Raw genomic sequence first — 57,671 nt, 5'->3', positions numbered from 1 at the left:
ACGCAGATGTAGTAAAACACATTGTACAAAGCCTTATCCTTAATTCTCTTAAACAAAAAGATAAGCCTTTTGTCTACCACGATACTCACTCAGGCGTTGGTCGCTACGATCTGACTCACGAATGGTCAGAAAAAACAGGTGAATACAAACAAGGTATCGCACGCTTACACCCAATGGAGCAAGATCCAAAGGTGGATATTCCTGAAGACATTCAAAGCTACCTAGATGCCATCCAAGCATTGAATGATGGCGATGAGCTGCGTTATTACCCAGGCTCACCACGAGTTGCCCGCGCACATTTGCGTCAGGGAGATCGTATGGTGCTGACTGAACTTCACCCGAGTGACCACCCACTGCTTGAGCAAGAATTTCATCGCGATCGCCAAGTCAGTATCTACAAAGAGGATGGTTTTCAACGTTTAAAGGGTAGCTTGCCACCGAAAGAACGACGTGGTTTGGTTCTGATTGACCCTCCTTACGAATTAGCAAAAGAGTATCGAGATGTCGTCACGGCTATCGCACAAAGCCATAAACGCTGGGCAACGGGCATTTACGCCATTTGGTACCCTGTGGTTAATCGCTGCGACATTGAAGATATGATCGAAGGTTTGCAAGGTTTAGGGATTCGCAAAATCTTACAAATCGAGTTAGGCGTGTCGCCAGATACCAATGAACGCGGAATGACAGCATCAGGTATGATTGTGATTAATCCTCCTTGGAAGTTAGAAGCCCAAATGAATGAAATTCTACCTTACTTGAAAGAGGCCATTGCACCAGCAACTGGGCATTTCAAGGTTGAGTGGATTGTTCCTGAGTAATAGCTCCTGAATAATGAATAACTCTGGGTTGTTCCTAAGAAATACGTCCCAATCTATTCATTAATACTGAATTGAAATAAAAACTATAAAACGGAGAAAGTAATGGCAACACATTTTGATTATATCTGTATCGGTGGCGGTTCTGGTGGTATTGCATCGGCAAATCGCGCCTCTATGTACGGTGCAAAAGTCGCAATCATCGAAGCTCAAGATCTTGGTGGTACTTGTGTAAACGTAGGTTGTGTTCCGAAAAAAGTGATGTGGCACGGCGCTCAAGTCGCTGAAGCAATCAACTTATACGCAGAGGACTACGGTTTCGACGTTGAGCTTAAAGAGTTCAAATGGAACAAGATGATTGAAAACCGCCAAGCGTACATTGGCCGTATCCACCAATCTTACGACCGCGTTCTGGGCAACAACAACGTCACCGTAATCAAAGGGTTTGCTCGCTTTGTTGACACCGAAGGCGCAAATGTAAAAACGATTGAAGTCAACGGTGAGCTTTATACTGCTGATCACATCACGATTGCTGTTGGTGGTCGCCCAACGATTCCAAATATTCCAGGAGCGGAACACGGCATCGACTCAAACGGCTTCTTCGATCTGATGGAACAGCCTAAACGTGTTGCGGTTATTGGTGCGGGTTATATTGCCGTTGAAATCGCAGGTGTATTACACGCATTAGGTACAGAGACTCACCTGTTCTGCCGTAAAGAGTCACCACTACGTAGCTTCGACCCTATGATCGTCGAAACGCTGGTTGAAGTGATGAATACTGAAGGTCCAACGCTTCATACTCACTCTGTGCCAAAAGAAGTGGTTAAAGAACAAGATGGTAGCCTAACCCTTCACTTAGAAAATGGTGAAACCCAAAACGTTGATACGCTCATTTGGGCGATTGGTCGCCATCCTACAACGGACGCCATTAACCTAGGCGTAACCGGTGTTGAAACTAACGATCGTGGTTACATCAAAGTAGACGAATACCAAGAAACGAACGTGAAAGGCATCTACTGTGTCGGTGACATCATGGAAGGTGGTATTGAGCTAACACCAGTTGCCGTTAAAGCAGGTCGCCAACTTTCTGAGCGCCTATTTAACGGTAAAACAAACGCTAAGATGGACTACGAGTTGGTACCAACGGTGGTATTCAGCCACCCACCAATCGGTACGATCGGCCTAACGACTCAAGAAGCGGAAGAGAAGTACGGCAAAGACAACATCAAGGTATACACCTCTGGCTTCACGGCTATGTACACAGCGGTAACTAAACACCGTCAGCCTTGTAAGATGAAGCTAATTTGTGCAGGTGACGACGAGAAAGTTGTCGGCCTACATGGCATCGGTTTTACTGTTGATGAGATGATTCAAGGCTTTGCTGTCGCAATGAAAATGGGCGCAACTAAAGCTGATTTCGATTCAGTTGTCGCAATTCACCCTACGGGTAGTGAGGAATTCGTTACCATGCGTTAGGCGCTAATATTGAGAAAAAGGTCAGTAATTACTGACCTTTTTTTTTATTTTGTTACCTAACGCTTATTGAGAGCCGCTTTGCCATTCGAAATTAATATATTTTTCTAAAATATATTATAAACTTAGCCAAACAAAATAAAAAAATAATAGTCGTCGTGCAGCTAGGTTCCAGTTCAACTCAAGTTTTCTACAATCTGTTAGATCTTGATGAAGTCGAAAGAGAAAAGCAGTTATTTACTCTTAAGATTCATCAACCCAATCTATATAGGCAGTTACAACCTTTACTTAAAACGGTCCCTTCAGAGCCACTCACTCAGTTGCTCGGCTTCCACGCGCAACAAGCAATCAAACAAGAGTTCAATTTCTCCGATCAAATCATCGGTAAATACCAACTTCGTCAAGAGATAGGTCGAGGGGGGATGGGGATTGTCTATGCAGCAGAGAGAGCAGATCATACTTTTGAGCAACAGTTAGCCATTAAGTTTATTCAAGCAGGGTTGACTGACATCTTAGGCAGAAGAGCACTGTTTGATGAAGCACAACTACTCGCAAGGCTCAATCATCCTTACGTGGCAAAAGTATTTGATGGCGGTGAACACCAAGGCTATCTCTATATCATCATGGAACGGGTTATTGGTGACACACTGAATGCGCACTTGGAAAGAAATAAACTGTCTAAAAAAAGAAAGTTGCTGCTTTTTACTCAAATTTGCCAAGCCATTGAGCACGCCCACCAGCAACATATACTCCATGCTGATTTAAAGCCAGAGAACATCCTTGTTGATAGCGATGGAAACCCAAAGCTTTTAGATTTCAACATTACTCAAAAAGTGGCCACCAATGACAGTCACAGTGATCTTCTACTTGCGTACAGTGAGCACTATGCCAGTCCAGAGCAGATGGCTGGTGATTATTTGACGAACCAAAGCGATGTCTATTCGCTGGGGAAAATACTGTCGCTAATGTTTCCAGATGAACATCCGCGATCTGATGTTTTCTGTATCATTCAAAAAGCGACTCAAGAGCAGCCAGAGCAGAGGTACAAATCTGTCGAAAAGCTGCGTTATGATATAAAAAACATTCTCACGCATCAGCCTATTTCCATAAAACAAAATATGCCGTTTTATAGCACTCTAAGGCTATTTCAGCGTAAGCCAATTCAAATGATGCTTGGGGGGTTATTAATAATATCTGCCGCGGCTTTTTCGATCACTCTGATTCAAAAAAACCACCAGTTAGAACAAGAAAAACAGGTCGCTGAAGAGATGATGTTTGAAGTGGCCAGTTTAATGTTTCATAGCAAAGGGGATGTGAATGCACAGATGTCCGTACAGACGATGCTTGAACTCACGAGACGAAGGATCCTTGCAAACCCCAACTTACCTCAACACATAAAACAAAAGATGCTATTAGCCATGATGACGCCGGTCCCTAAAAAGAGCAGCCTCAATTGCGCGCCAAATTGCACAAAAAAATAAAACAACGTAGAAGAGAATAAACATGAAGAGTATGGCTTTGCTCGGCGCGTGTATCACACTTTTTAGTGGTATTACCCACGCTCAATCAATCCCTAGTACGGGGTATTTTATCGATGCTCCGGTTAGTGGTTTGTACTACCAAACCAGCTCAGGGCTAACTGGAGTCACCAACAAAGGGAAATACCAATATAACCCAAGTGATGTGGTGAGCTTCTTTTTAGGGAGTGATGAATCAAGTTATTTGCTGACTACGTTATCTAGCCAGAAAATCATCACCCCTAGTCTTGCGACGACTCAACCAAGCCGTAGTATCAATATCACACGCTTGCTTCTCTCACTGGATAGCACGCCATTGAATCAAGAAGAGATTGTGCTTGCTAGTCGCTTATTATCCGATCCAAACTTTCAGCAGAAGCTTAAAAATATTGATTTAAGCTTCTTAAACCGTTCAAGCCAAGATCTCGGTATTCCACTGGTTAGCGTAAAAACCGCCGTTGAGCACCTTAATCAAAGCCAAGAGTACATTCAGAAGAACTTCACTTCTGATGATGTTATCTATCAGCCACTCAATACTCGCCTAAGTAATATCATCATCAAGAAAAAAGATTGGTCAGGTAAGTTATGTGCTTATGATTTACGTTATCGAAAACATCCTAAATACACCCCGCCTTTCGGCAACATGTCTTACCAAATCACGAATGACAGTATGATCCAATATCCTAGCGTTGGTGACTACTTTAATGGCTGTTATTTAGATCTCAATAAACAATACAAAGAGATCGTAATCGAGCCTATCGGTAACTTCGCTCAACAACAGGGCTTAGTCGGATGCGCTCAAGATGGTTGTACTCGTAATGATCTCAACGGCTTTTCAATCGAAAACTATAGCGATGAAGGAAAGTGGAAATATCGGACAGTTGCCTTAAGTTTTGACCCAAGCACCCAACTATTAATGGAGAAAGTCCAAGGGCTAGGTCCGACTGAAAAGATACAGCATAATAATCAAACTGAAATGCTTTGGTTTACCTACCCAGAAATCAAAGGTAACAACATCTCTTACCAAGGTATTTGGCAAAAAACGCAATACCTTAGCGATAACACGACTCAACAATGTTTACTTATAAAACAGCGTCAAATATTCCTAACCGAAAAAGAAAATACAGATTGCCCAACAGATATTAGCCAGTACAGCATCGACGTCACTGACCAATATCCAGATATGTGGTGGCTAGAAAGCTCACAGGGTTCAGCGACTCTCGCTCAAATGAATATATTAGTTCGTTGGTACAACAAAGACTCCCAACCTCAATACACCACTTGGGAATATTTACCTGCTGGGGAAAGTTGGGATCAAGGTGTGCTTTATCGCTATAGACAAGAAAAAAGAATACAACAAGACGGCTCAGAGCAATTAGAGACGTTCAAAATCTCCGAGTTCAAAAAAATTGCAGGAGCAGCATAATGGCAAACTCACTGACCCAAATTATCCAACAGTGGCAATCTGGCAACAAACAAGCTGAAAGTGAACTCTATCAATTTGCCTATTTGCAACTCAGAAACATCGCCCAACAAGAGCGTGACAGAAGCGCAGTAAAACATGGCATTGATAACGAAGTGCTTGCCGACAGCGTGAATAGCACAACCGCCCTCATACATGATGCGTATTTAAAAATGAGCCACTCAGATCTCAGCGATGTATCAAACAAGCGTGAATTTTTTCTGATGGCCGCGAAAGTTATGCGCCAAATATTGATCGATAACGCACGTTCGCTCCAAGCGAAAAAACGCCAACAGCTGACGTCCATTCCGAATTTGCATGACGATAAATTCGAACAACTGATTATTGTCGATAAAGCGCTGGATCGGTTTAGTGTTCAGTACCCTAGACAATCCAATGCGTTAAAGCTGAAATATTTGATGGGTATGAGAAATCAAGAGATCAGCCAACTACTCGAATGCAGCGATAGCTTAATCGAAAAAGACCTAAAATTTTCGCGCTGTTGGCTACAGTCACGCATGGCTTAATCATTATTCAATTTAGAGCGTTAATAACAATGAACAAACGTCGGCTTCTATTATGTGTCACTTTATTCGGGAGTGCCGCTTGGTTATGGATCTCATCGACCTATAGTGAAGAGTTAACAGCAACTCTGAGTGAACGATCAAAACAGCCTCAGAGTGCGAATTCAAACCTTGAACCACCTCACCCCGAGGTTTCAAACGCTACCTTGAATATGGTGAAAAAGAATCCAAAAAACATTCCACTTACCGAAAAGTTCGATGCTGCGAATGTTCATGCTTCACCGTTAAACCAAGAACAAAAAAACTCTGAACAAGCGTTGTTAGACGCCTTTGAACCAAACAGTACGACGGTAATAGTCAGTACCGATGATAACAATGACGGTACAGGACAAAACAGAAAACCGGAGCTCAACCAGCAAATTCATCAACAGCTACAAACGGTCATGTATTCATGGCAACTAACTCAAGGTAGCCCTATCAGCTATGAGTTGAACCTAAATCAGCTGTTTTCCGATCCTGATGATGATTTTTTGACTACTCGTATCGACCTCAGAGCGACAGGGCTCTCTATATCCAATAACGGCGCTTTACTCATTCAGGGGACACCCGAATTACAAACTGAACGTTCTCGCCTAACGGTATCAGTAAGGGACAGTTACCATGGTGATGATCAGCAAGCGTGGGTTTCGGCACATTTCTCACTACCAGAAGTAGAAGCATCAACAGAAGAACAAGAACATCCGCTCATTGGTGACATGGTTTATCGCTTAGAGTCAGCCAAACAGCACGCAGGAGTCAGTTACAACTATGAGGTGGTTTTCTGTGAGGCATTCAAATTCATTAATGATGTTGTTTATTACGCCAAATCAACGGCCAAAACTTCCTGCCCCAATGAAAATCAACTGCGTGACATTGGGCATTATCAAATAAACGGAAACCAACTCATTATAAGCAGTAACGAGTCTAGCTTTCATGCTCAGCAGGTATGGGATTTAAAGAAAGAGTACTCATCGGTACAACAAAAAGGTGTGACGAACTATTTCACCACAATTTATGATGGTGAAAAATACGAAAGCTACACCTTACAGAAAAGCAAAGCGGCAATGGAAGCAAAAATAAACATTCATACAGGCCAATATGAATACCAATCAGCCACTTTTGATTATCTTATTCTGACACCAAAACAAGAGTATCTCCTTGTTTATGCAGGTAACTACATTTACCAGCGAGAGAATATTGGTAGCAATGGTGAGTTTATGGATTCCGACCTTAATATTCACGGTTACGATATCAGCCTCAATTGCCAATATGTAGGCCCATTTTTCCAATCTTCAGTGATGGCAGGAAAAGGTAATTACGACATTGATATCGTATCCTCAAGCACTCACCCCGAGAATACGTACTCTTTTCATTGTGGTGAGTTCCCTTCAAATCAGCGTTTTTCACTTTTCACTGATCTCACATACAGTCCCTATGATGAGTTCATTGATGGCAACGTATACAGCTATATTTTTAGACCAAAACCTGAGTACGCACATTTGTATGAGGAACTAAAAATGAATTTTGTCTACCACTCTCCAACCAGAAATAAATAGATCGATTGTCTTAAATAAAAGAAAAACGTAAAAAAGTTTACGGTTTTTTTCATGCTTTCCGTGTCTTGTTATTACTTATGAAAACTCGTAAAAAACATGCCTTAAAGATTCTAATATCGGCTTAAAAAAATAATCAGTGGTAAACAAGGAACTGTGGGTCATCCACACCTTAAATAACAAAGGATAAATAATGAAGAAGATTACTTTGCTAGCAGCGTCAGTAGCAGTGGCACTAACAGGTTGTGGTGGCGGTTCGAGCAGTTCAGATGGCGCAGCGCCTAATGGTGTAACGATTACAGGTTTTGATGGTTACTTTAACCAAGCGGTTGTGTTTGATGATAAAAACAAAAATGGCGTTTTGGACATCAATTCAGACATCATCTTAGGGCTAACAGACTCTGAAGGTAAGCTAAGCCTATCTGACGACGAATTCCGCTCTGTGACTAGCTTAGCTTTGCAAACATTAACGCCTGGTGGCGCAAAACAAGCAGCGCTTATCGCAAGTAACCCACAACTGTTTGCTGGTAAATACACCATAGACATGGATCACCCAACTCAAGCAATGGAACATGAAGTCGTATTCAGAACTTTGCCTGGTGAAGATGTCATATCTCCTTTAACGGATCTAGTGGTACTTGAAGCAGGAGCTAACCCAACTGACGCTGACATTACCGAAGCTAAGAAAACCGTCAACGTATCATTAGGTTTACCCGAAAACAGCGAAGATGCCTTCGGAGACGTCATTGCCAATGATAATGCAGAGCTTCATAAAACCGCTCAAATCCTAACAGAATCTAAAGCTAACGACCCTGCTGGTTATGAGGCTAACCCAACAGGTGTTGCAGAAGAAGCGACTGAAGTTGTAGAAGATAACTTAGATAAGATCGACGACGAAAACTTCAAACCGATTGTTGATGGTAACCCAACAACAGAGCCAGTAATTAACACTAAGCTTGTCGTAAGCAAAGATGCTAAAGATCATCTAAACGCGCAAGCTGATAAATTAGAGCTAACGACTCACGAAGATCTGGATATTTCTTTACCGCTTTCTTTTGAAGAAACAGCGCTATTTAGCGACGCAGATAACAACGACATCGTAATCAACGCATCAATCACAACTAAGATGCAAGAAATCATTACGGGCGTAACTTTGACTGCCGTGAATGGCGGTGACCTAGTCGTTACAGGTACGCCATCACTTATCCGTGATACTTACATCGTTACACTAGCGGCGGAAGATAAAGATTCTACAAACAAAGTTGTTGGCTCTGCAACAACAACACTTGAGTTAGAAGTTGATCTAGAAAATGACGCTCCAAGCGTTATTGCTGATAAAAAAATAGAAATCCAATCTTGGTTTGATGAACTTGAACTCGCTCAAGGTGTCGCTCCTTCACTTGATTATGTGATTATCAGTGATCTATTTAATGATAAAGACGTACTAGCATATGATGCTTACACATCTGTGAATGGACTTGAAATATTTATCGACGATCAAAGCCAAGTTGGTGCAGACGCAACTCTTCAACTATTAAAGGCTCCAACTTACGCTTATCCCGCTGGTGAGAGTGTAACCATTACGGCTTACGATGGCGTGAATACAACTTACGTTACATTCACACTTCCTGAAATCCAAGAGCAAAATATTAAAGCCGATCCAGAAGAAGTTGCAGAATTACAAAAGTACATCACTCAACTTCTCTCTAATATGAAAGTTGGTGAAGAGATCGATGTTCATAGCATTGCGATTGACGAGTTATTTGAAGATGACTATGTCTCAGGTTCAGTAGAATACTATGTTGGCCTAGAAAACGATCAAGAAGGCGCGACAAGCATTCCCGGCGTTAAAGTAGCGATCGAAAATGATGTATACCTTAAACTCTCAGGTACACCAACCAAAGCTGTCACAAATGGCCACTTTATTATGATGGCAGGTGTAAATGTAGATAACGATGGTGAAATTATTTCAGAACCAGTTAGCTTCTCGCTACCAACAGTTGCACCAAGTGATGAGGTGACACCACCTGTCGATCCCGATCTTCACCCTCTAGTAGGTAAACCATTATATTTCGTCGAAACCCCAGAGTCTGATGATAAAGTTAAGTTGAACCGCTGTGAAACATTCTACTTAAATGACGGTAAAGTATATTTTGGTAGCGAGTCTTACAGTGGTGATGTCAATACAAGCTGCGCACCTGTATCAGATACAGCAAGCGCAACTTACAGTATTGAAGGCGACGTTATCACCATCCTAGAAGATGACTATGCCCCAATGACTCTAGAGGTTAAACACACATCTAAACTTGGTACTTCTTCACGATTTACTGTAACGAGTGTGGAGAAAGAAGATGAGGGTGATGACTTCGGAACATTTGAAGCAATGACTTCTAAAGCAGAAACTGAAAGTCGCCTCAATTCAGTATCGACCGGAAGTTGGGATAACGTAGCTCAATTAACAACATTGTTTATCAATGGTGAGTATGTTGAGCTATACATCACTCCACAGATGCAAAACAAAGGTGATGGCGGTAATGATGGTATAGCAGACGCTGATTTGTTTATTGATAATCCAAATGGAGATATCACGTGTGCTGATCTACAAAACTCATTTGATGCGGGGTTCTTTGGTGAGCAATGGGCAAGCTTCACTGAGGGTGATAATTGTTGGACTAATACAGAAAAATATAAATACGTAACCTTAGATTTTGACTACAAAACTAACTTTGCAAACCCAAGCTCCCACCGCATCCATTTAATGGGACTGACAGATCAGCTACCATCATTCAATATGAATATTAAATACATTGGTGATAGCTCGTACGAGTAAGCAAAAGCTAATAATTGCAGATAAACGAAGCCCCGCATTGCGGGGCTTTTTTATCACTTTTTCTTGTCTCTACACTACTTCACACACAATACGTTCAGCAATGATGACCCCTTTAGCTGGGTGATTCTTCCGTTGGTGAATAATCCTTTCTTCTGATGGCCCCAATATGGCAGATGCATTGGCCAACTGTCTTTTTCCATCACATTTGTCGCCAGTAATTTTTTCCACTCACCTTCTGTTACTAAACGCATTTTAAGTTCGCTACAAACTTCCCCTGCGTTGTCATAACTTAAACGGTTCCATGCTTTGCTGTGCTCCATATAGAACTGGTTATTATCATCCAAAACATATGGCACAACATAAGTTCGCCCGTCTACTTGCGTTTGAACTCGGACGGAAATATCGGTATTTGTGGTTAGATCAGATGTCGCTAATACCTGCGTTGATTTAGGTTTCATTGTGTTCCGCACAGACGGTGACGCTTTTGCTTTAGGCTCTTTTGTTTTAGCACCTTTAGCTTTAAGCGCTTTATTTTTCGCGGCTGGATCGGGTTTTACTGACGGTTTAGCTTGAGGTGCTGACTTATCAACCACTCGAATAAAGGCTTCTTTATAGGCTTTAAGGCTTCTGACTTGCGAAAGCTCTTTCTTCGCATCCGGGAAGTTATCGTAAGGCCCAATCAGGCATCGATATCCATTCCCTTCGGGCTTCATCCACACGTCCGTAGATATTTTCTGGTAAAGCGGTTTCGCAGTAGCGAGAGGTAATGTCCTGGCTAACATCCCACATTGAATCCAAAACGTTGGATCCTCAATGTTTTTATTCGGCAACGCCTTGCCCCATAAGCCTTTACCTATTGGGCAACTTTGGCTCAACTGTGGCAACTGATTTGCGGCAGCTTGCGTACCATCACATAAGAATGTCTCTGCGTGAGAAATAGTGGGAAAACTCAACGAAGCGGCCACTATTAAGCCTAGGCTGTAGGTTTTATTTTTAATACGTGGCTTTTTTGCCATTCTAAACTCCATACATACTCTAGCTGATTGATAGTGAAACGTTGTTTGTCCATACCAATCACATTCAAGGATTTGACGATAATGCGATACTCTAGATTACATGCAAAAAAAGAGCCGTAATATCTTACGGCTCTTACTTTTCATTATTAATTAGCTAACAATCCAATTATTCAGTTACCCTTTATAGATCTTAGGGTTGAATACATCTCGCAACCAGTCACCGAGTAGGTTTATTACCAACACAAGGGTAACTAAAAGTACACCTGGGAATGCGGTGATCCACCACGCTCCTGAGAAGATGTAGTTAAACCCTGTGCTGATTAACGCACCAAGCGAAGGCTGATCAACCGGTAGGCCTAAACCAAGGAACGACAATGCCGCCTCAGACATGATGGCATTCGCTATTTGTACGGTAGAAATAACCAAAATTGGCGATAAACAGTTCGGCAAAATATGACGGAACATGATGCGTGGCGCTTTAAAGCCCATCACTCGTGCCGCTTCTACATACTCTTTCTCTTTTTCAGCCAATACCGACGCACGAATCGTACGAGCATACTGAGGCCACTCGGCAATACCGATGATCACCACCAGCATTAGCACTGCGTATTGACTATAAAAGTCACTACCAAAACTTGCCTTGAAAATCGCAGAGACAATTATCGCGACCATCATTGTCGAAAATGACAGCTGAACATCAGCAAACCGCATTAGGAAACTATCAATTCGACCACCAAAGTAACCTGATGATAGTCCGATAATAATGCCCAAGAACAGCTGTAAACCAACCGCTAAGAAGCCAATCGTTAACGACAAGCGAGAGCCGTAGAGCATAGTTGAAAGAATATCACGGCCTTGTTCATCGGTTCCGAGCAAGAAGCGCTCATCCCCCTCTTCCATCCACGAAGGCGGAAGTTCGGAGTCCATGATATCAATAGAAGTCACATCATATGGGTCCATCGGTGCCACGAGTGGTGCCGCGAGAGCCATAATCAAAAAGATAGAGAAAATGGCAAAACTGAACATCGCCACTTTATCGCGTAAAAAATAATATAAAAAATCTGATTGTTTAAAACGTTCCCAAGTAGACGGGGCAACGGCAGTTTGAGTATTGCTCATGACTATGCTCCTTTACCTGTAAGATTAACTGTCGGGTTAATAATTCCGTACAACAAATCGACAATCGTATTTGTCACCACAAAAATAAGCCCAACAAAAATAACGTAAGCAGTGATCAGAGGGGTGTCCACTCGATTGATCGCTTCTAAAAATAGGAAGCCAGTACCCGGCCACTGAAACACGGTTTCGGTCAGAATGGTATAAGCCACCATGGTACCAATTTGCACACCACCAACCGTTAACACTGGAAGCAGCGTATTTTTCAGAGCATGTTGATAGTAAATTTTATTCAGAGCCAAGCCTTTCGCTTTAGCAAATTTTATATACTCAGAGCTCAACACTTCTAACATTTCAGAACGAACTAAACGAATAAACAGCGGCAGCATAATCGATGCCAACGCAATGCACGGCAACACTAAGTGTGCAAGACCATCGAGACTAAAGAAACCAGACTCCCAACCCAATAAATTGTACGTTTCTCCGCGTCCAAAAGAGGGAAGCCAGCCTAACTCAATAGAGAAGACATACATCAGCATAATCGCGGTCAAAAATACCGGCACGGAGATCCCGATACTACTGCCAGCCATAACGACTTTGGTAAAAAAACTCTTTGGGTGGATGGCGGTATATACACCAAGAGGTATCGATAAAAAAACAATAATCAACGCTGCGCCGAATACCAACTCTAGCGTCGCGACTAATTTATCTAAAATCACGTCAACGGCTGGACGCTTGAAGAAATAAGATGTGCCAAGATCGCCCTGAACAGCGGCGCCAATGAAACGAGTATATTTAGTAATGAAGGGATCGTTGAGGCCTAACTCATCGCGCAAAGCTTGACGCTCTGACTCAGAAACAGATTGCCCAACTAACTCACGTAACGGATCACCCAGATTATCCTGAATGGAAAACGCCACCAAACTGATCACAAACATCACTATCAGTGCCTGAAACAGGCGCTTGACCAGAAACGTAAACATTCCTTGCCCCTTAACTATCCATGTATTTCTATCGCTAGAAAATATAATTCAGCCTTTAAAATGATACACCGCCCGACTGAAATAAGAGGGTATACAAAGAGTAAACAAAGAGCCGCCAAGTCGACGGCTCTTATTTAGCAAGTAATAAAGATTACTTAACTACAAGGTCGCCAAAGTAAGGCATAACCATTGGGTTAACTACCGCAGCTGCACCTACGTTAGATTTCGCACCCCAAGCTTCACTCTGCCAATGTAGTGGTACAAATGCTGCATCTTTATAAAGTGTTGCTTCGACACCTTTCAGCATCATTGCACGTTTCGCTGCATCAGTTTCTGAGTTCGACGCTTCAACAATCGCATCCATCTCAGGGTTTGAGTAGTGACCACAGTTATATTGACCACGGCCAGTCTCTTCGTTACGAGTCATCGTTAGGAACTCATTAAAGTTCGCCGAATCTTCTGTATCTGAGTGCCAACCAATCATCATCATATCTGCAGCACAGACATCGAATTCAGGCCAGTACTGCGCTTTAGGCATGGTTTTAAGATCAACTTTAATACCAATCTTAGATAGCATTGCCGCTGATGCTTGTGCCACTTTCGCATCATTCACATAACGGTTATTTGGAGCCATCATTGTTAGAGTAAAGCCTTTCTCGTAGCCCGCCTCTTTCATTAGCTGCTTAGCTTTTTTCAGGTCGTAGCGAGGAACAAGAGACTCATCGTGTCCTGCGTAACCTGTCGGGCTTTGCTGGCCAGCTGATGTTGCAAATCCTTTCATGATCTTCTTAACGATACCTTCGTTATTGATCGCATGAACGATAGCTTGACGAACGCGCACATCTTTTAGCGCTTCGTTGCTGTTTTGGTTCATTTGGAAAGTGATGATACGTGTACCAGGAAGGGTAACCAAATCGACCCCTTTCGCATTCTTAACACGCTTGTGATCATTTGGCGCAACAGGGTGAATCATGTCCACGTCACCAGAAAGAAGTGCAGCAACACGCGTCGCATCTTCTTTAATTGGCACTAACGTTAGCTTATCTACGTTACCGTCAGACTTTGAATCCCAGTAATCATTAAAGCGTTCAAATACCACTTTAACGCCCTGCTCACGAGACGTTACGATGAACGGGCCCGTACCTGAAACGTTAGTCGATGCAAAAGAGTTACCATGCTTAACCACTTCAGATTTTTCTTTGCCATCTGACGTCTTACCTGAATAGAACTTGCTATCCATAGGGAAGATGTACGTTGCTGTTTGAAGAACCAATGGGTATGGCGCTTTTGAAATGAGTTCTACTGTGTAATCGTCAACTTTTACCAATTTTTCATACGGCGTAAAAATTGATTTAAAATCAGGTGAATTTTGAAGACGCTCGAATGTCCATACTACGTCGTCTGCGGTTAGCTCGTTACCAGAATGGAATTTTACACCTTTACGTAAGTTGAAACGGAAAGTTGTATCGTTCACACGCTCCCAGCTTTCAGCTAGGCGTGCTTCAAAGTCCATTGACTGAGAGAAGCGAACTAGAGGGTCAAATACCATGTGAGACATTTGCAGTGTGCCGCCAGATAGCTGCTCATGCGGGTCAAGTGATACAGGGTCAGCTGCATAGCCAACGGTAATATCTGCTGCCGCTGCGCCAAAACTTAGGCCAGCTGCCATCAAAGCGACTGCTAACTTGCTTTTCATGGTTTTCATTGCATAACTCCTTCATGCGGGGACTTAAATCCCTATTTTATGTATTTGCTTTGTTTTATATCCAAGAGAACTTGGAACCACTGCCTTTTCTTACTTTTTTATTTCGACTTTTATGCCGATTTTACATCTTCTCTCAATCCCAAAAACTCAGGCATCAAGGAAATTAGGTGTTGGCTGTACTCATGTTGAGGGTCAGTAAATAGCTGCTCTGTTGGTGCTACTTCTAATAATTTACCCATTTGCATCACACCTACACGATCACACATTTGACGAATAACAGGTAAATCATGACTGATGAAGAGCATCGTGAGGTTTAGTTCAGCTTGAAGGTCTTTTAACAGGTTGAGGATTTGAGCCTGTACCGACACATCCAGTGCCGAAGTCGGTTCATCACAAATTAATAGGCGTGGACGTGTTGCCAGAGCTCGGGCGATAGAAATACGCTGACGTTGACCACCAGAAAATTCATGAGGATATTTAAGCCCCGCCATTTTTCCTAACCCAACATGATCCAATAAATCATGCACAATTTGACGTGTTTCATTTTCATTGCGAGTCAATTTATGAAAACGAATCGGCTCGGCAATAATGTCAAAGATCTTCATTCGAGGGTTCATTGATGTATATGGGTTTTGGAATACCATCTGCATTTGACGACGCATTGGGCGACGTTCTTTTTCTGATTTGAGGCCTGTGAGGTCGATACCTTCAAAGGTAACGTGCCCTTCGTTAGGCTTGTACAATCCAGCAATAACCCGTGCAATGGTTGATTTACCCGACCCTGATTCACCAACTAAACCAAACGTTTCACCTTCAAACACCTCAAAGCTAACGTTATTCGAAGCTTGAACGTACTGACGGCGACTCTCAAACATCGAATCTTTAGTGATGAAGCGTAAGCTAACATTCTCAACATTTAGCAGTGGGCCAGTGTACTCACGGTGATCTTGACTTTGACCTAACCAATGATTTTTGACGTCCAGTTGCTCCATTTCATGCGCTTCTTCGATATAGCTAACAAGCGGGAATCGGTCGAGTTTTACATCTGAACGAGGGACTGCGGAAATAAGGCTGTGCGTGTAAGGATGTTCTGGTGTTCCTAAAACTTTCGCGGTTGGGCCAAACTCAACCAAATCACCACGGTACATGACCGCCACACGATCCGTCACGTTCGAAACAACACCCATATCATGGGTCACTAACATACAGCCAACGTTATTAGTCACGCATAACTCACGGATAAGGCTTAAAATCTGATCTTGAATAGAAACATCTAATGCGGTCGTTGGCTCATCAGCAATAATAAGATCGGGTTCTCCCGCAAGAGCAATGGCAATAACAACACGCTGTCGCATACCGCCTGAAAATTGGTGCGGATACTGCTTTAATCGGTTTTCTGGTTGAGGAATACCCACTTGGTTCATTAGTGACAATGCACGCTCAGATGCTTCTTCATCTGTCATATCCAAGTTCGCGTGAATCGTCTCTTTTAACTGATGTTCAACGGTGAATAATGGGTTTAACGAGGTCATCGGGTCTTGAAAAATAAAACCAATCTTAGAGCCACGAACTTTACGCATCTGCTCCGGAGTTAACCCCGAAACTTTTTCACCATCTAAGAAAACCTCGCCATCAGCAATAACACCTGGAGGACTTAATAGATCAATAACCGCGTTACCGACTGTGGACTTACCAGCGCCAGATTCCCCCACAACACCGACGATTTCACCACGTTCAATATTAAACGACAGCGATTTAACTGCCGCATGAACACCGTGACGAGAAGGGTATTCAATACGAAGATTTTTAACTTCTAAAAGTGACATTACCAGACCTCTACTGCTATGGCAGCTCTCTGCCCTGTCTGCAAAATTGGAATCCATTCACTGCCAGAACAATGTTCTGCCAATTTACAAGTCCATCAATTTGGCAAACATTTCACAGAAAAGCAACAAACATAGGATAAAAAATCGAGATTGCGCAGTTTTAAAGCACTTAATAAATATAGTTATGCCGAATTTGTGAATAAATTATCACTCTTTATTATTAAATGCTGGGCTTTCATACTTTACATTTATCTATTTTCGTACTTAATAGCCCTATTTCCTAAGAACAAGCGCCTATTCTCAGAGAAAAAACCTAAACAGTTTTATTCACCATTAAGTTTTAACATTTCAAATACATAAACCATATAAAAAACTAAATACAACCAATAGGACTACCCATAAGTATAAATATAGTCATAAAAACCATATTCACATGGCGATTTAATACAAATAGTTTCAATCGAGAAATACACAACGGGATTGATCTCAATGAAACCGACATCTGGACGAACACAGAGCCGAAAAAATATTCTTGGAACATCAGGCGAACCCCTTCTGTTTCTCTTCTATAGCCAACAACTAAAAATCATTAGCTCTACTGAGCGCTAGACGAAAAAAAACCTCATCATTTCTGATGAAGTTTCTTCAAGGTGATCAGTGAAGAGACACTCTTTGAACATCAAGCGAACCCTTTCTGTTTCTCTTCTATAACCGACAACTAAAAATCATTAATTCCACTGATCGCTAGACGAAAAAAACCTCATCATTTCTGATGAGGTTTCTTCAAAAGTGATCAGTGAAGAGACATTCTTTGAACATCAGGAACCCCTTCTGTTTCTCTTCTATAGCCGACAACTAAAAATCATTAGCTCTACTGATCGCTAGACGAAAAAAAACCTCACCATTTTTGATGAGGTTTCTTCAAAGGTGATCAGTGAAGAGACATTCTTTGAACATCAGGCGAACCCCTTCTGTTTCTCTTCTATAGCCGACAACTAAAAATCATTAATTCCACTGATCGCTAGACGAAAAAAAACCTCATCATTTCTGATGAGGTTTCTTCAAAAGTGGTCGGTGAAGAGGGATTCGAACCCCCGACCCTCTGGTCCCAAACCAGATGCGCTACCAAGCTGCGCTATTCACCGACTTTTATTTTATTTTGACTTATCAAAAAGGGAAATCTCATTCACTAAGTAAACTTGACTACCGAGTTAATGGGGTGGCTAACGAGATTCGAACTCGCGACCACCGGAATCACAATCCAGGGCTCTACCAACTGAGCTATAGCCACCACTAACTTTTTATATAACCGTTTAAAACGATTATTGAAATAGTGGTCGGTGAAGAGGGATTCGAACCCCCGACCCTCTGGTCCCAAACCAGATGCGCTACCAAGCTGCGCTATTCACCGACATTGTATTTTTTTACTTGGTTTGCGTTAGAGGGATACCCTCTGGTCCGCTTATTCCAAGGTCAGGATGCGTAACAAATCACGCTATTCACCAACATGTTTCGTTCCGATTCTAAGATAAATCTTGAATCAGCACTGGAAACCTTCATTTACGAATAAACTTGGTTACCAAAATAATGGGGTGGCTAACGAGATTCGAACTCGCGACCACCGGAATCACAATCCAGGGCTCTACCAACTGAGCTATAGCCACCACTACTTTTTGCCAATATAGTGCTTATTTTACTAAGCATCCGGATGGTACGCCCGAAAGGATTCGAACCTTCGACCTTTGGCTCCGGAGGCCAACGCTCTATCCAGCTGAGCTACGGGCGCATGCCCTATCGGCGGAGTGGAATAATACGTATATCACCCTATGCCGTCTAGTGTTTTTTTTACTTTTTTTTCTGTTTGTTCTCTTTTTCAGCAGTTCATATGCAATAAAAGCTTATATAGGATGTGATAGAGCCCTTGTCGCTGATAACTTGTTGTTTATTGCAACAAGTTATCAGGATATAATCACCCATTATTTACATTGATTTAACAGGTTACTGATGACCGATTAAGTCAAAACACAGTTTAACACTATAATTTTGGTAAGCATGTACTTACCTTGGGAATGTGAAGTGAGTTTAATGGATATGTCTCGACGAATCATAAGCGTTTTATTCGCTGCGTTAACTTTTTCTAGCGCTGCGTTTGCCACTACCGATCAAGCTGAATACGATGCAATAGCTGAACGCATCCAACCCGTAGGTCAAGTTTACCTTGCTGGCAGCGAACCCGTTAAAGCTGAACCAACAGGTCCTCGTGATGGTGCAACAGTATATGGAACTTTCTGTATTGCTTGTCACTCATCAGGTATTAGCGGAGCGCCTAAAACAGGCAACGCTGCTGAGTGGGGGCCTCGTATTGCTCAAGGTAAAGATGTCTTAAAAGATCACGCAATTAATGGCTTTAATGCAATGCCAGCAAAAGGGTCATGTATGGATTGCTCTGATGATGAAATCGTCGCAGCCATCGACCACATGATCAAAGGTCTATAAGGCAACTATCCACACCTACCAATGTGCCTAGTTAAAAAAATGCCCGTGAACTATCACGGGCATTTTTATTATTCCTATTGAACATTGCTATTTTTTGAACATCGCACGTAAGTTTGCGATATGCGCCTGTCCTTTTTCCATTCTTTCTTCTGCTGACTGCGGCTTTTTAACCGTTTCCCAATCCACATCATCATGTGGAAGTTCATCTAAAAATCGGCTCTGTGTCGGTTTAATAAGCTCACCATACTGCCTACGCTCCCGACATTTAGTAAAAGTCAGCTCTTTTTGAGCACGAGTAATACCGACGTACATTAAACGGCGTTCTTCTTCGACATTATCTTCATCAATACTTGTTTGATGAGGAAGGATCCCCTCTTCTGCTCCCATGAGGTAGACGTACGGGAATTCGAGTCCTTTTGAAGCATGTAGTGTCATCAACTGCACTTGATCAGCATCGTCATCGTCTTCACCTCGCTCCATCATGTCACGCAAAGTTAAACGCTGAACAACCTCTTTTAGACTCTTCTCTTCGTTATCGTAATTGTCACCTTCGAGGTCGGCCACAATCCAACTATAAAGCTCAGACACATTTTTCATTCGCATTTCAGCCGCTTTAGGGCTTGGCGAGCTCTCGTATAACCAATCTTCATAATTGATATCTCTCACCAAAGAACGAACCGCTTCTACGGTATTTCCACGCTCAGCATTATCTGAAATTTTTACAATCCATTCGGTAAAGCGACGTAAATTATCGAGCCCTCGACCAGTTAGATGCTGCTCCAAACCCATCTCAAAGCTTGCTTCAAATAAGCTCTTACCACGCATGTTGGCATAACTACCCAGCTTTTCGAGAGTAACCGGACCAATCTCTCTACGAGGTGTATTCACAATTCTCAAAAATCCGTTATCGTCGTCAGGGTTAACTAACACTCGCAGGTACGCCATGATGTCTTTGATCTCTGCGCGAGCAAAGAAAGAGGTACCACCCGAAATTTTATAAGGGATCCTATTTTGCATTAATGCTTTCTCAATCAAACGCGACTGGTGATTACCTCGGTATAACACTGCGTAATCTTTATATTCGGTTCGATTCAAAAAGCGGTGGGCGATCAGCTCTCCCGTAATTCTCTCCGCTTCATGCTCTTCATTTTTAGCATTCAGTACTTTTATTTTTTCCCCATCCGGAATTTCAGAGAAAAGCGTCTTGGTGATCTCATGCGGGTTATTTGCAATCAGTATATTCGCCGCTCGCAAGATACGACTAGTAGAGCGGTAATTCTGCTCTAGCTTAATGACTCTGAGTTGTGGATAGTCTTTACTCAATAAAACCAAGTTTTGTGGTTTTGCGCCTCGCCAAGAATAAATCGATTGGTCGTCATCACCAACAACCGTGAGGCGACAACGCTCACCGACTAAAAGCTTCACTAATTCATACTGGCTCGTATTGGTGTCTTGGTACTCATCGACAAGTAAGTATCGAATGCGTGATTGCCATCTTTCTCGAACTTCTTGATTGGTTTTTAGTAGCAGAACAGGCATCGCAATCAAATCATCAAAATCCAATGCGTTATATGCCTTCATCTGCTTTTGGTACATATCAAAACAGAATGCAAAAACCTGTTGCTGTTCACCTTGTGCATAAGCTATTGCTTGCTCAGGTGTCAGCATGTCATTTTTCCAATTAGAGATACTACTCAGCAACTGACGCAGTAGATCTTTATCACCATCTAACTGTTTTTCGGTTAACTCTTTCAACAATGCTAATTGGTCTTGATCATCAAAAAGCGAAAATCCGGCTTTTAAACCTAATGCTTTATACTCACGGCGGATAATATTCAGCCCCATAGTATGAAACGTTGAAACCATTACCCCTTTAGATTCTTTCTTACCTAAACTTTGTCCTACGCGCTCTTTCATTTCACGAGCGGCTTTATTTGTGAACGTCACAGCCGCGATATTGCGAGCTTTATAACCACACTGCTGCACTAAGTAAGCAATTTTATTTGTAATCACACGAGTTTTGCCCGATCCCGCCCCTGCGAGAACAAGGCAAGGTCCAGATACAAATTTTACAGCTTCGTCTTGTCTAGGGTTCAGTTTCATTGAGTTCTCAACATGGTTTCATCAGGTTTTATGTGTATTCCTCTCTATGATAATGCTGCAACACAGGGAATGCTATGCTCTCGTATACAAGATTTTCACACATTAAATGCGAAACTCTATTATGTAAAAGTGTGATCTATACGCTATAATGAATGAACGTTCATTCATTGGTGGTAAGAAAATGACCATTCATAACCCTCAGGATAAACGCCTTCAGATACTCTCAGCAGCTGAAGCTCTCATTGCAGAGGTTGGCTTTCAGGGGTTATCTATGCATAAGTTAGCAAAAAAAGCAGGGGTCGCTGCAGGCACTATCTATCGCTATTTCGATGATAAAGAACATCTCATTGAGGAAGTTCGGATACATGTAACCCAAAAAATTGCAGACGCGATACAGGAAGGTGTTGACGATTCAAAGCCGATAAAACAACGTTACCGCACCATGTGGCTAAACATTTGGAACTTGGCGGGAACAAACCTTGATGCAATCAAAAACCGGATTCAATATGATTGTTTACCTGCAACAAATAGCACTACATTTAGGGAACTAGAGCGTAAAATGTTTGCCCAAGTGGAGTTACTATTTAATGATGGTAAAAAACAAGGACTATTTAAACCACTTGATAACGAAGTATTAAGTGGATTGAGCTTAGCGGCTAGTGTCTCACTCGCACGTAAGCATTCTTTAGGATTCTACCAACTGGACGAAACTGCATTAGATGCGGCTATTGAGGCTAGTTGGGACGCAATAATTACACACTAGATCGGAGTTCTGACAATAATGAAAAAGTGGACCTTCTTTATGTTACTTATCGCTTTGACCCTTTTTGGGAGCGTGATAGGTTATAACATATTCAAACAACAAAAAATCGCAGAGTACATGGCTAATAGGCCAGAAGCGGAGTTCCCTGTAACGGTAACAAAAGCACAACCAGTAGACTGGGTACCTGTGATTGAAGCTATTGGCTTTATAGAGCCTAATCAAGGGGTAACTCTTTCAAGTGAAGCAAGTGGTGTAATTAGAAAAATTGCTTTTACTTCAGGCACGCAAATCGAAGATGACCAACTATTAGTAAGCTTAGATTCGTCTGTTGAAAAAGCGAACCTAAAAAGTGCACAAGCAAAGCTTCCTGCAGCAAAAGCAAAATACAAACGCTACAAAGGCTTGTTTACTAAAGGTTCAATTTCAAAAGAATCTTACGACGATGCAGAAGCGAGCTTTTTCTCACTTTCAGCTGATATTGAAAGCTTGAAAGCAGCAATTGAGCGTCGTGAAATCAGAGCGCCTTTCTCGGGTATTATCGGTATTCGTAAAGTTTACTTAGGTCAATACTTGCAAGCCGGAGATGAAATTGTACGTTTAGAAGACACCAGTGTTATGCGTCTTAACTTCACTGTACCTCAAACTGATATTTCTCGTATTTCAATAGATCAAGCGATCGATATCTTTGTCGATGCTTACCCAGATCAACCTTTCCAAGGAACAATCAGTGCGATTGAGCCTGCGGTTAGCATTCAAAGTGGTTTGATTAGAGTCCAGGCAGACATTCCAAATAGCGACGGTCTACTTCGCAGCGGCATGTTTGCTCGTGCGAATATCATCCTTCCTGCGCTGACAGATCAAATTACGCTTCAACAAACTGCGATTACGTTCACTCTATACGGAGACAATGTTTACATTATCTCTGAAGAAGATGGTGTGAAACGAGTGAAGCAGCAAGTTGTAAAAATTGGCGAACGAACAAAAGATAAAGCTCATATCTTAGAGGGTGTTAAGGCTGGAGATATGGTTGTGACATCAGGCCAAGTACGCCTAAGCAACGGGGCAAAAGTTAAGATTGTAGAAAACGATACAATCACCCCACCATCTGAAACACCTAAGCTGTAATTTGGAGGCATAATGCGCTTTACTGATGTTTTTATTAAACGTCCAGTTTTAGCGGTATCCATCAGCTTTTTGATCGCATTGCTTGGATTACAAGCAATCTTCAAAATGCAGGTGCGTGAATACCCTGAAATGACGAATACTGTCGTTACCGTTTCGACCGGTTACTACGGTGCAAGTGCGGATCTTATCCAAGGCTTTATCACCCAGCCTCTCGAACAGGCGGTGGCTCAAGCGGATAATATCGACTATATGACTTCCTCATCGGTTCTCGGTAAGTCAACGATTACGGTCAATATGAAGTTGAATACGGACCCTAATGCTGCGCTGTCTGATATTCTAGCCAAAACAAACTCTGTTCGGTCTCAACTTCCTAAAGAAGCAGAAGATCCAACAGTAACGATGTCTACAGGCTCAACAACGGCGGTGCTGTACATCGGTTTTACCAGTGATGAATTAGTCTCTAGCCAAATTACTGACTATCTTGAGCGAGTGATCAACCCTCAACTGTTTACGGTTAATGGTGTTTCAAAAGTCGACCTTTATGGTGGCATGAAGTACGCGCTACGTATTTGGTTGGATCCAGCAAAAATGGCGGCGGTAGATTTAACGGCAACAGATGTCATGTCGGTTCTAAACTCGAATAACTACCAATCAGCAACTGGTCAAGCAACAGGCGAATTTGTACTCTATAATGGCAGTGCAGATACTCAGGTATCGAACACTGAAGAGCTTGAAAACTTAGTGGTAAAAAGCAGCAAAGCTGAAGTTATCCGTTTAGCAGATATCGCTAAAGTATCACTAGAAAAAAGCCATGATGTTTACCGTGCGAGTGCGAATGGCAAAGAAGCCGTGGTTGCAGCGATTAATGCAGCTCCAAGTGCTAACCCAATAAACATCGCAGCCGATGTGCTGGATCTTCTTCCTCAGCTAGAGAAAAACCTCCCAAGTAACATTTCTATGAATGTTATGTATGACTCGACAATTGCAATTAACGAGTCAATTCAAGAGGTAATTAAAACGATTGTTGAAGCTGCGCTTATCGTATTGATCGTCATTACGCTGTTCTTAGGCTCATTCCGTGCGGTTCTTATCCCAATCATCACTATTCCACTATCTCTCATTGGTGTGGCAATGGTTATGCAAGCGATGGGATTCTCGTGGAACCTAATGACGCTACTGGCCATGGTACTTGCCATCGGTCTTGTGGTTGATGATGCGATCGTTGTACTAGAGAATGTCGATAGGCATATTAAACTTGGCGAATCACCTTTCCGTGCAGCTATTATTGGTACGCGTGAAATTGCGGTTCCTGTTATTGCGATGACCTTAACGCTGGGTGCGGTATATGCGCCAATCGCGATGATGGGTGGTATTACTGGTTCTCTATTTAAAGAGTTCGCATTAACGCTAGCAGGTTCAGTATTTGTTTCTGGTATTGTCGCATTAACGCTATCACCAATGATGTGTTCAAAAATGCTGAAAGCGCATGCTGAACCAAGTAAGTTTGAACAAAAAGTTCATTACGTATTGGATGGCATGACAAATCGCTATGAACGCATGCTCGGCGCTGTAATGCAGCATCGCCCTGTGTTTATAGGTTTTGCTGTCATTGTATTCGCCACTCTTCCGATGCTATTCAAGTTTATTCCTAGTGAGCTTGCACCGTCAGAAGATAAAGGCGTAATCATGCTAATGGGTACAGCACCATCAAATGCTAACCTTGATTTCATGCAAAATACCATGGATGACGTGAACGAGATCCTTTCGGCTCAACCGGAAGTGGCGTATGCACAGGTATTTACAGGCGTTCCAAGTGCTAACCAAGCGTTTGGTATTGCTTCAATGCTACCGTGGAGTGAAAGAGAGGCAAGTCAAGCTGAGGTTGCTGGGCGTGTTGGCCAACTGGTGAAAGAAATTCCAGGTATGTCAGTAACGGCCTTCCAAATGCCAGAACTTCCAGGTGCCGGTTCAGGTCTACCTATTCAGTTTGTTATCACCACTCCAAATAGCTTTGAAAGCCTATTCCAAATCACAACGGATATTTTAACCGAGGTATCTTCAAGCCCATTGTTTGTCTATTCGAATCTAGATTTGAATTATGACTCAGCAACAATGAAGATCAATATTGATAAAGACAAAGCTGGCGTCTACGGCGTTACCATGCAAGATATCGGTATTACGCTTGGCACTATGATGTCTGACGGCTACGTTAACCGTATCGATTTGAATGGCCGCTCGTATGAGGTAATCCCTCAAGTTGAACGTAAGTATCGCTTAAACCCAGAATCAATGAAGAACTACTATGTTCGAGCTGCGGATGGTAAAGCAATACCTCTAGGCAGCTTGATCTCTATTGATGTTGTTGCAGAGCCTCGATCTTTGCCGCACTTCAACCAGTTGAATTCTGCGACAATTGGGGCGGTACCAGGACCAACAACTGCAATGGGTGATGCTATCGCATGGTTCGAAAACACAGCTGAAACGAAGTTACCAAGTGGCTACAGTCATGACTATATGGGTGAAGCTCGCCAATACGTAACGGAAGGAAGTGCTCTATACGCAACGTTTGGTTTAGCATTAGCGATCATCTTCTTGGTTCTAGCCATTCAATTTGAATCACTGAAAGATCCATTAGTTATCATGGTTTCCGTACCACTTGCTATTTGTGGTGCTCTTATTGCTTTGGCATGGGGCGCAGCAACAATGAACATCTATTCGCAAGTTGGTTTGATCACCTTAGTTGGTTTGATTACCAAGCACGGTATTTTGATTTGTGAAGTGGCAAAAGAAGAACAGCTGCATCACCATAAAAATCGAATTGAAGCTGTAATGGAAGCGGCGAAGGTTCGTCTCCGTCCAATCCTGATGACGACAGCGGCGATGATCGCTGGCTTAATCCCACTGATGTATGCAACAGGAGCGGGTGCAGCACAACGCTTTAGTATCGGTATCGTAATCGTTGCTGGTCTGGCAATTGGTACTATCTTTACTCTGTTTGTACTTCCAGTAATTTATAGCTACCTAGCAGAGCAACATAAGCCATTACCAATCTTTGTTGAAGATAAAGATTTAGAAAAGCTGGCGCGCGTTGATGAAGCGAAAGCGGTTCATCGTGAGATGGCAAAAAATAGCTAAATTCACAATCTAAACAAAAGGCTACTTCGGTAGCCTTTTTTATTATCTAAAGTAACGACTTTGCGTTGTGAATTACTTAGAATGTAACCAAAATAATAGGAGTTTAGCCCACTATGTTTGATCCAAAGAAATTAGAACAAATTGCAAAACAGATTCATGAATCAATGCCTCAGCCAGTGAAAGAGCTCGGTAACGATGTTGATCAAAAAGTACGACAAGTTATCCAAGGCCAGCTAAACAAACTTGATGTTGTAAGCCGTGAAGAATTTGATGTACAAACTCAAGTGTTGCTCCGTACTCGTCAAAAGTTGACAGACATGGAACAAAAATTGGCAGCACTAGAAGAAAAACTAGCAGATAAATAATCCAACCTAGTGGATCTGTAATGATTTATCCGTAACCTCAGTAACGGATTGATAAGCAGACAAAAAGCCTTTCTTTATTTACTAAAAAGCTCAACATTTCTGTTGAGCTTTTTTCATCACTTTAGCTAAATTACATAAACTAGCCGCCTACCGCGATAGTCTTCATATCTGTCATATAGCCACGTAATTCTTCACCAATGTACTCTACTGGGTGATTACGAATGGTATCATTCACTTCGATTAACTTCGCATTATCCACAAAGTTAGAAGTTTCACCTAAACCACGACCAATCACATCAGTATTCACATTAGGCATGAATTTTTCACGCAGAAGAGGTGTTGCAACGTTAGCAAATAGGTAGTTTCCGTATTCTGCAGTATCAGAAATAACAACGTTCATTTCATACAAACGCTTACGAGCGACAGTATTCGCAATAAGTGGTAGCTCATGCAAAGACTCATAGTATGCTGATTCGTCGATGATACCTGATGCGGTCATTGCTTCGAACGCAAGTTCAACACCTGCACGCACCATCGCAACCATCAAGATACCGTTATCAAAATATTCCTGCTCTGATATTTCAACATCTGACTCAGGATAATTTTCAAAAGCCGTTTGGCCCGTTTCTTCACGCCAACCTAATAAATTTACATCATCATTTGCCCAGTCAGCCATCATCGTACTAGAGAAATGACCTGAAATAATGTCATCCATATGCTTGTTATATAGAGGGCGCATTAAATCTTTTAGCTCTTCAGACAGATCAAATGCTTTTACTTTCGCAGGGTTAGAAAGACGATCCATCATGTGAGTTACCCCACCAAATTTCAGCGCTTCTGTTACGGTTTCCCAACCAAATTGTAGTAATTTACCAGCATAGCCAGGTTCAATACCATCAGCAATCATCTTTTCGTAACAAACGATCGAACCGGCTTGTAGCATGCCACATAAAATGGTTTGTTCACCCATAAGGTCAGATTTAACTTCCGCAACAAAAGAAGATTCAAGTACGCCAGCACGGTGACCACCAGTTGCAGCAGCCCAAGCTTTTGCAATCTCCAGACCATCACCTTGAGGATCGTTCTCAGGGTGAACAGCAATAAGTGTTGGAACACCAAAGCCACGCTTGTACTCCTCACGAACCTCAGTACCAGGACACTTAGGCGCAACCATTACAACCGTAAGGTCTTTACGAACTTGCATCCCTTCTTCCACGATATTAAAACCGTGTGAATAACCTAATGTGGCACCCTCTTTCATTAAAGGCATTACGGTTTCAACAACATTTGTGTGTTGTTTGTCAGGTGTTAGGTTAACAACAAGGTCAGCTTGAGGAATAAGCTCTTCATAGCTTGCTACTTCAAAACCATTTTCTTTCGCATTCTTGAATGACTGGCGTTGTTCATCAATAGCAGCCTGACGAAGTGCATAAGCAACATTCAAACCAGAATCTCGCATATTAAGGCCTTGGTTTAAACCTTGAGCACCACAACCCACAATGACGACTTTCTTATCTTTTAGATAATCAGCTTCACTCGCAAACTCTTCACGATCCATGAAGCGGCAGCGGCCTAGTTGATCCAATTGTTCACGTAAGTTCAATGTGTCGAAATAGTTAGCCATCAGGGCTCTCCTTTATAAATACTGTCCGTTTGGTCGATATCTTACTATCGAATGACTTCATACTAAATCAGACGTAAAGTTGCTTAAAGTGATATATTCACAATTAGTCATTGCAATAAATGCAACATGGAAGATTTAAGTAAATGAATATAAAAAGCCTTCAACTCTTTATTCACTTATGCGATAGCAAGAATTTCAGTAAAACGGCAGCAGCAATGCATGTAAGTCCGTCCGCCCTCAGTCGCCAGATCCAAAAACTAGAAGACGATACTGGCCAGGCTCTATTTGTAAGAGATAACCGAAGTGTAGAAATCACGCCTGCGGGTAAAAAGCTACTTCCTATCGCACTTAATATCGTTGGTGAGTGGCAGCAATATAATGCGCAGTTAGCAGGTAATGAACATGAACTTAAAGGCGAAATACGATTGTTTTGTTCGGTCACGGCCAGCTATAGCCACCTACCTGAATTACTGTCTGAATTTAGAGTACGACACCCTCATATTGAATTTAAATTAACCACAGGCGACCCTGCTCAGGCTATAGATCGTATTATTAACGATATGGCTGATATCGCTATCTCGGCAAAACCCGATCAGCTGCCATCAAAAGTAGAGTTTGAGAAAATAAGCGAAATTCCACTCTCAGTCATCGCCCCTTCCGGTATAAATAGTTTTACTCACTTACTCCAAGAAGAATCGATTAATTGGTCTCAGATACCTTTTATTGTTCCAGAAGCAGGCACAGCTAGAGAAAGAGCAAACTCTTGGTTTAAAAAAATGAAAATCAAGCCGAATATCTACGCTCAAGTTTCTGGACATGAAGCAATAGTAAGTATGGTTGCTCTTGGATGTGGTGTTGGTATAGCCCCAGACGTTGTGATTGACAGTAGCCCGGTAAAAGAACGAGTAGAAAGGTTAAAAGTAGCGTCAATCAGACCTTTTGAATTGGGCATCTGTTGCAAACGCTCTCAACTAGAGAACCCATTAATCAAAGCTTTATGGGAAGTAGCAGAAGAAAAACATTAATTCAAAATAGTACAGACGTAAAAAAGCCCTAATCTTTCGATTAGGGCTTTTTCAAATCAGTGGCGGAGTGGACGGGACTCGAACCCGCGACCCCCGGCGTGACAGGCCGGTATTCTAACCAACTGAACTACCACTCCGCAGTGTCTATTCAGCTTACGCTATTTCTTTTTACTGTTTTATAAACAATAAAATAAATTAAAGCCTAGCAATGTCCTACTCTCACATGGGGAAGCCCCACACTACCATCGGCGCTATTACGTTTCACTTCTGAGTTCGGCATGGAATCAGGTGGGTCCGTAATGCTATGGTCGCTAAACAAATTCTTAATACATCGATAAATGACGCATTTTAATACTGGTGCTGATACCCAGACTCGAACTGGGGACCTCACCCTTACCAAGGGTGCGCTCTACCGGGCTGAGCTATATCAGCAAACAACAAAAACTCGTTTATAACGAGTTTTTGTTTAAATTTAAAGCCTGGCGATGTCCTACTCTCACATGGGGAAACCCCACACTACCATCGGCGCTACTGCGTTTCACTTCTGAGTTCGGCATGGAATCAGGTGGGTCCGCAACGCTATGGTCGCCAAGCAAATTCTTAAAATTCGGAAAGCTGTTTTCGTTCTCTAAACTCATTCAAGTTTGTCTGTATATATCGAGTCCATCAAAACCCCTTGGGTGTTGTATGGTTAAGCCTCACGGGCAATTAGTACAGGTTAGCTCAATGCCTCGCAGCACTTACACACCCTGCCTATCAACGTTCTAGTCTTGAACAACCCTTTAGGGCACTTAAAGTGCCAGGGAAGACTCATCTCAGGGCTCGCTTCGCGCTTAGATGCTTTCAGCGCTTATCGATTCCGAACTTAGCTACCGGGCAATGCCACTGGCGTGACAACCCGAACACCAGAGGTTCGTCCACTCCGGTCCTCTCGTACTAGGAGCAGCCCCCTTCAATCTTCCAACGCCCACGGCAGATAGGGACCGAACTGTCTCACGACGTTCTAAACCCAGCTCGCGTACCACTTTAAATGGCGAACAGCCATACCCTTGGGACCGACTTCAGCCCCAGGATGTGATGAGCCGACATCGAGGTGCCAAACACCGCCGTCGATATGAACTCTTGGGCGGTATCAGCCTGTTATCCCCGGAGTACCTTTTATCCGTTGAGCGATGGCCCTTCCATTCAGAACCACCGGATCACTATGACCTACTTTCGTACCTGCTCGAATTGTCATTCTCGCAGTCAAGCGGGCTTATGCCATTGCACTAACCACACGATGTCCAACCGTGTTTAGCCCACCTTCGTGCTCCTCCGTTACTCTTTGGGAGGAGACCGCCCCAGTCAAACTACCCACCAGGCACTGTCCGCAATCCCGATAAGGGACCTACGTTAGAACATCAAGCATACAAGGGTGGTATTTCAAGGTTGACTCCACCGCATCTGGCGACGCGGTTTCAAAGTCTCCCACCTATCCTACACATGTAGGGTCAATGTTCAGTGCCAAGCTGTAGTAAAGGTTCACGGGGTCTTTCCGTCTAGCCGCGGGTACACTGCATCTTCACAGCGATTTCAATTTCACTGAGTCTCGGGTGGAGACAGCGTGGCCATCATTACGCCATTCGTGCAGGTCGGAACTTACCCGACAAGGAATTTCGCTACCTTAGGACCGTTATAGTTACGGCCGCCGTTTACCGGGGCTTCGATCAAGAGCTTCGACCGAAGTCTAACCCCATCAATTAACCTTCCGGCACCGGGCAGGCGTCACACCGTATACGTCATCTTACGATTTTGCACAGTGCTGTGTTTTTAATAAACAGTTGCAGCCACCTGGTATCTGCGACTCCTAGTAGCTCCATCCGCAAGGGACTTCACCGCCAAGAGCGTACCTTCTCCCGAAGTTACGGTACCATTTTGCCTAGTTCCTTCACCCGAGTTCTCTCAAGCGCCTTGGTATTCTCTACCCGACCACCTGTGTCGGTTTGGGGTACGATTTCTTATAATCTGAAGCTTAGAGGCTTTTCCTGGAAGTATGGCATCAATGACTTCACACCCGTAGGTGCTCGACATCGTGTCTCAGCCTAACAAGAGTCCGGATTTACCTAAACTCTTAGCCTACGCACTTGAACCTGGACAACCGTCGCCAGGCCCACCTAGCCTTCTCCGTCCCCCCATCGCAATTATAAGAAGTACGGGAATATTAACCCGTTTCCCATCGACTACGCTTTTCAGCCTCGCCTTAGGGGTCGACTTACCCTGCCCCGATTAACGTTGGACAGGAACCCTTGGTCTTCCGGCGTGGGAGTTTTTCACTCCCATTATCGTTACTCATGTCAGCATTCGCACTTCTGATACGTCCAGCAGCCCTTACGAACCACCTTCAACCGCTTACAGAACGCTCCCCTACCCCACACACCTAAGTGTGCAGCCGCAGCTTCGGTTTATTACTTAGCCCCGTTACATCTTCCGCGCAGGCCGACTCGACCAGTGAGCTATTACGCTTTCTTTAAATGATGGCTGCTTCTAAGCCAACATCCTGGCTGTCTGAGCCTTCCCACATCGTTTCCCACTTAGTAATAATTTGGGACCTTAGCTGGCGGTCTGGGTTGTTTCCCTCTTCACGACGGACGTTAGCACCCGCCGTGTGTCTCCCGGATAGTACTTACTGGTATTCGGAGTTTGCAAAGGGTTGGTAAGTCGGGATGACCCCCTAGCCTTAACAGTGCTCTACCCCCAGTAGTATTCGTCCGAGGCTCTACCTAAATAGATTTCGGGGAGAACCAGCTATCTCCGAGTTTGATTGGCCTTTCACCCCTAGCCACAAGTCATCCGCTAATTTTTCAACATTAGTCGGTTCGGTCCTCCAGTTGATGTTACTCAACCTTCAACCTGCCCATGGCTAGATCACTCGGTTTCGGGTCTATATCCAGAGACTGTGTCGCCCAGTTAAGACTCGGTTTCCCTACGGCTCCCCTAAACGGTTAACCTTGCCACTGAATATAAGTCGCTGACCCATTATACAAAAGGTACGCAGTCACACCACGAAGGTGCTCCTACTGCTTGTACGTACACGGTTTCAGGTTCTATTTCACTCCCCTCACAGGGGTTCTTTTCGCCTTTCCCTCACGGTACTGGTTCACTATCGGTCAGTCAGTAGTATTTAGCCTTGGAGGATGGTCCCCCCATATTCAGACAGGATATCACGTGTCCCGCCCTACTCGATTTCACTGATTATGATGCGTCGGTTACGGGGCTATCACCCTTTGCTGCGACACTTTCCAGAGTCTTCACCTGCATCATTAAAAGCTTAAGGGCTAATCCAATTTCGCTCGCCGCTACTTTCGGAATCTCGGTTGATTTCTCTTCCTTCGGGTACTTAGATGTTTCAGTTCCCCGAGTTCGCCTCGTTACGCTATGTATTCACGTAACGATACTAGCTTATGCTAGTGGGTTTCCCCATTCGGAAATCCCAGACTCAAAAGACTTTTACTGTCTAATCTGGGCTTATCGCAAGTTAATACGTCCTTCATCGCCTCTGACTGCCAAGGCATCCACCGTGTACGCTTAGTCACTTAACCATACAACCCGAAAGGGTCTTGTGTATGGCAACTAACCAAGGTTTTTGGTTGTCATTAAGAAGGGTTAATTCTCAATGACTGTTTGCCGGACTCAATAATGGAACAATGTAAACATTGTTCCGAATACAAGACACTTGAATGTGTTTGTGTGTTTATCAATGAAGATAAACATTGAGAACTTTTAAATTTGATTTGAGTTACTCGTAAGTAATCAAATCAGTCAGCTTTCCAAATTGTTAAAGAGCAAGAGTTTCTAAACATAAAGCTTTCGAAACCATTTTTAAATATTTTCAAACAAAAACACTTAAAGATGGTGGGCGATACCGGGCTCGAACCAGTGACCCCCTGCTTGTAAGGCAGGTGCTCTCCCAACTGAGCTAATCGCCCACGAAAGTTTTAATTCCTTGTGGAAGGAATGGTGGAGCTATGCGGGATCGAACCGCAGACCTCCTGCGTGCAAGGCAGGCGCTCTCCCAGCTGAGCTATAGCCCCATATTTTTATTTCCTTGGGAGGAAATGGTGGGTCGTGCAGGATTCGAACCTGCGACCAATTGATTAAAAGTCAACTGCTCTACCAACTGAGCTAACGACCCAATGGTATCCCGTAGGGGAGTCGAACCCCTGTTACCGCCGTGAAAGGGCGGTGTCCTAGGCCTCTAGACGAACGGGACACTGCTAATTTATCTCCACTTTAAAAAGTAGAAACAAACCTGAAGAACTTGGGAGTTCTTCATCTCTTTTTCTTTTTAAACCTAATCAATCTGTGTGGGTACTCATCGTGAAAATCTTCGTATATAAGGAGGTGATCCAGCCCCAGGTTCCCCTAGGGCTACCTTGTTACGACTTCACCCCAGTCATGAACCACAAAGTGGTGAGCGTCCTCCCCGAAAGGTTAAACTACCCACTTCTTTTGCAGCCCACTCCCATGGTGTGACGGGCGGTGTGTACAAGGCCCGGGAACGTATTCACCGTAGCATTCTGATCTACGATTACTAGCGATTCCGACTTCATGGAGTCGAGTTGCAGACTCCAATCCGGACTACGACGCACTTTTTGGGATTCGCTCACTATCGCTAGCTTGCTGCCCTCTGTATGCGCCATTGTAGCACGTGTGTAGCCCTACTCGTAAGGGCCATGATGACTTGACGTCGTCCCCACCTTCCTCCGGTTTATCACCGGCAGTCTCCCTGGAGTTCCCGACATTACTCGCTGGCAAACAAGGATAAGGGTTGCGCTCGTTGCGGGACTTAACCCAACATTTCACAACACGAGCTGACGACAGCCATGCAGCACCTGTCTCAGAGTTCCCGAAGGCACACCTGCGTCTCCGCTGGCTTCTCTGGATGTCAAGAGTAGGTAAGGTTCTTCGCGTTGCATCGAATTAAACCACATGCTCCACCGCTTGTGCGGGCCCCCGTCAATTCATTTGAGTTTTAATCTTGCGACCGTACTCCCCAGGCGGTCTACTTAACGCGTTAGCTCCGAAAGCCACGGCTCAAGGCCACAACCTCCAAGTAGACATCGTTTACGGCGTGGACTACCAGGGTATCTAATCCTGTTTGCTCCCCACGCTTTCGCATCTGAGTGTCAGTATCTGTCCAGGGGGCCGCCTTCGCCACTGGTATTCCTTCAGATCTCTACGCATTTCACCGCTACACCTGAAATTCTACCCCCCTCTACAGTACTCTAGTCCGCCAGTTTCAAATGCAGTTCCGAGGTTGAGCCCCGGGCTTTCACATCTGACTTAACGAACCACCTGCATGCGCTTTACGCCCAGTAATTCCGATTAACGCTCGCACCCTCCGTATTACCGCGGCTGCTGGCACGGAGTTAGCCGGTGCTTCTTCTGTCGCTAACGTCAAATGATGCTGCTATTAACAACACCACCTTCCTCACGACTGAAAGTACTTTACAACCCGAAGGCCTTCTTCATACACGCGGCATGGCTGCATCAGGCTTGCGCCCATTGTGCAATATTCCCCACTGCTGCCTCCCGTAGGAGTCTGGACCGTGTCTCAGTTCCAGTGTGGCTGATCATCCTCTCAGACCAGCTAGGGATCGTCGCCTTGGTGAGCCATTACCTCACCAACTAGCTAATCCCACCTAGGCATATCCTGACGCGAGAGGCCCGAAGGTCCCCCTCTTTGGCCCGAAGGCATTATGCGGTATTAGCCATCGTTTCCAATGGTTATCCCCCACATCAGGGCAATTTCCTAGGCATTACTCACCCGTCCGCCGCTCGACGCCGAAGTAGCAAGCTACTTCTCGTTTCCGCTCGACTTGCATGTGTTAGGCCTGCCGCCAGCGTTCAATCTGAGCCATGATCAAACTCTTCAATTAAAGTTTTTTTGCATCCTAAGATGCGGCTCAATGAATACTGACTTCAAAACTAATATTCATTCGCCTATTCGAAAATAAACAAAGAACATGTAATTCTAAAGCTATTATCATTCCAACAGAATGATAATGAATTGACTGTGCCAAGTTCTAAGAACTTGTATTGGTCACTCAGTTCATTGATATCTTTTGTTTCGACTTAATTTACTTTCGCTTTAAAAAGCGAAAACAAACAGTACGAAACTAGTGATTATCATCAACGAGTGCCCACACAGATTGATAGGTCTAAATTGTTAAAGAGCTTGTTTTAAGCTTTGCTCAAAACGGACGGCCATTTTAGCGATTCAACTAAAAGTGTCAAACACTTTTTTTAGTTATTTCGTCACTCTAAATTGTCCTTCTGAATCAGTTCAGAACTCTCTGTGAGCCCTTACCGTGTCAGCGAGGTGGCATTATAGAGATTGCGATCACATTGGCAACCCCTTTTTGCAAAAAAAATGCATTTTATTATCGTTCGACTAAAAAACATTCAAAAGACCATATAAATCGACATTCTGATTACATATCTTTAAATTTTTGAGCAAATTGAGATACTTTTTCCCAATTCGTATATTCAACTTCTTTGCTTGTATCTGTCTCTCCTCCAGTCATCGTCATAATTAAACGAATCATGGTTCTATCAAAGAAGTTATAGCGAGGGTAATAGAGCGCTCCAGCGAAAACGCCAATCATCTTAGGTTTCCACGGTGATTTTTTTAAGAAGGTTTTGATATACGCACTACCTTCTGGCGTATCTTTCCCTTGGTCTTCTTTCCTCGCGGTAAGGTTGACACAAAAGAAAGCGACTTTGCTTGACTCCAACTGAGTTAAGTTTTTACTGATGAAACGGTATAGATCTTTGTTTAGATGACCATAGCGAATAGAAGCACCGATCAAAACTCGCTCATACTGAGAAAAGTCCACCGTTTCTATTTCACTAAGATTTTTAGTTTCACAAGAGTAATCTGAAAGTTCACCCTCTATATACTGAAGGATTTTTTTCGTTTGGCCTTCTCGGCTTGAATAAAGAAAAAGAGCTTTTGCCACGAGAGCTTCCTTAGCTACGCCAGAACGTAGGAGTCAAAAGAATTAAAAGAGTGAAAATTTCTAAACGGCCAAATAACATGGAGACGACTAATACCCACTTAGCACTATCATTAATATCACCAAAGTGGAGCGCCACCTCTCCAAGGCCAGGGCCTAAATTATTGAGTGTTGCTGCAACTGCGGAGAACGCACTGAGTTCGTCCATTCCTGTCGCTATCAACCCGAGCATACAAACTACAAAAACCAATGCATAGGCGGAAAAGAATCCCCATACCGCATCAACAACTCTTTGCGGTAGGGCTGAACCACCTACTTTAATGGTGTATACCGCTCTAGGGTGGACAAGACGCTTCATTTCACGAGCACCCTGCAAAGTAAGAAGCAGAATTCGAATCACCTTCATTCCACCACCAGTTGATCCTGCACAACCGCCAATAAAGGAAGAGAAGAGTAACAGCACAGGCAAAAACAGTGGCCACTCCGAAAATCCTGTCGTGGTAAAACCAGCCGTTGTTGAGATAGATACTGTTTGGAATAGAGCCTGATCAAAAGCGTCATAGATGGAGTCATAAGACTGGTGATTCAAAAGCAATAAGAAGCAGACAAGAAACAGAACGCTTTGAATAAAGATAAAGGCTCTGAATTCAGGATCTTTCCAATAATATTTAGGGTGCACGCCACCAGAGGCAAATGCAGCAAAGTGCAAAGAGTAGTTACATGCAGAGATAAGAAGAAATACAACCGTGATCATATTTATCGCGTGGCTATCAAAATAGCCCATACTGGCATCATGAGTTGAAAATCCACCGATCGCAATAGTCGAAAAGCTATGGCTAATGGCATCGAAGAAACTCATTCCCGCAAGCCAAAAAGCAAAAGCACACGCAATGGTCAAACTTAAATAGATATACCACAACGCTTTCGCGGTTTCGGCAATTCTCGGGGTCATTTTACTGTCTTTAACTGGGCCTGGAATTTCGGCTCGATATAACTGCATTCCCCCGATCCCAAGAACAGGTAAGATCGCAACCGCAAGTACGATTATCCCCATTCCCCCAAACCATTGTAGAAACTGGCGGTAAAACAGAATCGCTTTAGGCAACTCATCTAACCCGACAATAACGGTCGCTCCCGTTGTCGTTAACGCTGAGAATGATTCAAAAAAGGCATCGGTAACTGAAATACTAGGGTTATCAGCAATAAGAAAGGGAAGTGAACCAGCACTACCGATTACCGTCCAAAACAAAACGACAATCAGGAACCCATCCCTCGCTTTTAATTCATGTCGGTGACGTCTATTTGGAAACCAACAGATCCCTCCGCAAAAAAGCAGAACAAAGAAAGTGGTAACAAAAGGAACACCAGCACCATCACGGTACAGTAACGCCACAAATGCAGGCGCTAGCATGGAAACACTAAATAGAGCGAGCAACAGCCCGACGATTCGTATGATTGATCGAAATTGCATGAATAATTAACGAAACTTAGCTTGAAATAAAGCGGCGCTTCTAACTTCCTAGTTATCTTTTATTTCGGTGACCAACGCTTTGGCACCGCTTTTATTTATAATGACTTGAGTAAAGGCATCAACATGACGCTGTTCTATCTCAATATCCATAACAACATGCTCACGATAGTCAGCTTGAGCTTCGACTGCATCGAATTGGCTCATCACTGATTGTGCGATAGGCATAAAAGAGTAGTCTAACTCTAGCCGCAAGTGAGTGGTGATTTTTTTCTCGATTGTTTGAAGCAGCTTTAATGCTTGTTGCACTCCGCCACCATATGCTTTGACTAAACCACCCGTTCCAAGCTTAATTCCACCCGAATAACGTGTGACAACCGCCGTTAGCTCACCCACTCCAGATCCTGATAATTGCGCTAAGATTGGTTTTCCTGCGGTCCCAGAAGGTTCACCATCATCACTAAACCCCCACTTCATTGAATCTTCAGCTCGGCCAGCGACAAAACCCCAACAATTATGTCGAGCTCCAGAATGTTCTGCTTTGATCTGTTCAACAAACAGCTTCGCAGCTTCTACACTTGGTGTATGGGCTAAATGAGTTATGAAGACGCTTTTTTTAATTTCTTCTTCAAATGTCACCGGTGAAGAAGGAATTAGATAGGGAAGAAAATTCATGGTTATCAATTTATATGAATAGTGGCGCTAGTGTAACACGCTCCAAATAAAAGCGATCCTAGATCTGACCCTGCGCACAATGTTAAACAAATGTTTAAAAAATGTATTGAGTTTGACCATCTACAAGTCCACACTAGACTTACTGGTCTAACCAGAACATAAAAACAACACTAATTCTCTCAAACAATCAAGGATTGTGAGTGACGGAGATAGATAATGATTTACCAATCGAACACCCTACAAGTTAAGGAATTACAAGACGGTATCGCAGAATTGAGCTTTTGCGCACCAGCGTCGGTCAACAAGCTTGATCTTGCAACTCTTGAATCACTAGATAAAGCACTCGATGCTCTAAATCAACACCAAAGTTTAAGTGGATTAATCCTTACTTCAAACAAAGACACTTTTATTGTTGGTGCAGATATTACCGAGTTTCTTGGTCTGTTTTCGAAACCAGAAGCAGAGCTAGAAGAGTGGCTTAAGTTTGCCAATAGCATCTTCAATAAGCTTGAAGATCTTCCTGTGCCAACACTTTCGATGATCCGCGGTCATGCACTTGGTGGCGGTTGTGAGTGTGTACTCGCGACCGATTTCCGTATTGGAGACAAGACCACCAGCATTGGTCTACCTGAAACTAAACTAGGTATCATGCCAGGATTTGGTGGGTGTGTTCGTCTACCTAGAGTAATAGGTGCAGATAGCGCCATGGAAATTATTACCGCAGGTAAAGCGAACCGAGCAGATGACGCATTAAAAATTGGCCTTCTCGATGCCGTTGTAGACAGCGATAAATTGCTCGACTCTGCCATCAATACCATCACTCTCGCTAAAAATGAACAGCTTGATTGGCAAGCTCGACGCAAACAGAAAACATCCGCTCTCACGCTAAGCAAGCTAGAAGCGATGATGAGCTTTACGATGGCAAAAGGTTTGGTCATTCAAAAAGCAGGGCCTCACTACCCAGCACCGATCACCTCTGTTAAAGCGATTGAAGATGCCGCACGTTTAAGCCGAGATGGCGCACTCGATGTTGAAAGACAATACTTCGTAAAACTCGCCAAATCAGAAGTCGCCCAAGCTCTTGTTGGTCTGTTCCTCAACGATCAATACATTAAAGGTATCGCAAAAACTGCCGCGAAATCAGCAAGCAAAGAAACTCAGCGAGCAGCGGTATTAGGTGCCGGTATTATGGGTGGTGGTATCGCTTATCAATCTGCTCTGAAAGGTGTTCCGGTAATAATGAAAGACATCGCTCAAGCATCGCTAGATTTAGGCATGAATGAGGCTTCTAAGCTACTCAATAAACGCTTATCTCGTGGTCGTTTAGATGGTTTCAAAATGGCAGGGATTCTTTCATCGATCACTCCAAGCCTACATTATGCGGGGATCGAACAGTCCGACATTATCGTAGAAGCCGTGGTTGAAAACCCAAAAATCAAAGCCGCAGTATTAAGTGAAGTCGAATCGTATGTCAGCGAAGATACAGTCGTCACATCAAATACCTCGACGATTCCAATCAATTTATTAGCAAAATCACTCAAACGCCCTGAAAATTTCTGCGGCATGCACTTCTTCAACCCAGTACACCGCATGCCTCTTGTTGAAATCATTCGTGGCGAACACACCTCTGAAGAGACGATCAACCGAGTGGTGGCATACGCAGCAAAAATGGGGAAATCACCGATTGTTGTCAATGACTGCCCCGGTTTCTTCGTCAACCGCGTGTTATTCCCTTACTTTGGTGGATTTAGCAAACTGCTCAGTGATGGTGCTGATTTCACAAAAATAGACAAAGTAATGGAACGCCAATTTGGCTGGCCAATGGGACCTGCTTACCTACTTGACGTTGTTGGTATTGATACTGCGCACCATGCACAAGCCGTTATGGCGCAAGGATTCCCAGATCGAATGGGCAAAAGTGGTAAAGATGCCATCGATGCGTTATTTGAAGCGGATAAATACGGTCAGAAAAACGGTTCAGGTTTCTACAGTTATAGCGTAGATAAAAAAGGTCGCCCGAAAAAGACATTCACAGAAGATGTTCTACCTTTACTGAAAAATGTGTGCAGTGACGCTCAAGACTTTGATGATCAGACGATTATTCAACGCGTCATGATTCCAATGATTAATGAAGTCGTTCTCTGTTTACAAGAAGGGATTATTGCATCACCTCAAGAAGCGGATATGGCACTGGTATATGGCTTAGGCTTCCCACCATTCAGAGGCGGTGTATTCCGTTACCTAGATAGTATTGGTATTCAAAACTATGTACAAATGGCTGAACAATACCAAGAGCTTGGTGCTTTGTATCATGTTCCTCAGATGTTGAAAGATATGGCAGAAAGCGGCGAAAGCTTTTACCAATCTCAACAATCTAGCTCACTTTAACTCTATCTTTGGAAAAGGAATATAAAGATGAATAACGTAGTAATTGTTGATTGTCTTCGTACACCGATGGGACGTTCTAAAGGTGGAGCATTTCGTCACACGAGAGCTGAAGATTTATCGGCTCACTTAATGAAAGGCATTTTAGAGCGTAACCCTCAAGTCGACCCAAAACAGATCGAAGATATTTATTGGGGTTGTGTACAGCAAACACTAGAACAAGGCTTTAACGTGGCACGTAATGCCGCCCTACTTGCTGGCCTGCCGATTGAAATTGGTGCCGTAACGGTGAACCGTTTATGTGGTTCATCTATGCAAGCTCTGCATGATGCGGCACGTTCCATCATGGTCGGTGATGCTGAAATCTGCTTGATCGGCGGTGTTGAACACATGGGACACGTCCCAATGAACCACGGGGTTGATTTCCACCCAGGTATGTCGAAGCACGTAGCTAAAGCCGCTGGCATGATGGGATTGACCGCTGAAATGCTCGGTAAAATGCACGGTATCAGCCGTGAAGATCAAGATGCATTCGCGGCACGTTCTCACGCCAGAGCACAAGCCGCTACTGTAGAAGGTCGTTTCAAGAATGAAATCCTTCCTACTGAAGCACATGCCGCTGATGGATCGCTGTTTACATTAGATTATGATGAAGTTATCCGCCCGGAGACAACCGTTGAAGGCTTATCTCAACTCCGTCCTGTATTTGATCCTGCAAATGGTACGGTCACTGCGGGCACCTCTTCAGCGCTATCTGATGGTGCTTCTGCCATGCTCATCATGAGTGAAGATAAAGCCAACGAACTCGGCTTAACTATTCGAGCAAAAGTTCGCTCTATGGCGATTGCTGGCTGCGATCCTTCAATCATGGGATATGGCCCAGTTCCTGCGACACAAAAAGCACTTAAACGTGCCGGCCTAGAGATAGGCGATATGGATGTCGTCGAGCTCAATGAAGCCTTTGCTGCACAATCATTACCGTGTGCGAAAGATTTAGGTTTGCTCGATGTAGTCGATGAAAAGGTCAACCTAAATGGGGGCGCTATCGCGTTAGGTCACCCTCTGGGTTGCTCTGGCTCTCGTATCTCCACAACATTGATCAACCTGATGGAAGCAAAAGATGCGAAGTATGGGTTAGCCACAATGTGTATTGGTTTAGGCCAAGGTATTGCGACGATTTTTGAACGTCCATAGCTTTAAATATTCATAGAGGCTAAAGCGTTCTGACAGTATGCGGATATCATAAGAGTCTGCATACACCCGATGAAACGAAGAGATAGAATGCACACACCGCCTTCTATCTCTTTTTTTATCGGTGATCATCGACAATTAATGTATGCATAAAACGCATAGTAAACATGTCAAAGTATCATTTTTTTTCTTTATCACTCTGTCCTACACTCATTGTCATTAACAAAACAGATATTGATAAGCTGAATCCATATTGAACCTTTCAGCGATGTCACCACACCTACATTGGAATCTCTGGAGAATTTTTATGTTTAAAGCATTAGTCCTAAACCAAGAAGACAAAAAGACCATCGCAGCGGTAACCGAAATTGAAGAGTCACAGCTACCTGAAGGTAACGTAAAGATCGATGTGAACTACTCTTCTCTAAACTACAAAGATGGATTAGCAATTACAGGTAAAGGACGAATCATCCGTAACTTCCCAATGGTTCCCGGTATTGATTTAGCAGGGAAAGTATCTCACTCAGATGACCCTCGCTATAAAGAAGGTGATGAAGTTGTTCTTACTGGTTGGGGCGTTGGTGAAGGTCACTGGGGCGGAATGGCAGAGAAAGCAAGCTTAAAGGGCGACTGGTTAGTGCCTATGCCAAAAGGGCTTGATGCTAAAAAAGTAATGACGATTGGTACCGCTGGTTTTACAGCAATGCTTTGTGTTCAGGCCATTGTTGATGCAGGCGTGAAACCAGAAGACGGTGAGATCCTCGTGACAGGTTCAAGCGGTGGTGTAGGCAGCGTGTCAATTACTCTGCTTAACCAACTTGGTTATAAAGTAGCAGCCGTCACTGGCCGAGCTTCAGAAAACGGAGAGCTACTTAAATCACTCGGAGCAAGCCGCATTGTTGAGCGAGCTGAACTTGAAGAACCAGCAAAACCATTAGAGAAACAGTTATGGGCAGGCGCGATTGATACGGTTGGCAGCAAAGTATTAGCAAAAGTATTAGCTCAAATGGATTACAACAGCGTTGTGGCTGCATGTGGCCTTGCTGGTGGTTTTGACTTACCGACAACGGTTATGCCATTTATTTTACGTAATGTCCGCCTACAAGGTGTTGATTCCGTAATGTGCCCACGAGAGAAACGCATTAAAGCGTGGGAACAACTTTCTGAACTATTACCAGAGTCATTCTATGACCAAGCAAGTAAAGAGGTCTCTTTAGAAGAGGCTATCCAAGCCGCTGAAGATATCACTAACGGCCAAATCACAGGTCGTGTTGTGATTAAGATTTAGTCCAAATGCTATCGCTTCAAAAAAGATAGCACCAAAGAAGAAAGGTGATGCTCATGGCATCACCTTTTTTATATCCAGTCTATTGAGACATTAGCTAAGCGATTCAATAAATCCACGCCATCAACCTAATCAATAATAGTAACCATAACGAATCCAACTAACTGCCCAGACCTATATCTTCCACTCTTTTTGTAATCAGCTTTCTACACTCATCTTTAAGTACGCGGCGCAGCCAAGCCTGAGCAGGTGACGTATCACAACGTGAATGCCAAATCAGAGAATAATCAAACGGTGTAAACTCAAATGGAAGCCGTTTAACCACCAAATCATAACGTTCTGCAACAAGATAAGCTAAATCAGCAGGGACAGTGATCACTAATGGCATCTTATCGACAATCGCCAACGCGGCTTCTAAGTGATAAGCACGTAGCACCATACGGCGCTCTTTTTGATTGACGAGCGCATTATCAAGCAGAGCTTTCACCCCATCACTTATCGCGATCATCGCATGAGGCAGTGACACATAATCTTCCAGCGACAGCGGCTTATTTGCTAATGGGTGATTCTTAGACACCAGACAAGACACGCCCACCAGCCCTAAAACTTCTTGCTTCAGTGGGGCAACAGAACCTATCGGCCTACAAATTGCCATATCCACACGCTCAGTGCTGAGTTGTTTAAATAAGTGCTCATGTTGCAGTGGAGCAAACTCCAAAGAGATATTCGGGGCTTGCTCATAAATTTTAGGCAAGGCATAAGGCAAGATCGTCTGCATCGCATAATCTGTCGTCGCAATAATAAAGTGCTGATCGCAATACAGAGGAGAAAAATCACTGGGAGTAAGAAGTTGGCGTAAAGACTCCAGCGGCTGATTGATCCGAGAATTAATTTCACGCGCTTTTTCAGTTGGGACAAGATGCTGACCTTGGCGAGTAAAAAGAGGATCATCTAGCATGTCACGTAAGCGCCCTAACACTCGACTCATCGCAGACTGGCTCAAGTTAAGGCGAACGGCTGCCCGACTGACGCTGCTCTCTTCGAGTAACACTTTTAATGCGACTAATAAATTTAAATCGCGACGATATATCTCTTCTAATTCCACAATCTTAATCCTGCGAACTGACACTTCACATTTATACCATGCATTAGATAAAAAAAATCCCGCAGTTAAGCGGGGAAGCCCAAGAAAAATGGGGATAGTGTCGGAATAAGGTGTTGTTCAGGTTTGGATTTAGTTTTCTTGTTCTTCCGAAGAGCTATGCCAACGGCGCATCTCAATCCAAATACCAATAATTGTGGCACTCATACCAATCAAAGGCATAAATGACGCATCTTCTGGTGACCTAAGCACTAAGGCACAAAAAGAGATAAAGCATAAAACCGAATAAATCGTTAACCTATCTAGTGCAGTCAACATCGCCACTCCTTAGCTCAATTGTTACTAGGTTGTTAATTAAGTTAAAACAAATAGATCGATTTGCCAAGGGTTATTGCATATTTTTTCTACAGAAGTATCATTCCCAGCTCAAAAGCACGATAAAACACTAGAGATATCACCATGACAATCAATTTGGAACTGGCCACTCACACACTTGAAGCGGAAGGATTACGCTGCCCAGAGCCGGTAATGATGGTTAGGAAGACAATACGCAACATGCAGGATGGCGACGTACTATTAGTAAAAGCTGACGATCCTTCCACCACGCGAGATATCCCAAGTTTTTGTCGCTTTATGGATCATCAACTTGTGAGTGCTCAAGTAGAAAGCCTGCCTTATACCTATTTGATCAGAAAAGGATTAGAAGAGTAGTTAAATTTAACGACTCGTTGACTGAAAAAGCTCAGTAAGAATCAAAGAAAAAGCCGCCATATGACTAACTGGCGGCTTTTTTTATTCTTTTTCAACATTATGCAGTTGTGATTGAAGCTTATCGAGTTGGTGTTGCATTTCACGCATATCCTTACGCATTGGAATAATATGTGCGACTCGGATCCAAGCTTCAGCAGCAAGGCCCGTCATGACAATAGAACCAACCACCATAGGTAACCACATTTCAGTCAAAACCATACCTAACAAAGTTAACGCTAAGCCAACGGTAAAAAGATAACTTTGTTTTTCTGGAGTCATTCCCATATAGCGAGTCAACATAATCGTACCCTCCTATTTGTAACTCTTAAGATTAAAGTAGCATGACAATTGTGACACTTGTGTGTCAGTCATCACGCTTAAATACGATTTCGGATGAGATTTTGATCTAAGCTAAATTTCGTTTTGCTACTCAGTAATAACTCAGTCATTAAGGCTTAATTCATCCAACAAAAAGGCTCTATTTATCCTTATTTTAGATGCGCGTTAAAATTCACGAATAAATGAAGTTCAACCGATTTTTCCTTTAACTCCCACCTCTTCAACTAAAAATAATCAAAAAACAGCGAAAACTCGAACCATGCTGATTAAATAACCAACATTGCCCCTACTCGCTTTCTGAATATCTGCGTATAATCGAAGGTTATTTTCAGAACTCAGACAAAAGAATCGCGCGAATTTAATTATGCAAAAATACGATATCAAAACCTTCCAGGGAATGATCCTCGCGCTGCAGGATTATTGGGCTCAAAACGGTTGTACCATTGTTCAACCTTTGGATATGGAAGTAGGTGCGGGTACCTCTCACCCAATGACATGTTTACGTGCACTTGGCCCAGAGCCAATGTCTACGGCATACGTTCAACCTTCACGTCGTCCTACTGATGGCCGTTACGGTGAAAACCCAAACCGTCTGCAGCACTACTATCAATTCCAAGTAGCACTAAAACCTTCTCCAGATAATATTCAGGAGTTGTACCTAGGCTCTCTTGAAGTGCTTGGTGTCGATCCACTTGTGCATGATATTCGCTTCGTAGAAGACAACTGGGAAAACCCGACGTTGGGTGCTTGGGGTCTTGGCTGGGAAGTATGGCTAAATGGCATGGAAGTGACTCAATTCACTTACTTCCAACAAGTTGGCGGCCTTGAATGTAAACCAGTAACAGGTGAGATCACTTACGGTATTGAGCGTCTAGCAATGTACATCCAAGAAGTAGACTCAGTTTACGATCTTGTATGGAACGTAGCACCAGATGGTTCTAACGTGACTTACGGTGATATCTTCCACCAAAACGAAGTTGAGCAGTCAACTTACAACTTTGAACACGCAGACGTAGATTTCCTATTCGGTTTCTTTGACCAGTGTGAGAAAGAGTGTAAAGAGCTACTTGAACTAGAAAAACCACTGCCACTTCCAGCTTACGAGCGCATTCTTAAAGCGGGTCATGCATTTAACCTACTTGATGCTCGTAAAGCAATTTCAGTAACAGAACGTCAGCGTTACATCCTTCGTATTCGCAACCTGACTAAAGCGGTAGCAGAAGCGTACTACGCATCACGTGAAGCACTTGGCTTCCCAATGTGTAAGAAGAGCGAGGAGAAGTAACTATGGCGAAGAATTTTCTAATTGAACTAGGTACGGAAGAGCTTCCACCAACAGCACTTCGTTCTCTAGCAGAAGCCTTTGCTTCTAACTTTGAAGCTGGTCTTAAATCTGCTGAACTTTCTCACGAAGGCATCAAGTGGTACGCAGCACCTCGCCGCCTAGCACTTAAAGTGACAGCACTGGCTGAAGGCCAAGCAGACAAAGTCGTTGAAAAACGTGGTCCTGCAATTTCTGTAGCATTCGATGCTGAAGGCAACGCGACCAAAGCAGCACAAGGTTGGGCTCGTGGTAACGGTATTACTGTTGAGCAAGCTGATCGTCTGAAAACAGACAAAGGCGAATGGCTTCTTTTCAAACAAGAAGTAGCTGGCAAACCAGTTCAAGAATTGGTAATGGACATCGCTGCGAAAGCACTCGCGGGCCTACCAATTCCTAAAGCAATGCGCTGGGGTAACTCAGACATTCAATTTATCCGTCCAGTGAAAACACTGACAGTACTACTAGGTGATGAGCTTGTTGAAGGCGAAATCCTAGGCGTAGCTTCTGCTCGTACTATCCGTGGCCACCGTTTCATGGGCGAACAAGAGTTCACAATCGACTCTGCTGACCAGTACCCTGCGATCCTAGAAGAGCGCGGTAAAGTAATGGCAGATTACGATGCGCGTAAAGCGATCATCCTTGCTGATGCTAAAAAAGCAGCAGACGCAGTTGGCGGTATTGCTGACCTAGAAGATGACCTTGTTGAAGAAGTTACCTCTTTGGTTGAATGGCCAGTGGTGCTTACTGCTAAATTTGAGCAGGAGTTCCTAAAAGTGCCTTCTGAAGCCTTGGTTTACACCATGAAAGGCGACCAAAAGTACTTCCCTGTTTATGATGCAGACAAAAATCTTCTGCCAAACTTCATCTTTGTTTCGAACATCGAGTCTAAAGAGCCTCGTCACGTAATCGAAGGTAACGAGAAGGTTGTACGTCCACGTCTTGCTGATGCTGAGTTCTTCTTCAACACAGACCGTAAGCGTCCGCTGATCGATCGTCTACCTGAACTAGACCAAGCGATCTTCCAGAAGCAACTGGGCACAATCAAAGACAAAACAGACCGCATCACAGAACTTGCTGGCTACATTGCTGAGCAAATCGATGCTGACGTTGAAAAGTCTAAGCGTGCTGGCCTACTGGCTAAGTGTGACCTAATGACGTCTATGGTATTCGAATTTACGGATACGCAAGGTGTGATGGGCATGCACTACGCAACACACGATGGCGAAGACGAGCAAGTAGCACTAGCACTTTACGAGCAATACATGCCTCGTTTCGCCGGTGACGACCTACCAAGCACGGGGATCTCTTCAGCAGTCGCAATGGCAGACAAGCTAGACACTATCGTAGGTATCTTCGGTATTGGCCAAGCACCAAAAGGTTCTGACCCATTCGCGCTACGTCGTGCATCACTAGGTGTACTACGTATCATCGTTGAAAACGGCTACAACCTAGACCTAACTGATCTGATCGGTAAAGCGAAAGAGCTACTAGGCGACAAGCTAACCAACGAAAACGTAGAAGCTGACGTTATCGACTTCATGCTAGGACGTTTCCGCGCATGGTACCAAGATGCTGGTTTCAGCGTTGATATCATCCAAGCGGTACTAGCACGTCGTCCAACTAAGCCAGCTGACTTTGACCAACGTGTTAAAGCCGTTTCTCACTTCCGTGAACTGGAAGCAGCAGAAGCACTAGCAGCAGCGAACAAACGTGTAGGTAACATCCTTGCGAAATTCGATGGCGAACTACCAGCTGAAATCGATCTAGCTCTTCTTCAAGAAGACGCAGAGAAAGCTCTAGCTGAAAACGTTGAAGTAATGACAGAAGCACTAGAACCAGCATTCGCAACAGGTAACTACCAAGAAGCCCTAAGCAAACTTGCTGACCTACGTGAACCCGTTGATGCATTCTTCGATAACGTAATGGTTATGGCTGATGACGAAGCGCTTAAGAAGAACCGTCTAACGCTACTGAACAACCTACGTAACCTGTTCCTACAGATTGCTGATATTTCTCTTCTACAGAAATAATCATTACACCCGTAGCAAAAAAATATTAGGGAAGCATTTTTGCTTCCCTTTTTTCATCCCTTACATTCACCTTTAAAGCCTCCTAAATAGTGTCATTCTGATATTCGTCTCATTTCAAACGGAGCAAACGATTCACTTATCTTCATCGTAACTCTGCCTTTTTTTCAATTTTTAACTTTTCGTGCTTTTCGTCGCAAAATTTGTGCGGTATGTTCATAGTTAACACAGCACTTTTCCACTCGTGGAAAGCCCTCAATAAAAAGAACTATTAATGAATTAGGTACGATAAGTAATGCAATTTTCTAAGTTTGGTGAAAAGTTTAATCGATATTCTGGAATTACTCGTCTAATGGACGACCTCAATGATGGCCTACGCACACCTGGAGCCATCATGCTCGGTGGTGGTAACCCTGCCGCCATTCCAGCCATGCTCGATTACTTTAGCCAAGCCAGTGGAGAGATGCTCGCCAATGGTGAACTTGTCGCTGCCATGGCGAATTACGATGGCCCTCAAGGAAAAGATGCCTTCGTAAAGTCACTCGCTAAATTACTCAAAGAAACTTACGGTTGGGACATCAGCGAAAAGAACATCAGCCTAACCAACGGCAGTCAAAGTGGTTTCTTCTACCTATTTAACTTATTAGCAGGACAACAACCTGACGGCTCGCATAAGAAAATTCTATTGCCATTAGCACCCGAATACATTGGATATGGCGATGCGGGTATTGATGACGATATTTTTGTCTCTTACCACCCAGAGATTGAGATGCTGGATAATCGCCAGTTTAAATATCATGTCGATTTCGAAGAGCTAAAAATCGATGACTCTGTTGCCGCGATTTGTGCTTCTCGCCCAACCAATCCAACAGGCAACGTCCTGACCGATGAAGAAGTTCGTAAACTGGACAAACTCGCTCGCGAAAACAATATTCCGCTACTGATAGATAACGCTTACGGCCTGCCTTTTCCGAACATTATCTTTGAAGATGTCGAACCTTTCTGGAATGAGAACACGATATTGTGTATGAGCCTTTCTAAGCTTGGCTTACCTGGTGTCCGCTGCGGCATTGTGATCGCCAGTGAAGAAGTGACTCAAGCGCTCACCAATATGAATGGCATCATCAGTTTAGCGCCTGGTAGCTTAGGCCCTGCGATCGCCAACCATATGATTACGAATAACGATCTACTGCGTTTGAGCACGGATGTGATTAAACCGTTCTACAAACAAAAATCGTTGCGTGCTGTCGAGTTACTACAGCAAGCTATTCCAGATGAACGCTTTCGGATCCACAAGCCTGAAGGTGCGATCTTCTTATGGTTATGGTTTGATGGACTGCCGATTACCACCATGGAACTGTACAATCGTTTGAAAGCTCGTGGCGTACTGATCGTTCCTGGCGAATACTTCTTTATTGGTCAGGAAGATGACTGGGAGCATGCTCATCAGTGCCTACGCATGAACTACGTACAAGATGATGAAATGATGCAGAAAGGCATCAATATTATCGCGGAAGAGATCGAAAAAGCTTATCAACAAGGTTAGATAAGCGTTGTGGAACAGAAAAGAGCGCCAATGGGCGCTCTTCTTGTCTTAGCTTAAGGTAAAGCCGTTATCTATTCGATGTTTGACTTAATTATTATCAATTAGATTTTTACCATTGATTGCAATTTTACGTGGCTGCATCGCTTCTGGGATTTCTCTTTCTAAATCCACATGCAGCAAGCCATTTTCCATTGTTGCGCCAGTCACTTTAACGTAATCCGCCAATTGGAATTTACGCTCAAAATCGCGCTCTGCAATACCTTGATAGACATAGTTTTTATTTTCTTCGGCTTGACGCTCACCACGAACAATCAGCATATTCTCTTTCTGAGTAATGTCTAAATGCTCATCAGCAAAACCGGCCACCGCCATTGTAATGCGATACTTATTTTCATCTTGCTGTTCAATATTGTACGGCGGGTAACCACCAGAAGAATTTTTTGACGTATTCGCTTCCATCAGATTAAACAGACGATCAAAGCCAATAGCGTTGCGGTATAGGGGCGTGAAATCTACAGTTCTCATAGTACTATCCTTTCATTAAGCAATAGTCTTAGCGTTGAAATTTTACTTAGATCGAGTCTGTGAGTGACTAAGTAAACCACTAAGAGTGTCAGCATTCATTCCTCTGGCTTCACCTCAATTGGCGACAACTCTGGGACATGAACATGCATCATTTTTAAATTGTGGGCTGCCAAACGTATCCTCTCATGAGCGATAGTTGGTCAGCGATTTCCGAGGCCCTGTATCTTCTAGTTATCTAGCAAGAATGGTCTCCTCTTCAAAAATAGATATATGGATTGGTCAAAAGAGTTTCAAGGGATTATTTTCAATTATTTTTCCAATCCAATATTTTTCAGTAACTTAAAAACAAAAAAGACCGCCATTTCTGGCAGTCTTTTAATAAAAAATTTAGTTTTTTGGGACGAAGCTATTTCGTTTTAGTTCAAGGAAGAGGCGCGGAGCATACGAATGTATGTGAGCACCTCTGACACAGAAATTAAGCGAAAGAGCGAAGTATCAAAGAGACTAAACGTCTAGGTTTGCTACTTTAAGTGCGTTATCTTCGATGAAGTTACGGCGAGGTTCAACTTGGTCACCCATTAACGTTGTAAACAGTTGATCGGCACCAACAGCATCATCGATTTTCACTTGCATCATACGACGAGTTTCAGGATCCATTGTGGTTTCCCAAAGCTGATCTGGGTTCATTTCACCTAGACCTTTATATCGCTGTAGGCTTAAACCACGACGAGACTCTTTAATCAACCAGTTCAATGCTTCAACAAAAGTATCCACAGGCTGTGTACGTTCGCCACGTTTGATATAAGCATCAGCTTCAATCAAGCCATGTAACGCTTCTGATAGATCCGCTAATTTGCCGTACTCTTTAGAGTTAAACAGGTCTACACTCAATGCGTATTCGTGAGTCACACCATGAGTTCGAACGACAATTTTTGGTAAGTTAAGACCAAGCTCTGCATGCTGTTCAACTTCTAAGCTGTACTGACTTGCACCCTCTTCTTTCGCGTTCAATTGCTCAACTAAGGTTTTACCCCAAGTCTCAACGGCGCCAGCATCATGACACTGTTCAGCCGTTAGGCGTGGTGTGTAGATAAGCTCATGAATCAGAGCGCGTGGATAACGACGGCTCATTCGGTCCACCAGCTTAATACCAGCATTATATTGCTGAACAAGCGACTCAAGACCTTCACCAGAAATCGCTGGTGCATCTGCATTCACGTGTAATTCAGCGTTATCAAGCGCTAAAGAAACTTGGTATTGATCCATCGCTTCTTCATCTTTGATGTACTGCTCTTGCTTACCTTTTTTCACTTTGTATAGTGGCGGTTGAGCAATATAAATGTAGCCACGTTCAATTAGCTCAGGCATTTGACGGTAGAAGAACGTCAGTAGCAGCGTACGAATGTGAGAACCATCGACATCGGCATCGGTCATGATGATGATGTTGTGGTAACGCAGTTTGTCTGGGTTGTATTCATCACGGCCAATACCACAACCTAATGCAGTAATCAGCGTCGCAACCTCTTGAGAAGATAGCATCTTATCAAAACGTGCTTTTTCAACGTTTAGGATCTTACCTTTCAGTGGAAGAATCGCTTGGTTTTTACGGTTACGCCCCTGCTTGGCTGAACCGCCAGCAGAGTCTCCTTCCACAATATAGAGTTCAGAAAGTGCAGGATCTTTTTCCTGACAATCCGCAAGTTTACCTGGAAGGCCCGCTAAATCTAATGCGCCTTTACGACGAGTCATTTCGCGTGCTTTACGCGCCGCTTCACGAGCACGAGCCGCATCAATAATTTTAGAACAAACAATCTTAGCTTCAGTTGGGTTCTCAATCAGGAACTCAGCCAGTTTTTCGTTCATTGCTGATTCAACAGCAGATTTCACTTCGGAAGAAACTAATTTATCTTTAGTTTGGCTAGAGAACTTAGGATCCGGCACTTTTACCGAAACAACAGCCGTCAAACCTTCACGAGCATCATCACCAGAAGTGGATGCTTTTGCTTTCTTAGAAAAACCTTCTTTATCCATGAAGCTGTTCAACGTACGCGTTAATGCCGCACGGAAGCCAGCAAGGTGAGTACCACCATCTCGCTGTGGAATGTTATTGGTGAAACAGTAGATGTTCTCTTGGAAGCCATCATTCCACTGCATTGCAACTTCAACGGTGATGCCATCTTCACGTTCAAAATCGAAGTGGAAGATTTTCTGGATGATTGGGGTTTTGTTGGTGTTTAAGTGATCAACGAACGCCTGAATACCACCTTCATACCTGAAGTGATCCATTTTATCTTCTTCGCGTTCATCAACGAGTTTGATGGAAACGCCAGAGTTCAAGAATGATAATTCACGTAGTCGCTTCGCTAAAATCTCGTAGTGGAATTCAACATTAGTGAACGTATCTTCACTTGGCCAAAAACGAATCTTAGTACCCGTTGCATCTGTTTTACCCGTTACGGCTAGTGGCGCTTGAGGCTCACCATGACAATAGGTTTGTTGATGCGTTTCACCTAAACGATGAATAGTAAGGTCAACCTGCTTTGAAAGTGCGTTTACAACTGAAACACCTACACCGTGCAAGCCACCCGATACTTTATAAGAGTTATCATCGAACTTACCGCCCGCATGGAGAACCGTCATGATTACTTCAGCGGCCGACACACCTTCTTCTTCGTGAATTTCAGTCGGAATACCACGGCCATCATCGCTCACAGAGACTGAATTATCTTCATGGATCGTGACGATAATGTCATTACAGTGGCCTGCTAACGCTTCATCGATTGAGTTATCCACCACCTCAAATACCATGTGGTGCAGACCGGTACCATCATCCGTGTCGCCAATGTACATTCCTGGACGCTTTCGAACGGCATCCAGACCCTTCAGTACTTTAATACTCGATGAATCGTAATTATCTGACATGAATTACTCTCTCACTAATTAACTATGCTCTATTTTGCCATGTTCCACATGAAACATCTTACTGTTTTCATCATGCATATCTGCAATTTGGCTGGCGGTGATAGAACTTACAAAAACCTGAGCCCCCGTCTTTTTTAAGCAGTCCGCTAGGCGCTCACGACGTTGGCTATCTAATTCGGAAGCAAAGTCATCGATAAGATAAACACATTGCTTTCCTGTCACTTGAGTTAAGTGCTGTCCCTGCGCTACACGCAACGCGCAAACCATTAACTTCAACTGACCGCGTGACAAAACATCTTCTACAGGTGTTCCGTTCACTTTTATCTTAAGATCCGCTTTATTTGGCCCACTAAAGGTATAACCAAGTTGCTGATCTCGTTCAAAATTCGTTTCAAGAATTTCGGCGTAAGGTGTATTTTTATCCCACCCACGGTAATAATTTAACTGGATATCAAATTCAGGCAAAAACGTGCGGCAGATTTCTTCGGCCACGACCTTTAATTGCTCTACATAATCTGAACGCCACTGACTGATTTTTTCAGCCAATTGCGCGAGTTCTTGATCCCAGTAACTGAGTTCTCGGTAATCACGAGCAGTTTTCAGTAATGCGTTTCTCTGCTTACTTAAACGCTTAACTCGCCCCCACGCCTCATAGAAACCAACCTCACTATGAAACACACCCCAGTCAATAAATGCACGACGGTGTTTAGGGCCATCGGTAAGTAAATCAAAACCTTCGGGATGAATCAATTGCAAAGGCAATACTTGTGCTAACTGTGCTAACTTCTGCCCAGATTGACCGCCTATTTTAACCTCTGTTGAGCCATCACGCTGTTTATTTATGCCAATAGGTAGCTCAAATTGATCAGAGGTCATAAAACGACCATGAACAAAGAGTTCACTGCACTCATTTTGAATGACTCGCCCCGTTAGAGAGCTCTTAAATGAACGGCCATGGCCAAGCAGATAAATGGCTTCAAGCACACTGGTTTTTCCGCTTCCATTCGGGCCTATAAGAAAGTTAAAGCCTGATGATAGTTGAATATCACAGGCTTCAATATTTCTAAACTGTTTGACGATTAAACGCGTTAAAGGCATTTGTACGTTACAGACGAATCGGCATAACTACATACATCGCACTATCATCTTCAGCATTTTCAACTAAGGCGCTGGCATTCGCATCTGACATTGAGATCCGAACTTGATCACAACGTAGCGTATTTAATACATCTAAGACGTAACTAACATTAAAACCAATTTCGAGATCATCGCCTTCATACGTGACATCCAACACCTCTTCAGCCTCTTCTTGCTCAGGGTTGTTGGCGGTAATTTTCATCTCGTTATTAACAAGATTGACGCGAACGCCACGGAATTTTTCATTCGATAAGATAGCGGCACGAGAAAACGACTGACGTAGTTCATCACAGCTAGCTTCAAGAGTTTTGGTGGTATTTTGTGGCATTACGCGGCGATAATCAGGGAAACGGCCATCAACTAACTTAGAAGTGAATACATAGTTGTTCACTTCAGCTCGGACGTTAGAACTGCCGATTTGCAGTGTCACTGGCTGCTCAGGTGCATCTAACAGTTTCACTAACTCTTGTACCCCTTTACGCGGCACAATAATCTGCTTTTGAGCAAAGTCTGCACCTAATGACACGAGCGATATCGCCATACGGTGACCATCGGTTGCAACAGATCGCAACGTTGAGCCTTCAATCTCAAATAACATGCCGTTTAGGTAATAACGCACATCTTGGTTTGCCATCGAAAATTGAGTTTTTTCAATTAGGCCACGCAACTCAGCTTGAGTCACTGTGACTTCAACTTCACTTTGCCAATCTTCAATATTTGGAAAATCATTCGCAGGTAAGGTAGCCAAAGAGAAACGACTGCGGCCAGAGCGTACTTGAATACGATCGCCATCTAATACCACAGTGATCACTGCGCTATCAGATAAACCTCGACAAATATCAAGGAACTTACGTGAAGGTACGGTAACAGTACCCGCTTCAAATTCACCTTCTAGTGTCACGCGACTGATCAGTTCAACTTCAAGATCGGTAGCCGTCAATGACAGTACGTTATCTTCTACTTTAAGCAGCAAGTTACCTAGAATAGGCAAAGTCGGTCTACCACCTAACGCGCCAGATACTTGCTGTAAAGGCTTGATTAAGTGACTACGTTCAATCGTAAATTTCATATTTAACTCTTAGCAATAACGGGCAATTAAGAAGACAAGGTTCTAATTAGATTTGAATAATCTTCTTTAATATCATGACTTTCTTCGCGCAACTGAGCAATTTTACGGCATGCGTGTAATACCGTGGTATGGTCTCGGCCACCAAACGCATCACCAATTTCAGGCAAGCTATGGTTGGTTAACTCTTTGGCTAGAGCCATGGCCAGTTGACGAGGTCGTGCCACAGAGCGTGAACGACGTTTAGATAATAAATCAGCAACTTTGATTTTGTAATACTCAGCGACTGTTTTTTGAATATTATCAATGGTCACGAGTTTTTCTTGTAACGCGAGTAAATCACGCAGTGCTTCACGAACAAAATCAATGGTGATAGGGCGGCCAGTAAAGTTAGCATTGGCGATAACACGATTTAACGCACCTTCTAACTCACGTACATTAGAACGCAAACGCTTAGCGATAAAGAAAGCCACTTCGTCCGCCAGATGAATCTGATGGTCTTCCGCTTTTTTCATTAAAATTGCCACGCGTGTTTCTAGTTCTGGTGGCTCGATAGCAACCGTTAAGCCCCAACCAAAGCGAGATTTTAAGCGATCTTCTACCCCGTTTATCTCTTTAGGATAACGGTCAGAAGTTAATATAATTTGTTGATTGCCTTCAAGCAGAGCGTTAAATGTATGGAAGAACTCTTCTTGAGAACGCTCTTTATTAGCGAAAAATTGGATATCATCGATCAATAATGCGTCAACACTACGGTAGTAGCGCTTAAATTCTTCGATCGCATTATTTTGCAGCGCTTTCACCATATCCTGAACAAAACGCTCTGAATGCATGTAGATAACTTTTGCATTCGGTTTGTTGTCGATAATGGCATTACCGACGGCATGCAATAAGTGAGTCTTACCTAAACCGGTACCACCATAAAGAAATAGTGGATTATACGCCGTACCAGGATTATCCGATACCTGACGCGCTGCTGCTAAACCCAACTGGTTCGATTTACCTTCCACGAAGTTATTAAACTTATGCTTAATATTCACATTCGAGCGGTGATTAATATTGATCACCTCAGATTCATCATCCCACGTTTTATGCACAGGTCTGCGAGCTTGCATTCGAGCTGGCGCTGAAGATTCTGCCGCAACATCCGCTTGAGAGCGTACGGGCTTAGGTTTCGGTGCTGCTGCCACAGGGCGGCTACCGACCTCAAATCTCAGGCTCGGGATATCATTACCGCAATACTCTTGAAGTAAGCGGTTAATATTATTCAGGTACTTATCGCGAACCCAATCCAGTACAAAACGGTTAGGTGCAAATAGAGTAAGAGTATTGTCATTGAGCTCTGCTTGTAACGGACGAACCCACATGCTGAATTCTGTTGCTGGTAGCTCTTCTTGAAGCTGTTGCAAACATTGCAACCAAAGCGAAGATGACAC

Annotated in this window: 38 protein-coding genes, 11 tRNA genes and 4 rRNA genes (1 of these 53 running past the window's edge); 20 read left to right on the top strand and 33 right to left on the bottom strand. The window is 43.4% G+C overall.

Going from position 1 to position 57,671, the window contains the following annotated elements:
- The 7 genes from OCV39_RS00265 to OCV39_RS00235 all read left to right on the top strand — a co-directional run.
- Positions 1-818 carry the 3' portion of a 23S rRNA (adenine(2030)-N(6))-methyltransferase RlmJ gene (locus OCV39_RS00265; RefSeq protein WP_261888691.1) on the top strand. The gene continues 37 nt to the left of window position 1, outside the view, so only the last 818 of its 855 coding nucleotides appear in the window; its start codon lies beyond the left edge, outside the window; the stop codon is at positions 816-818.
- A gap of 102 nt (positions 819-920) precedes the next feature.
- A complete protein-coding gene (gorA, locus tag OCV39_RS00260) occupies positions 921-2,291 on the top strand; it encodes a glutathione-disulfide reductase (RefSeq protein ID WP_113796134.1) in 1,371 nt (456 codons plus the stop codon).
- Positions 2,292-2,446: 155 nt separating this feature from the next.
- Complete coding sequence (locus tag OCV39_RS00255) at positions 2,447-3,769, top strand: serine/threonine protein kinase (RefSeq protein ID WP_261888690.1); 1,323 nt, start codon at positions 2,447-2,449, stop codon at positions 3,767-3,769.
- A gap of 22 nt (positions 3,770-3,791) precedes the next feature.
- On the top strand, positions 3,792-5,231 hold the full coding sequence (locus OCV39_RS00250; protein WP_261888689.1) for a chromosome partitioning protein ParA: 1,440 nt from the start codon (positions 3,792-3,794) through the stop codon (positions 5,229-5,231).
- Entirely contained in the window at positions 5,231-5,794 is a 564-nt protein-coding gene (locus OCV39_RS00245; RefSeq protein ID WP_113796128.1) for a sigma-70 family RNA polymerase sigma factor, read from the top strand. Before OCV39_RS00250 ends, OCV39_RS00245 begins: the two co-directional genes overlap by 1 nt.
- A 29-nt stretch (positions 5,795-5,823) precedes the next feature.
- Complete coding sequence (locus tag OCV39_RS00240; protein WP_261888688.1) at positions 5,824-7,386, top strand: hypothetical protein; 1,563 nt, start codon at positions 5,824-5,826, stop codon at positions 7,384-7,386.
- 190 nt (positions 7,387-7,576) lie between these two features.
- Positions 7,577-10,213, top strand: a complete 2,637-nt coding sequence (locus OCV39_RS00235) for a hypothetical protein (protein ID WP_261888687.1) — start codon at positions 7,577-7,579, stop codon at positions 10,211-10,213.
- A gap of 74 nt (positions 10,214-10,287) precedes the next feature.
- Here the strand turns inward: OCV39_RS00235 and OCV39_RS00230 are convergent, their stop codons facing one another.
- The 10 genes from OCV39_RS00230 to OCV39_RS00185 all read right to left on the bottom strand — a co-directional run bounded on the left by OCV39_RS00230 (position 10,288) and on the right by OCV39_RS00185 (position 18,645).
- Positions 10,288-11,241, bottom strand: coding sequence for an SPOR domain-containing protein (locus OCV39_RS00230; protein ID WP_390903226.1), 954 nt, complete (start codon positions 11,239-11,241; stop codon positions 10,288-10,290).
- Positions 11,242-11,403: 162 nt separating this feature from the next.
- Positions 11,404-12,348 (bottom strand): ABC transporter permease, encoded by a 945-nt coding sequence (locus OCV39_RS00225; RefSeq protein ID WP_017052087.1) that lies wholly within the window; start codon positions 12,346-12,348, stop codon positions 11,404-11,406.
- A 2-nt stretch (positions 12,349-12,350) separates the two neighbouring features.
- Positions 12,351-13,328: an ABC transporter permease gene (locus OCV39_RS00220; protein ID WP_113796120.1), complete on the bottom strand. Its 978-nt coding sequence runs from the start codon at positions 13,326-13,328 to the stop codon at positions 12,351-12,353.
- A gap of 151 nt (positions 13,329-13,479) precedes the next feature.
- The gene (locus OCV39_RS00215) at positions 13,480-15,033 is read right to left on the bottom strand and encodes an ABC transporter substrate-binding protein (protein WP_017052085.1); all 1,554 of its coding nucleotides are present in this window, start codon (positions 15,031-15,033) and stop codon (positions 13,480-13,482) included.
- Between the two features lie 110 nt (positions 15,034-15,143).
- Entirely contained in the window at positions 15,144-16,859 is a 1,716-nt protein-coding gene (locus OCV39_RS00210) for a dipeptide ABC transporter ATP-binding protein (protein ID WP_113796118.1), read from the bottom strand.
- 1,068 nt (positions 16,860-17,927) lie between these two features.
- Positions 17,928-18,004: transfer RNA gene (locus OCV39_RS00205), tRNA-Pro, on the bottom strand.
- A 70-nt stretch (positions 18,005-18,074) separates the two neighbouring features.
- Positions 18,075-18,150: transfer RNA gene (locus OCV39_RS00200), tRNA-His, on the bottom strand.
- 43 nt (positions 18,151-18,193) lie between these two features.
- Positions 18,194-18,270 (bottom strand) — tRNA-Pro (locus tag OCV39_RS00195).
- A gap of 177 nt (positions 18,271-18,447) precedes the next feature.
- Positions 18,448-18,523, bottom strand: a tRNA-His gene (locus OCV39_RS00190).
- A gap of 45 nt (positions 18,524-18,568) precedes the next feature.
- A tRNA-Arg gene (locus OCV39_RS00185) sits at positions 18,569-18,645 on the bottom strand.
- Between the two features lie 299 nt (positions 18,646-18,944).
- Between OCV39_RS00185 and OCV39_RS00180 the strand changes: the two genes are divergently transcribed.
- The gene (locus OCV39_RS00180; protein WP_315973051.1) at positions 18,945-19,355 is read left to right on the top strand and encodes a c-type cytochrome; all 411 of its coding nucleotides are present in this window, start codon (positions 18,945-18,947) and stop codon (positions 19,353-19,355) included.
- 87 nt (positions 19,356-19,442) lie between these two features.
- Here OCV39_RS00180 and rep read toward each other — a convergent pair whose 3' ends face one another.
- Positions 19,443-21,458, bottom strand: a complete 2,016-nt coding sequence (rep, locus tag OCV39_RS00175; RefSeq protein ID WP_261888685.1) for a DNA helicase Rep — start codon at positions 21,456-21,458, stop codon at positions 19,443-19,445.
- Positions 21,459-21,639: 181 nt separating this feature from the next.
- On the opposite strand from rep, the gene OCV39_RS00170 reads away from it, so the two are divergent.
- The 4 genes from OCV39_RS00170 (at position 21,640) to ubiK (ending at position 26,846) form a co-directional block, all read left to right on the top strand.
- Complete coding sequence (locus OCV39_RS00170) at positions 21,640-22,221, top strand: TetR/AcrR family transcriptional regulator (protein WP_198927064.1); 582 nt, start codon at positions 21,640-21,642, stop codon at positions 22,219-22,221.
- An 18-nt stretch (positions 22,222-22,239) separates the two neighbouring features.
- Positions 22,240-23,346: an efflux RND transporter periplasmic adaptor subunit gene (locus OCV39_RS00165; RefSeq protein WP_261888684.1), complete on the top strand. Its 1,107-nt coding sequence runs from the start codon at positions 22,240-22,242 to the stop codon at positions 23,344-23,346.
- Positions 23,347-23,358: 12 nt separating this feature from the next.
- A complete protein-coding gene (locus OCV39_RS00160; protein WP_017052418.1) occupies positions 23,359-26,481 on the top strand; it encodes a multidrug efflux RND transporter permease subunit in 3,123 nt (1,040 codons plus the stop codon).
- Between the two features lie 113 nt (positions 26,482-26,594).
- Positions 26,595-26,846 (top strand): ubiquinone biosynthesis accessory factor UbiK, encoded by a 252-nt coding sequence (ubiK, locus tag OCV39_RS00155; protein WP_017052419.1) that lies wholly within the window; start codon positions 26,595-26,597, stop codon positions 26,844-26,846.
- A gap of 139 nt (positions 26,847-26,985) precedes the next feature.
- Here ubiK and ilvC read toward each other — a convergent pair whose 3' ends face one another.
- Positions 26,986-28,470, bottom strand: a complete 1,485-nt coding sequence (gene ilvC, locus OCV39_RS00150; protein WP_017052420.1) for a ketol-acid reductoisomerase — start codon at positions 28,468-28,470, stop codon at positions 26,986-26,988.
- A gap of 143 nt (positions 28,471-28,613) precedes the next feature.
- Between ilvC and ilvY the strand changes: the two genes are divergently transcribed.
- Positions 28,614-29,495 (top strand): HTH-type transcriptional activator IlvY, encoded by an 882-nt coding sequence (ilvY, locus tag OCV39_RS00145; protein ID WP_261888683.1) that lies wholly within the window; start codon positions 28,614-28,616, stop codon positions 29,493-29,495.
- Positions 29,496-29,555: 60 nt separating this feature from the next.
- Here ilvY and OCV39_RS00140 read toward each other — a convergent pair.
- The 13 genes from OCV39_RS00140 to OCV39_RS00080 all read right to left on the bottom strand — a co-directional run bounded on the left by OCV39_RS00140 (position 29,556) and on the right by OCV39_RS00080 (position 38,636).
- A tRNA-Asp gene (locus tag OCV39_RS00140) sits at positions 29,556-29,632 on the bottom strand.
- Between the two features lie 63 nt (positions 29,633-29,695).
- Positions 29,696-29,811, bottom strand: a 5S ribosomal RNA gene (gene rrf / locus OCV39_RS00135).
- 39 nt (positions 29,812-29,850) lie between these two features.
- Positions 29,851-29,927: transfer RNA gene (locus OCV39_RS00130), tRNA-Thr, on the bottom strand.
- Positions 29,928-29,972: 45 nt separating this feature from the next.
- Positions 29,973-30,088, bottom strand: a 5S ribosomal RNA gene (rrf, locus tag OCV39_RS00125).
- Positions 30,089-30,182: 94 nt separating this feature from the next.
- Positions 30,183-33,073, bottom strand: a 23S ribosomal RNA gene (locus OCV39_RS00120).
- A gap of 311 nt (positions 33,074-33,384) precedes the next feature.
- Positions 33,385-33,460: transfer RNA gene (locus OCV39_RS00115), tRNA-Val, on the bottom strand.
- Between the two features lie 29 nt (positions 33,461-33,489).
- Positions 33,490-33,565: transfer RNA gene (locus OCV39_RS00110), tRNA-Ala, on the bottom strand.
- A gap of 25 nt (positions 33,566-33,590) precedes the next feature.
- Positions 33,591-33,666 (bottom strand) — tRNA-Lys (locus tag OCV39_RS00105).
- A 2-nt stretch (positions 33,667-33,668) separates the two neighbouring features.
- Positions 33,669-33,744, bottom strand: a tRNA-Glu gene (locus OCV39_RS00100).
- A gap of 124 nt (positions 33,745-33,868) precedes the next feature.
- Positions 33,869-35,413, bottom strand: a 16S ribosomal RNA gene (locus OCV39_RS00095).
- Together the 16S, 23S and 5S rRNA genes with 6 tRNA genes alongside form the textbook arrangement of a ribosomal RNA operon.
- 555 nt (positions 35,414-35,968) lie before the next feature.
- Positions 35,969-36,496 (bottom strand): menaquinone-dependent protoporphyrinogen IX dehydrogenase, encoded by a 528-nt coding sequence (gene hemG / locus OCV39_RS00090; protein ID WP_261888682.1) that lies wholly within the window; start codon positions 36,494-36,496, stop codon positions 35,969-35,971.
- Positions 36,497-36,506: 10 nt separating this feature from the next.
- Positions 36,507-37,964, bottom strand: coding sequence for a TrkH family potassium uptake protein (locus OCV39_RS00085; protein WP_029203544.1), 1,458 nt, complete (start codon positions 37,962-37,964; stop codon positions 36,507-36,509).
- Positions 37,965-38,012: 48 nt separating this feature from the next.
- The gene (locus OCV39_RS00080; protein ID WP_261888681.1) at positions 38,013-38,636 is read right to left on the bottom strand and encodes a YigZ family protein; all 624 of its coding nucleotides are present in this window, start codon (positions 38,634-38,636) and stop codon (positions 38,013-38,015) included.
- A gap of 216 nt (positions 38,637-38,852) precedes the next feature.
- On the opposite strand from OCV39_RS00080, the gene fadB reads away from it, so the two are divergent.
- The 3 genes from fadB (at position 38,853) to acuI (ending at position 43,500) form a co-directional block, all read left to right on the top strand.
- Positions 38,853-41,024 (top strand): fatty acid oxidation complex subunit alpha FadB, encoded by a 2,172-nt coding sequence (fadB, locus tag OCV39_RS00075; protein WP_261888680.1) that lies wholly within the window; start codon positions 38,853-38,855, stop codon positions 41,022-41,024.
- A gap of 27 nt (positions 41,025-41,051) precedes the next feature.
- Complete coding sequence (fadA, locus tag OCV39_RS00070; protein WP_113798234.1) at positions 41,052-42,215, top strand: acetyl-CoA C-acyltransferase FadA; 1,164 nt, start codon at positions 41,052-41,054, stop codon at positions 42,213-42,215.
- Positions 42,216-42,519: 304 nt separating this feature from the next.
- A complete protein-coding gene (acuI, locus tag OCV39_RS00065; protein WP_017054297.1) occupies positions 42,520-43,500 on the top strand; it encodes an acrylyl-CoA reductase (NADPH) in 981 nt (326 codons plus the stop codon).
- 157 nt (positions 43,501-43,657) lie between these two features.
- On the opposite strand, the gene OCV39_RS00060 is transcribed toward acuI, so the two are convergent.
- Both OCV39_RS00060 and OCV39_RS00055 read right to left on the bottom strand, forming a co-directional pair.
- Positions 43,658-44,602, bottom strand: coding sequence for a LysR family transcriptional regulator (locus OCV39_RS00060; RefSeq protein ID WP_136995897.1), 945 nt, complete (start codon positions 44,600-44,602; stop codon positions 43,658-43,660).
- A gap of 129 nt (positions 44,603-44,731) precedes the next feature.
- Positions 44,732-44,917, bottom strand: a complete 186-nt coding sequence (locus OCV39_RS00055) for a hypothetical protein (RefSeq protein ID WP_261888679.1) — start codon at positions 44,915-44,917, stop codon at positions 44,732-44,734.
- A 141-nt stretch (positions 44,918-45,058) separates the two neighbouring features.
- On the opposite strand from OCV39_RS00055, the gene tusA reads away from it, so the two are divergent.
- Positions 45,059-45,310 (top strand): sulfurtransferase TusA, encoded by a 252-nt coding sequence (tusA, locus tag OCV39_RS00050; RefSeq protein ID WP_017054300.1) that lies wholly within the window; start codon positions 45,059-45,061, stop codon positions 45,308-45,310.
- Positions 45,311-45,391: 81 nt separating this feature from the next.
- On the opposite strand, the gene OCV39_RS00045 is transcribed toward tusA, so the two are convergent.
- Positions 45,392-45,649 carry a hypothetical protein gene (locus tag OCV39_RS00045; RefSeq protein ID WP_017054301.1) on the bottom strand — a complete coding sequence of 86 codons (258 nt, stop codon included), beginning with the start codon at positions 45,647-45,649 and terminating at the stop codon, positions 45,392-45,394.
- Positions 45,650-46,052: 403 nt separating this feature from the next.
- On the opposite strand from OCV39_RS00045, the gene glyQ reads away from it, so the two are divergent.
- The 3 genes from glyQ to OCV39_RS00030 all read left to right on the top strand — a co-directional run bounded on the left by glyQ (position 46,053) and on the right by OCV39_RS00030 (position 50,585).
- On the top strand, positions 46,053-46,973 hold the full coding sequence (gene glyQ, locus OCV39_RS00040; RefSeq protein WP_017054302.1) for a glycine--tRNA ligase subunit alpha: 921 nt from the start codon (positions 46,053-46,055) through the stop codon (positions 46,971-46,973).
- A gap of 2 nt (positions 46,974-46,975) precedes the next feature.
- Positions 46,976-49,042 (top strand): glycine--tRNA ligase subunit beta, encoded by a 2,067-nt coding sequence (gene glyS, locus OCV39_RS00035; protein ID WP_261888678.1) that lies wholly within the window; start codon positions 46,976-46,978, stop codon positions 49,040-49,042.
- Positions 49,043-49,334: 292 nt separating this feature from the next.
- Positions 49,335-50,585, top strand: coding sequence for a valine--pyruvate transaminase (locus tag OCV39_RS00030; RefSeq protein WP_113798224.1), 1,251 nt, complete (start codon positions 49,335-49,337; stop codon positions 50,583-50,585).
- Between the two features lie 87 nt (positions 50,586-50,672).
- On the opposite strand, the gene OCV39_RS00025 is transcribed toward OCV39_RS00030, so the two are convergent.
- From OCV39_RS00025 to dnaA, 5 genes are all read right to left on the bottom strand, one after another.
- Positions 50,673-51,110: an Hsp20 family protein gene (locus tag OCV39_RS00025; RefSeq protein ID WP_261888677.1), complete on the bottom strand. Its 438-nt coding sequence runs from the start codon at positions 51,108-51,110 to the stop codon at positions 50,673-50,675.
- 504 nt (positions 51,111-51,614) lie between these two features.
- Positions 51,615-54,032 (bottom strand): DNA topoisomerase (ATP-hydrolyzing) subunit B, encoded by a 2,418-nt coding sequence (gene gyrB / locus OCV39_RS00020; RefSeq protein ID WP_261888676.1) that lies wholly within the window; start codon positions 54,030-54,032, stop codon positions 51,615-51,617.
- 18 nt (positions 54,033-54,050) lie between these two features.
- Positions 54,051-55,130, bottom strand: a complete 1,080-nt coding sequence (recF, locus tag OCV39_RS00015) for a DNA replication/repair protein RecF (RefSeq protein ID WP_017054307.1) — start codon at positions 55,128-55,130, stop codon at positions 54,051-54,053.
- Between the two features lie 7 nt (positions 55,131-55,137).
- Complete coding sequence (gene dnaN / locus OCV39_RS00010; protein ID WP_261888675.1) at positions 55,138-56,238, bottom strand: DNA polymerase III subunit beta; 1,101 nt, start codon at positions 56,236-56,238, stop codon at positions 55,138-55,140.
- A 26-nt stretch (positions 56,239-56,264) separates the two neighbouring features.
- Positions 56,265-57,671 (bottom strand): chromosomal replication initiator protein DnaA, encoded by a 1,407-nt coding sequence (gene dnaA, locus OCV39_RS00005; RefSeq protein WP_017054309.1) that lies wholly within the window; start codon positions 57,669-57,671, stop codon positions 56,265-56,267.

This window comes from Vibrio cortegadensis (assembly GCF_024347395.1).
GTDB classification, from domain to species: Bacteria; Pseudomonadota; Gammaproteobacteria; order Enterobacterales; family Vibrionaceae; genus Vibrio; species Vibrio cortegadensis.
This window is presented reverse-complemented; position numbering and strand designations above follow the sequence as displayed.

Coding starts and splice junctions, on each gene's coding strand:
- ilvC (WP_017052420.1), bottom strand. CDS start 28,470: ATGGCTAACTATTTCGACACATTGAACTTACGTGAACAATTGGATCAA.
- OCV39_RS00235 (WP_261888687.1), top strand. CDS start 7,577: ATGAAGAAGATTACTTTGCTAGCAGCGTCAGTAGCAGTGGCACTAACA.
- rep (WP_261888685.1), bottom strand. CDS start 21,458: ATGAAACTGAACCCTAGACAAGACGAAGCTGTAAAATTTGTATCTGGA.
- OCV39_RS00240 (WP_261888688.1), top strand. CDS start 5,824: ATGAACAAACGTCGGCTTCTATTATGTGTCACTTTATTCGGGAGTGCC.
- OCV39_RS00025 (WP_261888677.1), bottom strand. CDS start 51,110: ATGAGAACTGTAGATTTCACGCCCCTATACCGCAACGCTATTGGCTTT.
- glyS (WP_261888678.1), top strand. CDS start 46,976: ATGGCGAAGAATTTTCTAATTGAACTAGGTACGGAAGAGCTTCCACCA.
- OCV39_RS00160 (WP_017052418.1), top strand. CDS start 23,359: ATGCGCTTTACTGATGTTTTTATTAAACGTCCAGTTTTAGCGGTATCC.
- dnaN (WP_261888675.1), bottom strand. CDS start 56,238: ATGAAATTTACGATTGAACGTAGTCACTTAATCAAGCCTTTACAGCAA.
- acuI (WP_017054297.1), top strand. CDS start 42,520: ATGTTTAAAGCATTAGTCCTAAACCAAGAAGACAAAAAGACCATCGCA.
- recF (WP_017054307.1), bottom strand. CDS start 55,130: ATGCCTTTAACGCGTTTAATCGTCAAACAGTTTAGAAATATTGAAGCC.
- OCV39_RS00165 (WP_261888684.1), top strand. CDS start 22,240: ATGAAAAAGTGGACCTTCTTTATGTTACTTATCGCTTTGACCCTTTTT.
- OCV39_RS00080 (WP_261888681.1), bottom strand. CDS start 38,636: ATGAATTTTCTTCCCTATCTAATTCCTTCTTCACCGGTGACATTTGAA.
- OCV39_RS00030 (WP_113798224.1), top strand. CDS start 49,335: ATGCAATTTTCTAAGTTTGGTGAAAAGTTTAATCGATATTCTGGAATT.
- OCV39_RS00085 (WP_029203544.1), bottom strand. CDS start 37,964: ATGCAATTTCGATCAATCATACGAATCGTCGGGCTGTTGCTCGCTCTA.
- tusA (WP_017054300.1), top strand. CDS start 45,059: ATGACAATCAATTTGGAACTGGCCACTCACACACTTGAAGCGGAAGGA.
- OCV39_RS00215 (WP_017052085.1), bottom strand. CDS start 15,033: ATGAAAACCATGAAAAGCAAGTTAGCAGTCGCTTTGATGGCAGCTGGC.
- OCV39_RS00245 (WP_113796128.1), top strand. CDS start 5,231: ATGGCAAACTCACTGACCCAAATTATCCAACAGTGGCAATCTGGCAAC.
- OCV39_RS00250 (WP_261888689.1), top strand. CDS start 3,792: ATGAAGAGTATGGCTTTGCTCGGCGCGTGTATCACACTTTTTAGTGGT.
- gorA (WP_113796134.1), top strand. CDS start 921: ATGGCAACACATTTTGATTATATCTGTATCGGTGGCGGTTCTGGTGGT.
- OCV39_RS00045 (WP_017054301.1), bottom strand. CDS start 45,649: ATGTTGACTCGCTATATGGGAATGACTCCAGAAAAACAAAGTTATCTT.
- OCV39_RS00180 (WP_315973051.1), top strand. CDS start 18,945: ATGGATATGTCTCGACGAATCATAAGCGTTTTATTCGCTGCGTTAACT.
- OCV39_RS00055 (WP_261888679.1), bottom strand. CDS start 44,917: ATGTTGACTGCACTAGATAGGTTAACGATTTATTCGGTTTTATGCTTT.
- ilvY (WP_261888683.1), top strand. CDS start 28,614: ATGAATATAAAAAGCCTTCAACTCTTTATTCACTTATGCGATAGCAAG.
- OCV39_RS00230 (WP_390903226.1), bottom strand. CDS start 11,241: ATGGAGTTTAGAATGGCAAAAAAGCCACGTATTAAAAATAAAACCTAC.
- ubiK (WP_017052419.1), top strand. CDS start 26,595: ATGTTTGATCCAAAGAAATTAGAACAAATTGCAAAACAGATTCATGAA.
- glyQ (WP_017054302.1), top strand. CDS start 46,053: ATGCAAAAATACGATATCAAAACCTTCCAGGGAATGATCCTCGCGCTG.
- OCV39_RS00220 (WP_113796120.1), bottom strand. CDS start 13,328: ATGTTTACGTTTCTGGTCAAGCGCCTGTTTCAGGCACTGATAGTGATG.
- OCV39_RS00225 (WP_017052087.1), bottom strand. CDS start 12,348: ATGAGCAATACTCAAACTGCCGTTGCCCCGTCTACTTGGGAACGTTTT.
- fadA (WP_113798234.1), top strand. CDS start 41,052: ATGAATAACGTAGTAATTGTTGATTGTCTTCGTACACCGATGGGACGT.
- fadB (WP_261888680.1), top strand. CDS start 38,853: ATGATTTACCAATCGAACACCCTACAAGTTAAGGAATTACAAGACGGT.
- gyrB (WP_261888676.1), bottom strand. CDS start 54,032: ATGTCAGATAATTACGATTCATCGAGTATTAAAGTACTGAAGGGTCTG.
- OCV39_RS00170 (WP_198927064.1), top strand. CDS start 21,640: ATGACCATTCATAACCCTCAGGATAAACGCCTTCAGATACTCTCAGCA.
- OCV39_RS00210 (WP_113796118.1), bottom strand. CDS start 16,859: ATGTCACTTTTAGAAGTTAAAAATCTTCGTATTGAATACCCTTCTCGT.